This window comes from Microbacterium sp. EB106-03-03-XG65 (assembly GCF_058791955.1).
On the sequence record NZ_JBYTEB010000001.1, the window covers coordinates 2,729,645 to 2,778,402 of the forward strand.

Annotated in this window: 49 protein-coding genes, 1 tRNA gene and 2 pseudogenes; 16 read left to right on the forward strand and 36 right to left on the reverse strand. The window is 68.0% G+C overall.

Features of this window, described 5'->3' with window-relative positions; all coding sequences use genetic code 11:
• Both AC3WS6_RS12905 and AC3WS6_RS12910 read right to left on the reverse strand, forming a co-directional pair.
• A pseudogene (locus AC3WS6_RS12905) lies at window positions 1–414 on the reverse strand (hypothetical protein); the annotation flags it as partial.
• A 69-nt stretch (window positions 415–483) separates the two neighbouring features.
• The gene (locus AC3WS6_RS12910; RefSeq protein WP_492501381.1) at window positions 484–3,891 is read right to left on the reverse strand and encodes a pyruvate carboxylase; all 3,408 of its coding nucleotides are present in this window, start codon (window positions 3,889–3,891) and stop codon (window positions 484–486) included.
• A gap of 93 nt (window positions 3,892–3,984) precedes the next feature.
• Here AC3WS6_RS12910 and AC3WS6_RS12915 point away from each other — a divergent pair, with 93 nt between their 5' ends.
• Window positions 3,985–4,797 (forward strand): ParA family protein, encoded by an 813-nt coding sequence (locus AC3WS6_RS12915; protein ID WP_201471632.1) that lies wholly within the window; start codon window positions 3,985–3,987, stop codon window positions 4,795–4,797.
• Window positions 4,798–4,907: 110 nt separating this feature from the next.
• Here AC3WS6_RS12915 and AC3WS6_RS12920 read toward each other — a convergent pair whose 3' ends face one another.
• From AC3WS6_RS12920 to AC3WS6_RS12930, 3 genes are all read right to left on the reverse strand, one after another.
• Window positions 4,908–5,453: a MerR family transcriptional regulator gene (locus AC3WS6_RS12920; protein WP_492501382.1), complete on the reverse strand. Its 546-nt coding sequence runs from the start codon at window positions 5,451–5,453 to the stop codon at window positions 4,908–4,910.
• A gap of 100 nt (window positions 5,454–5,553) precedes the next feature.
• Complete coding sequence (gene ftsR / locus AC3WS6_RS12925) at window positions 5,554–6,240, reverse strand: transcriptional regulator FtsR (RefSeq protein WP_492501383.1); 687 nt, start codon at window positions 6,238–6,240, stop codon at window positions 5,554–5,556.
• Window positions 6,240–6,725, reverse strand: coding sequence for an FHA domain-containing protein (locus AC3WS6_RS12930; RefSeq protein ID WP_492501384.1), 486 nt, complete (start codon window positions 6,723–6,725; stop codon window positions 6,240–6,242). Before AC3WS6_RS12930 ends, ftsR begins: the two co-directional genes overlap by 1 nt.
• A gap of 100 nt (window positions 6,726–6,825) precedes the next feature.
• On the opposite strand from AC3WS6_RS12930, the gene AC3WS6_RS12935 reads away from it, so the two are divergent.
• Complete coding sequence (locus AC3WS6_RS12935; protein WP_492501385.1) at window positions 6,826–7,521, forward strand: copper resistance CopC family protein; 696 nt, start codon at window positions 6,826–6,828, stop codon at window positions 7,519–7,521.
• 9 nt (window positions 7,522–7,530) lie between these two features.
• Window positions 7,531–8,928, forward strand: a complete 1,398-nt coding sequence (lpdA, locus tag AC3WS6_RS12940) for a dihydrolipoyl dehydrogenase (protein ID WP_492501386.1) — start codon at window positions 7,531–7,533, stop codon at window positions 8,926–8,928.
• 56 nt (window positions 8,929–8,984) lie between these two features.
• On the opposite strand, the gene AC3WS6_RS12945 is transcribed toward lpdA, so the two are convergent.
• The 5 genes from AC3WS6_RS12945 to AC3WS6_RS12965 are packed head-to-tail and all read right to left on the reverse strand — an operon-like array spanning window position 8,985 to window position 12,263.
• Complete coding sequence (locus tag AC3WS6_RS12945) at window positions 8,985–9,704, reverse strand: methyltransferase domain-containing protein (RefSeq protein ID WP_492501387.1); 720 nt, start codon at window positions 9,702–9,704, stop codon at window positions 8,985–8,987.
• Complete coding sequence (locus AC3WS6_RS12950; protein ID WP_492501388.1) at window positions 9,701–10,855, reverse strand: type III polyketide synthase; 1,155 nt, start codon at window positions 10,853–10,855, stop codon at window positions 9,701–9,703. Before AC3WS6_RS12950 ends, AC3WS6_RS12945 begins: the two co-directional genes overlap by 4 nt.
• A gap of 53 nt (window positions 10,856–10,908) precedes the next feature.
• Window positions 10,909–11,553: a CYTH domain-containing protein gene (locus AC3WS6_RS12955; RefSeq protein ID WP_492501389.1), complete on the reverse strand. Its 645-nt coding sequence runs from the start codon at window positions 11,551–11,553 to the stop codon at window positions 10,909–10,911.
• The gene (locus tag AC3WS6_RS12960; protein WP_492501390.1) at window positions 11,546–11,758 is read right to left on the reverse strand and encodes a response regulator; all 213 of its coding nucleotides are present in this window, start codon (window positions 11,756–11,758) and stop codon (window positions 11,546–11,548) included. Before AC3WS6_RS12960 ends, AC3WS6_RS12955 begins: the two co-directional genes overlap by 8 nt.
• Before the next feature lie 37 nt (window positions 11,759–11,795).
• Entirely contained in the window at window positions 11,796–12,263 is a 468-nt protein-coding gene (locus tag AC3WS6_RS12965) for a prepilin peptidase (RefSeq protein ID WP_492501391.1), read from the reverse strand.
• Between the two features lie 163 nt (window positions 12,264–12,426).
• On the opposite strand from AC3WS6_RS12965, the gene imuA' reads away from it, so the two are divergent.
• From imuA' to AC3WS6_RS12980, 3 genes are read left to right on the forward strand one after another with little or no spacing between them, the layout of a single operon-like run.
• Window positions 12,427–13,224: a DnaE2-dependent mutagenesis accessory factor ImuA' gene (gene imuA', locus AC3WS6_RS12970; protein WP_492501392.1), complete on the forward strand. Its 798-nt coding sequence runs from the start codon at window positions 12,427–12,429 to the stop codon at window positions 13,222–13,224.
• Entirely contained in the window at window positions 13,221–14,759 is a 1,539-nt protein-coding gene (locus tag AC3WS6_RS12975) for a DNA polymerase Y family protein (protein ID WP_492501393.1), read from the forward strand. The genes imuA' and AC3WS6_RS12975 overlap by 4 nt, the downstream gene beginning before the upstream one ends.
• A complete protein-coding gene (locus tag AC3WS6_RS12980) occupies window positions 14,759–18,223 on the forward strand; it encodes an error-prone DNA polymerase (protein ID WP_492501394.1) in 3,465 nt (1,154 codons plus the stop codon). Before AC3WS6_RS12975 ends, AC3WS6_RS12980 begins: the two co-directional genes overlap by 1 nt.
• A gap of 6 nt (window positions 18,224–18,229) precedes the next feature.
• On the opposite strand, the gene AC3WS6_RS12985 is transcribed toward AC3WS6_RS12980, so the two are convergent.
• The 4 genes from AC3WS6_RS12985 to AC3WS6_RS13000 all read right to left on the reverse strand — a co-directional run bounded on the left by AC3WS6_RS12985 (window position 18,230) and on the right by AC3WS6_RS13000 (window position 20,914).
• Complete coding sequence (locus AC3WS6_RS12985; RefSeq protein WP_492501395.1) at window positions 18,230–18,619, reverse strand: hypothetical protein; 390 nt, start codon at window positions 18,617–18,619, stop codon at window positions 18,230–18,232.
• 338 nt (window positions 18,620–18,957) lie between these two features.
• Window positions 18,958–19,137, reverse strand: coding sequence for a hypothetical protein (locus AC3WS6_RS12990; RefSeq protein WP_201470152.1), 180 nt, complete (start codon window positions 19,135–19,137; stop codon window positions 18,958–18,960).
• Between the two features lie 128 nt (window positions 19,138–19,265).
• Window positions 19,266–20,144, reverse strand: coding sequence for a helix-turn-helix domain-containing protein (locus AC3WS6_RS12995; RefSeq protein ID WP_492501396.1), 879 nt, complete (start codon window positions 20,142–20,144; stop codon window positions 19,266–19,268).
• Window positions 20,145–20,212: 68 nt separating this feature from the next.
• A complete protein-coding gene (locus AC3WS6_RS13000; protein WP_492501397.1) occupies window positions 20,213–20,914 on the reverse strand; it encodes an SDR family NAD(P)-dependent oxidoreductase in 702 nt (233 codons plus the stop codon).
• 171 nt (window positions 20,915–21,085) lie between these two features.
• Between AC3WS6_RS13000 and AC3WS6_RS13005 the strand changes: the two genes are divergently transcribed.
• From AC3WS6_RS13005 to AC3WS6_RS13030, 6 genes are all read left to right on the forward strand, one after another.
• Window positions 21,086–22,324 carry a multidrug effflux MFS transporter gene (locus AC3WS6_RS13005; RefSeq protein WP_492501398.1) on the forward strand — a complete coding sequence of 413 codons (1,239 nt, stop codon included), beginning with the start codon at window positions 21,086–21,088 and terminating at the stop codon, window positions 22,322–22,324.
• Window positions 22,325–22,347: 23 nt separating this feature from the next.
• Complete coding sequence (locus AC3WS6_RS13010) at window positions 22,348–23,373, forward strand: zinc-dependent alcohol dehydrogenase family protein (protein ID WP_492501399.1); 1,026 nt, start codon at window positions 22,348–22,350, stop codon at window positions 23,371–23,373.
• A 51-nt stretch (window positions 23,374–23,424) separates the two neighbouring features.
• Window positions 23,425–23,835 (forward strand): (R)-mandelonitrile lyase, encoded by a 411-nt coding sequence (locus AC3WS6_RS13015; protein WP_492501400.1) that lies wholly within the window; start codon window positions 23,425–23,427, stop codon window positions 23,833–23,835.
• Window positions 23,832–24,155, forward strand: coding sequence for a carboxymuconolactone decarboxylase family protein (locus tag AC3WS6_RS13020; protein WP_201470158.1), 324 nt, complete (start codon window positions 23,832–23,834; stop codon window positions 24,153–24,155). Before AC3WS6_RS13015 ends, AC3WS6_RS13020 begins: the two co-directional genes overlap by 4 nt.
• A 134-nt stretch (window positions 24,156–24,289) precedes the next feature.
• Window positions 24,290–24,682, forward strand: a complete 393-nt coding sequence (locus AC3WS6_RS13025; protein WP_492501401.1) for a cyclophilin-like fold protein — start codon at window positions 24,290–24,292, stop codon at window positions 24,680–24,682.
• Between the two features lie 106 nt (window positions 24,683–24,788).
• Window positions 24,789–25,703, forward strand: coding sequence for a hypothetical protein (locus tag AC3WS6_RS13030; protein ID WP_492501402.1), 915 nt, complete (start codon window positions 24,789–24,791; stop codon window positions 25,701–25,703).
• Between the two features lie 93 nt (window positions 25,704–25,796).
• On the opposite strand, the gene AC3WS6_RS13035 is transcribed toward AC3WS6_RS13030, so the two are convergent.
• Window positions 25,797–25,870, reverse strand: a tRNA-Pro gene (locus tag AC3WS6_RS13035).
• Window positions 25,871–25,988: 118 nt separating this feature from the next.
• Here AC3WS6_RS13035 and AC3WS6_RS13040 point away from each other — a divergent pair.
• The 4 genes from AC3WS6_RS13040 to AC3WS6_RS13055 all read left to right on the forward strand — a co-directional run bounded on the left by AC3WS6_RS13040 (window position 25,989) and on the right by AC3WS6_RS13055 (window position 28,226).
• The gene (locus AC3WS6_RS13040; protein ID WP_492501403.1) at window positions 25,989–26,573 is read left to right on the forward strand and encodes a GNAT family N-acetyltransferase; all 585 of its coding nucleotides are present in this window, start codon (window positions 25,989–25,991) and stop codon (window positions 26,571–26,573) included.
• A 74-nt stretch (window positions 26,574–26,647) separates the two neighbouring features.
• On the forward strand, window positions 26,648–27,103 hold the full coding sequence (locus AC3WS6_RS13045) for a hypothetical protein (RefSeq protein ID WP_492501404.1): 456 nt from the start codon (window positions 26,648–26,650) through the stop codon (window positions 27,101–27,103).
• A gap of 65 nt (window positions 27,104–27,168) precedes the next feature.
• Complete coding sequence (locus AC3WS6_RS13050; protein WP_492501405.1) at window positions 27,169–27,840, forward strand: lysoplasmalogenase family protein; 672 nt, start codon at window positions 27,169–27,171, stop codon at window positions 27,838–27,840.
• Window positions 27,840–28,226 carry an RNA-binding S4 domain-containing protein gene (locus tag AC3WS6_RS13055; protein WP_492501406.1) on the forward strand — a complete coding sequence of 129 codons (387 nt, stop codon included), beginning with the start codon at window positions 27,840–27,842 and terminating at the stop codon, window positions 28,224–28,226. The genes AC3WS6_RS13050 and AC3WS6_RS13055 overlap by 1 nt, the downstream gene beginning before the upstream one ends.
• Before the next feature lie 32 nt (window positions 28,227–28,258).
• Here the strand turns inward: AC3WS6_RS13055 and AC3WS6_RS13060 are convergent, their stop codons facing one another.
• The 21 genes and pseudogenes from AC3WS6_RS13060 to AC3WS6_RS13160 all read right to left on the reverse strand — a co-directional run.
• Entirely contained in the window at window positions 28,259–29,194 is a 936-nt protein-coding gene (locus AC3WS6_RS13060) for an NUDIX domain-containing protein (protein ID WP_492501407.1), read from the reverse strand.
• A gap of 97 nt (window positions 29,195–29,291) precedes the next feature.
• Window positions 29,292–30,812, reverse strand: coding sequence for a ribosome biogenesis GTPase Der (gene der, locus AC3WS6_RS13065; RefSeq protein ID WP_492501408.1), 1,521 nt, complete (start codon window positions 30,810–30,812; stop codon window positions 29,292–29,294).
• Window positions 30,805–31,521 (reverse strand): (d)CMP kinase, encoded by a 717-nt coding sequence (gene cmk, locus AC3WS6_RS13070; RefSeq protein WP_492501409.1) that lies wholly within the window; start codon window positions 31,519–31,521, stop codon window positions 30,805–30,807. The genes der and cmk overlap by 8 nt, the downstream gene beginning before the upstream one ends.
• On the reverse strand, window positions 31,514–32,665 hold the full coding sequence (locus AC3WS6_RS13075) for a prephenate dehydrogenase (protein WP_492501410.1): 1,152 nt from the start codon (window positions 32,663–32,665) through the stop codon (window positions 31,514–31,516). The genes cmk and AC3WS6_RS13075 overlap by 8 nt, the downstream gene beginning before the upstream one ends.
• Window positions 32,662–33,465: a pseudouridine synthase gene (locus AC3WS6_RS13080; protein WP_492501411.1), complete on the reverse strand. Its 804-nt coding sequence runs from the start codon at window positions 33,463–33,465 to the stop codon at window positions 32,662–32,664. The genes AC3WS6_RS13075 and AC3WS6_RS13080 overlap by 4 nt, the downstream gene beginning before the upstream one ends.
• Window positions 33,462–34,070: an SMC-Scp complex subunit ScpB gene (gene scpB / locus AC3WS6_RS13085; protein ID WP_492501412.1), complete on the reverse strand. Its 609-nt coding sequence runs from the start codon at window positions 34,068–34,070 to the stop codon at window positions 33,462–33,464. The genes AC3WS6_RS13080 and scpB overlap by 4 nt, the downstream gene beginning before the upstream one ends.
• Complete coding sequence (locus AC3WS6_RS13090; RefSeq protein ID WP_492501413.1) at window positions 34,060–34,926, reverse strand: segregation and condensation protein A; 867 nt, start codon at window positions 34,924–34,926, stop codon at window positions 34,060–34,062. Before AC3WS6_RS13090 ends, scpB begins: the two co-directional genes overlap by 11 nt.
• The gene (locus AC3WS6_RS13095) at window positions 34,910–35,800 is read right to left on the reverse strand and encodes a ParA family protein (RefSeq protein WP_492501414.1); all 891 of its coding nucleotides are present in this window, start codon (window positions 35,798–35,800) and stop codon (window positions 34,910–34,912) included. Before AC3WS6_RS13095 ends, AC3WS6_RS13090 begins: the two co-directional genes overlap by 17 nt.
• Window positions 35,801–35,911: 111 nt before the next feature.
• Window positions 35,912–37,228, reverse strand: coding sequence for an ABC transporter permease (locus AC3WS6_RS13100; protein ID WP_492501415.1), 1,317 nt, complete (start codon window positions 37,226–37,228; stop codon window positions 35,912–35,914).
• Window positions 37,225–37,947 carry an ABC transporter ATP-binding protein gene (locus tag AC3WS6_RS13105; RefSeq protein WP_492501416.1) on the reverse strand — a complete coding sequence of 241 codons (723 nt, stop codon included), beginning with the start codon at window positions 37,945–37,947 and terminating at the stop codon, window positions 37,225–37,227. Before AC3WS6_RS13105 ends, AC3WS6_RS13100 begins: the two co-directional genes overlap by 4 nt.
• Window positions 37,944–39,491 (reverse strand): efflux RND transporter periplasmic adaptor subunit, encoded by a 1,548-nt coding sequence (locus AC3WS6_RS13110; protein WP_492501417.1) that lies wholly within the window; start codon window positions 39,489–39,491, stop codon window positions 37,944–37,946. Before AC3WS6_RS13110 ends, AC3WS6_RS13105 begins: the two co-directional genes overlap by 4 nt.
• A 1-nt stretch (window position 39,492) precedes the next feature.
• The gene (locus AC3WS6_RS13115) at window positions 39,493–40,509 is read right to left on the reverse strand and encodes a hypothetical protein (protein WP_492501418.1); all 1,017 of its coding nucleotides are present in this window, start codon (window positions 40,507–40,509) and stop codon (window positions 39,493–39,495) included.
• Between the two features lie 137 nt (window positions 40,510–40,646).
• Complete coding sequence (xerD, locus tag AC3WS6_RS13120) at window positions 40,647–41,549, reverse strand: site-specific tyrosine recombinase XerD (RefSeq protein WP_492501419.1); 903 nt, start codon at window positions 41,547–41,549, stop codon at window positions 40,647–40,649.
• Between the two features lies 1 nt (window position 41,550).
• On the reverse strand, window positions 41,551–42,159 hold the full coding sequence (locus tag AC3WS6_RS13125) for an NUDIX domain-containing protein (protein ID WP_492501420.1): 609 nt from the start codon (window positions 42,157–42,159) through the stop codon (window positions 41,551–41,553).
• On the reverse strand, window positions 42,152–43,849 hold the full coding sequence (gene pyrG / locus AC3WS6_RS13130; RefSeq protein ID WP_492501421.1) for a CTP synthase: 1,698 nt from the start codon (window positions 43,847–43,849) through the stop codon (window positions 42,152–42,154). The genes AC3WS6_RS13125 and pyrG overlap by 8 nt, the downstream gene beginning before the upstream one ends.
• A 17-nt stretch (window positions 43,850–43,866) precedes the next feature.
• On the reverse strand, window positions 43,867–45,558 hold the full coding sequence (recN, locus tag AC3WS6_RS13135) for a DNA repair protein RecN (protein ID WP_492501422.1): 1,692 nt from the start codon (window positions 45,556–45,558) through the stop codon (window positions 43,867–43,869).
• On the reverse strand, window positions 45,555–46,469 hold the full coding sequence (locus tag AC3WS6_RS13140; RefSeq protein ID WP_492501423.1) for an NAD kinase: 915 nt from the start codon (window positions 46,467–46,469) through the stop codon (window positions 45,555–45,557). The genes recN and AC3WS6_RS13140 overlap by 4 nt, the downstream gene beginning before the upstream one ends.
• Window positions 46,466–47,263, reverse strand: coding sequence for a TlyA family RNA methyltransferase (locus AC3WS6_RS13145; protein WP_492501424.1), 798 nt, complete (start codon window positions 47,261–47,263; stop codon window positions 46,466–46,468). Before AC3WS6_RS13145 ends, AC3WS6_RS13140 begins: the two co-directional genes overlap by 4 nt.
• Window positions 47,260–47,436 carry a hypothetical protein gene (locus tag AC3WS6_RS13150; protein ID WP_201470185.1) on the reverse strand — a complete coding sequence of 59 codons (177 nt, stop codon included), beginning with the start codon at window positions 47,434–47,436 and terminating at the stop codon, window positions 47,260–47,262. Before AC3WS6_RS13150 ends, AC3WS6_RS13145 begins: the two co-directional genes overlap by 4 nt.
• An 83-nt stretch (window positions 47,437–47,519) precedes the next feature.
• On the reverse strand, window positions 47,520–48,557 hold the full coding sequence (locus AC3WS6_RS13155) for an HAD-IIA family hydrolase (RefSeq protein WP_492501425.1): 1,038 nt from the start codon (window positions 48,555–48,557) through the stop codon (window positions 47,520–47,522).
• Window positions 48,557–48,758: pseudogene (locus AC3WS6_RS13160) on the reverse strand (hypothetical protein); the annotation flags it as partial. The pseudogene AC3WS6_RS13160 and the gene AC3WS6_RS13155, both read right to left, overlap by 1 nt.

The following is a 48,758-nucleotide window of genomic DNA, read 5'->3' on the forward strand; positions in this document are numbered from 1 at the left end:
AGCTTCGGGCTCCGAATCCGGTTCGTGCTCAGCCTCAAGCCCCGGCTCAGCCTCCGTCTCCGGCACCGGCTCAGGCTCAGGCTCAGGCTCCGGCTCCGCGGCCGTCGGCGCGATTGGCTCTGGCGGCAGCTCGATGATGATCGGCTCCATCGGGATGCTCGGCAGATCCGCAGCGCTCACGGTCTCGGCAGCCTTCGCAGCAGAGACGGGCTCGTCGACGATGAGGTCTGCGACGACCTCTCCTTCGACGACTCCATCGTCGGCGAGATCGTCTTCGTCGTCCTTCGGCAGTTGCACGCTCACCTGCGCGGTGCCGCTGAGGATGCCGATCACCGCCGTGTCCATCGACGCGGCGTCATCGAGCATCCCGCGGGACTCATCGTCCGGCGATTCTGCCCTTTTCTTCGGGGTCACGTTGTCACTCCAAGCCTGCGCGGGCCTCGGGTGCGCATTCAGAACTGCGCGACCCGCGCCCGCACAAGATTAGTGTGCCGGACTGATGACGACCAAAAGATCTCCGGCATCGACCTGCTGGGTGGCGCCGATGGCAAGCCTCTCGATGACTCCGTCGACAGTCGCGGTGATGGCCGCTTCCATCTTCATCGCCTCGATCGAGGCGACCGGCTCCCCCGCTCTCACGGTGGAGCCGACCTCGACTTTGAGCGTCACCACTCCGGAGAACGGGGCAGCGACCTGGCCGGGAACCGAGGTGTCGGCTCTCTCGACCTCATGGGCATCGACCGTGACTGCGCGGTCGCGGACGAACACAGGGCGCAACTGGCCGTTGAGTGTGGTCATGACGGTGCGGATGCCCCTGTCATCCGCATCGCCGATGGCCTCGAGACCGACATAGAGCTGCACGCCCCTGTCGATCTCGACGAGATGCTCCTGTCCCTGAACGAGTCCGTAGAGGTAGTCGCTCGTGTCGAGGACGGAGACATCGCCGAACTGCTCGCGTGTCTGCGTGAACTCTCGCGTCGGCGCCGGGAACAGCAGCGCGTTGAGCCGCGCCCGACGAGTCGGGCTGTCGCCCTCCAGAGCCGCTGCATCGTCGGCCGAGATCTCCACCAGGCCCGTCCGCACGGTGCGACCGGCCAGGACCTTCGAGCGGAACGGCTCCGGCCACCCGCCAGGCAGGTCGCCGAGCTCGCCCGCCATGAAGCCCACGACGGAGTCGGGCACATCGTACTTCTCGGGATTCGCCTCGAAGTCGGCCGGATCCGCTTTGACCGCCGCGAGATGGAGAGCGAGGTCGCCCACCACCTTCGACGACGGCGTGACCTTCGGCACGCGTCCGAGGATGCGGTCCGCGGCGGCGTACATGTCCTCGATCAGTTCGAAGTCGTCTGCGAGGCCGAGCGCCTTCGCCTGCTGACGCAGGTTCGAGAGCTGGCCGCCGGGGATCTCGTGGTGATACACGCGTCCCGTCGGGCCGGGCAGCCCGGATTCGAACGGTGCGTACAACCGCCGCACCGCTTCCCAGTACGGTTCGAGGTCGGAGACGGCGCCGAGATCGATGCCGCTGTCGCGGTCCGTGTGGGCGAGCGCAGCCACGAGCGACGACAACGACGGCTGGCTGGTGGTACCGGACAGCGGCGCTGACGCGGCATCCACCGCATCGACTCCGACGGCGCTGGCCGCGAGCAGCGTGGCGAGCTGACCGCCGGGAGTGTCGTGCGTATGCAGATGCACCGGCAGATCGAAGCGCTCCCGGAGGGCGCTCACGAGCTTCGCCGCGGCGGCGGGACGCAAGAGGCCGGCCATGTCCTTGATCGCGATGATGTGCGCGCCCGCGTCGACGATCTGCTCGGCGAGGCCGAGGTAGTAGTCCAGCGTGTAGAGGTGCTCGGCGGGATCGAGCAGGTCGCCGGTGTAGCAGAGCGCGACCTCGGCGACCGCGGTGCCGGTGGCACGAACGGCGTCGATGGCCGGGCGCATCTGCTCGACGTCGTTGAGCGCGTCGAAGATACGGAAGATGTCCACGCCGCTGGCCGCCGCCTCGCGCACGAAGGCCTCGGTCACTGCGGTCGGATACGGCGTGTAGCCGACGGTGTTCCGCCTTCGCAACAGCATCTGGATCGCGATGTTGGGCAGGGCGGCGCGAAGCTTGTCGAGGCGCTCCCAGGGATCTTCGCCGAGGAAGCGCAGAGCGACGTCGTAGGTCGCGCCGCCCCACGCCTCGACCGAGAGGAGCTCCGGGGTGAGCTGCGCTATGGAAGGAGCGGCGGCGACCAGGTCTCTGGTGCGCACGCGAGTGGCGAGCAGAGACTGATGCGCATCACGGAACGTGGTGTCGGTGATCGCGAGCGCCTTCTGCTCACGGAGGCTTCGCGCGAAGCCCTCCGGCCCGAGCTCCTGGAGGCGCTGGCGCGACCCGGCGACCGGAGAGGCATCCGGATCGAGCACAGGCAGTTTGGTACGTGGGTCGATGACACCGGGGTGGGTGCCGTGCGGCTTGTTGACGGTGACATCGACCAGCCAGTTCAGGATCCGGGTGCCGCGATCCTTCGACTCCCGCCCCTTGAGCAACTCCGGTCGTTCGTCGATAAACGAGGTGCTGACGTCGCCCGCGACGAACGCGTCGTCGTCGAGCAGAGCCTGCAGGAACGGGATGTTGGTGGAGACACCGCGGATGCGGAACTCCGCCAGCGCTCTCCGAGCGCGGGCGACGGCGGCCGGGTAGTCGCGCCCGCGGCACGTGAGCTTCGCGAGCATGGAGTCGAAGTGCGGGCTGATCTGCGCGCCCTGGTGCACGGTTCCGCCGTCGAGACGGATGCCGGCGCCTCCCGGCGACCGGTACGTGGTGATCTTGCCGGTGTCGGGGCGGAAGCCCTGGGTCGGATCCTCTGTCGTGATCCGGCACTGCAGCGCCGCACCGCGGACGTGCAGGTTCTCCTGCTGCAGCCCGAGATCGGCGAGTGACTGACCGGCGGCGATGCGCATCTGGCTCTGCACGAGATCGACATCGGTGACCTCCTCGGTCACCGTGTGCTCGACCTGGATTCGGGGGTTCATCTCGATGAACACCACTTCACCCGTGCGGTCCCCGGCCGTCTCGAGGAGGAACTCGACGGTTCCCGCGTTCTCGTACCCGATCGACCTGGCGAAGGCGACTGCGTACCCGTGCAGGGCCGCGCGGATGCCGTCATCGAGGTTCGGCGCGGGCGCGATCTCGACCACCTTCTGGTGACGACGCTGCACCGAGCAGTCTCGCTCGAACAGGTGCACGGTCTCGCCGGACTTGTCCGCAAGGATCTGCACCTCGATGTGACGGGGCCGCACGACGGCCTGCTCGAGGAACATCCGCGGATCGCCGAACGCGCTCTGCGCCTCCCGCATCGCCTCGGCGAGTGCAGGCGCGAGCTCCTCGGCCTTCTCCACGCGTCGCATACCGCGTCCGCCGCCGCCCGCCACCGCCTTGGCGAACAGCGGGAAGCCGATGTCGCCCGCCTCGGCGACGAGCGTCTCGACAACGTCGGATGCCTCCGTGGAACGGAGCACGGGCACCCCCGCTTCGACAGCGTGCCGCTTGGCCTCGACCTTGTTGCCGGCCATCTCGAGCACGTTCGCGGGAGGTCCGATGAAGACGATGCCGTTGGCTGCCGCCTTCTCTGCGAGCTCGGGATTCTCGGAGAGGAACCCGTACCCCGGGTAGATCGCGTCGGCGCCCGCCTGCTTGGCGACCCTGATGATCTCGTCGACGTCGAGATACGCGCGCACGGGATGCCCGCGCTCCCCGATCTCGTAGGCCTCGTCGGCCTTGAGTCGATGAACCGATCCGCGATCCTCGTGAGGGAACACCGCAACGGTTCTCGCTCCGACCTCGTAGGCCGCTCGGAAGGCACGGATCGCGATCTCACCGCGGTTCGCCACAAGGATCTTCTGGAACATGCACACCTCTGAAAGCTCGATGCACGACGCAATCGGCGCACATGGGGCGGGGCTGAGTGTGCACCCAGCCTAGGGGAAGGTAACGTGGTGTTCGTGCACGTACTCAGCGTCAGCTCTCTCAAGGGAGGCGTCGGCAAGACGACCGTGACCCTCGGCCTGGCCTCAGCGGCCTTCGCACGTGGTGTCCGAACGCTCGTCGTCGACCTCGACCCGCAGTCCGATGTGTCCACCGGCATGGACATCCAGGTGGCAGGACGACTCAACGTCGCCGATGTCCTGGCCAACCCCAAGGAGAAGGTCGTCCGCCAGGCGATCACGGCCAGCGGCTGGGCGAAGGTGCACCCCGGAACCATCGACGTGCTGATCGGCAGCCCGTCGGCGATCAACTTCGACGGTCCGCACCCGAGCGTGCGCGACGTCTGGAAGCTCGAAGAGGCACTCGCCGCCGTCGAGGCCGACTACGACCTCGTGCTCATCGACTGCGCGCCGTCGCTCAACGCTCTGACCCGCACAGCCTGGGCGGCGAGCGATCGCGTGATGGTCGTGACCGAACCCGGACTCTTCTCCGTGGCAGCTGCGGATCGTGCGCTGCGCGCGATCGAGGAGATCCGCCGGGGCCTGTCCCCGCGCCTCCAGCCGCTCGGCATCGTGGTGAACCGCGTGCGTCCGCAGTCGATCGAGCACCAGTTCCGCATCAAGGAGCTCCGCGACATGTTCGGCCCGCTCGTGCTCTCACCCCAGCTCCCGGAGCGCACCTCGCTGCAGCAGGCCCAGGGCGCCGCGAAGCCTCTGCACATCTGGCCCGGAGACTCTGCTCAGGAACTCGCAGCCGACTTCGACTCGCTGCTCGACAGGATCATCCGCACGGGACGCATCCCGGTGCCGGAGACGGGCCCGCAGGCCTGACAGCCAGAGACACGAGAACGGCCATCCTCTCCGCGAGGATGGCCGTTCTCGTTGATGGACGGAGTCAGCAGATGCCGAGAGGGCATGCCCACGCTTCGTCGATCAGGATGTCAGGCGGAGCGCTTCGAGCGGCGGACCGAGAGTTCGTCGACCTGGTCCGGTGTCGCGGAGTCGAAGGCGACGAGCGTGGACTCGACCTCTCGCAGGACCTTGCCGACCGCGATGCCGAAGACGCCCTGGCCACGGCTGACGAGGTCGATGACCTCGTCGTTCGAGGTGCACAGGTACACCGAGGCGCCGTCGCTCATGAGCGTGGTGCCCGCGAGGTCACGGATGCCGGCGCGACGGAGCTCGTCGACCGCGGTGCGGATCTGCTGCAAGGAGATCCCCGTGTCGAGCAGACTCTTCACGAGCTTGAGCACCAGGATGTCGCGGAAGCCGTAGAGGCGCTGCGAACCCGAGCCACTTGCGCCCCGAACGGTGGGGACGACCAGCTCTGTGCGAGCCCAGTAGTCGAGCTGACGGTAGGTGATTCCGGCGGCGCGAGCAGCGACTGCGCCGCGGTAGCCGACCTCGTCATCCATCGCCGGGAGACCGTCGGTGAAGAGGAGTTCGGGCACGAACCGCGGGTCGCCTGCACGCTCATCCGCATTCATCTGGAAATCCTCCCTGGAGCTGTTACCTCCACGCTAGAGCAGCCCCCGTGCACCGGCAATGACATCCGTGTGACCCCGAAGGTGTGTCGCAATCAGTTCGTTACGAAAGCAGTCGTGTGAGTGCTTCCTTGACGAAGAGCGAGCGCACTTCGTCGATCTTCGCGGCGAGCGTCGGAGCCATCTCGCTCGCTTTGGCGCGCGATGGCGCATCCGTGCGTCGCAGAAGTGCCGACATGGCCGATTCGATCAGCGCGACCTCGCGATCCGCACCCTGTCGCAGCGAACGCAGGTGACGGGGCTCGATGCCATGGCGGTCGAGCGCGACCAGACCACGCAGCAGCGTGACGGTCGCTTCGGAGTATGTCTCCTGAGCGATGATCACGCCGGTGCTGATCGCATCGTTGAGGAGCTGCGGCCCCGCCCCGGCGGCGGAGAGAAGCTCTTCCCGCCGGTAACGGCGCGGCGCCGGCGCGATCGACGGCGGCGGGGCGAAGGCGGCCGAATCGCCGTTCGCCTCAGCCTCGTCGAGCTGCTCGCGGATGACGCTGAGCGGCAGGTAGTGATCGCGCTGAAGCGTGAGCCCGAGGCGGAGACGCTCGATGTCGGCCTGTGAGAACTTGCGGTAGCCCGACTCGGTCCGCGAGGGCGAGACGATGCCCTGCACTTCGAGGAAGCGCAGCTTGCTGGAAGTGAGTTCGGGAAACTCGGGAGTGAGTCGCGCCAGCACCTGGCCGATGCTCAGAAGGCCCGCGGACGCGGAGCGTTCGCGGGCGGAGGATGCCGCCATCAGGCGTTCGCTGCGGCGCGATCGGCGGGAGAGGCGAAGAAGTTCAGCCGGAACTTCCCGACCCGCAGCTCCGAGCCGTCGACGAGGGGGCTGCGATCGACACGCTCACCGTTCACGTACGTGCCGTTGAGAGACCGCTGATCGATGATCTCGAAAGATGCACCCGAGCGCGTGATCTCGGCATGACGTCGAGACACCGTGACGTCGTCGAAGAAGATGTCGGCCTCGGGGTGTCGCCCGACCGTGGTCACATCGGTGTCGAGGAGGTAGCGCGCGCCGGCGAGGGCGCCGGAGCGCATCAGCAGCAGAGCAGAACCCGAGGGGAGCGCCGCGATGGCGCTCTGCTCGACGTCTGTCAGTTCGACCCCGAAGGGCACGAAGGAAAGATCCGAGTCGTGTCCGAACGTCTGCGTCACATCGTGTCGCTGCTCGCCGGAACGGTGGATCGCGGCATCACCGGCCTGTCGGCCTTCGCTGTCTGTCACTTCTGCCCTCCTAGTCCTCCAGACTAACGGATCAGGGCGAGGTCGCGGCATCCCGGTTCTCACTCAGTCGACGCATACCGCGTGTTCCTAAGCTGGACTCGTGAAAACCGACGTCCGAGGCCTCCCCGCAACTCCGATCGCCCTCGCCGCAGCCCTGCTGACCGCCTTCCTGGTGCTGGTCTCGCCGCTTGCGGCCTCGGCGCACGACAGTCTGATCTCGTCATCCCCCGAAGCGGGCAGCACGGTCGACACCCTGCCGTCGGAGCTGACGCTGGCATTCAGCGCCAAGCTCATCGATGCCGAGGGCGCCACCGAGGTAGTCGTCACCGACGCATCCGGCGCGTCCGTGACAGACGGTCCGGCGAGCGTCGACGGGGCGATCGTGACCCAGCCACTCGCGGCCCAGGGCGCGGCAGGCACGTACGACGTCACGTGGAAGGTCGTCTCGAGCGACGGGCACCCGACCTCCGGGCAGTTCTCCTTCACGGTCGCCACGTCCACCGTCGTCGAACCGACCGCTCCCGAGGGCACCGCGACTGCCGAGCCGACGCCGCCTGCACAGACGGCAGCGCCCGCCCCCACAGCCAGCGATGCCGCTGCCGATACCGCCGCACCCGCCGCCCCTGAGGAGTCCTCGGCGTCGCCCGCCTGGATCTGGATCCTCGCGATCGCGGGCATCGTGATCCTCGTCGTCGCGGCCGTCATCGCGGTCGCTCTCAAGGGGCGCCGTGCGAGCTCCTCGGAGCACTCCCCTGGCCCTTCGGGCCGAGACTCCGACGCACCCGCAGAGCGATAGGCTTAAGGCATGCCACACTACGATGTCGTCATCCTGGGTGCAGGTCCCGGCGGATACGTCGCTGCGGTCCGCAGCGCGCAGCTCGGTCTGTCCACCGCCATCATCGAAGAGAAGTACTGGGGTGGTGTGTGCCTCAACGTGGGCTGCATCCCCTCCAAGGCTCTTCTGAAGAACGCGGAGCTCGCGCACACCCTCAACCACAAGGCCGACTTCTTCGGCATCTCGGGTGAGTTCACGATCGACTACGGCAAGGCGTTCGACCGCAGCCGCGTCGTCGCCGACGGTCGCGTCAAGGGCATCCACTTCCTGATGAAGAAGAACAAGGTGACCGAGTACGACGGTCGCGGCACCTTCACCGGCCCCAAGGCGATCTCGGTCGCCAAGGCCGACGGCACGACCGAAGAGGTGACCTTCGACAATGCGATCATCGCGACAGGATCGAAGGTGCGCCTGCTCCCCGGCGTCCAGCTCAGCGACAACGTCGTGACCTACGAGGAGCAGATCCTCAGCCGCGAACTGCCCAAGTCGATCGTCATCGTGGGCGCCGGCGCCATCGGCATGGAGTTCGCCTATGTCATGACGAACTACGGCGTCAAGGTCACGATCATCGAGTTCCTCGACCGCGCACTCCCCAACGAGGATGCCGACGTGTCGAAGGAGATCGCCAAGCAGTACAAGAACTACGGCGTCGACATCCTCACCTCCACCAAGGTCGAGTCCGTCGTCGACAACGGCTCGTCGGTCACGGTCTCCTACACCGGCAAGGACGGTCAGCAGTCGTCGATCGAGGCCGACAAGGTGCTCATGTCGGTCGGCTTCGCCCCCAACATCGAGGGCTTCGGCCTCGAGGCCACCGGTGTGAAGCTCACCGAGCGCGGCGCGATCGAAATCGACGACCACATGCGTACCAACGTCGAGGGCATCTACGCCATCGGCGACGTCACAGCCAAGCTGCAGCTCGCCCATGTGGCCGAGGCGCAGGGCGTCGTGGCTGCAGAGACCATCGGCGGCGCAGAGACCCAGACGCTGGGCGACTACCGCATGATGCCGCGCGCGACGTTCTGCTCGCCGCAGGTCGCCTCGTTCGGACTCACCGAGCAGCAGGCCAAGGACGAGGGACGCGAGATCAAGGTCGCGACGTTCCCGTTCATGGCCAACGGCAAGGCGCACGGGCTCGGCGAGCCCGTCGGTTTCGTCAAGCTGATCGCCGACGCCGAGCACCTCGAGCTCATCGGTGCTCACATGATCGGACCCGACGTGTCGGAGCTCCTGCCCGAGCTGACGCTGGCCCAGAAGTGGGACCTCACGGCCCTCGAGCTGGCTCGCAACGTGCACACGCACCCGACGCTGTCGGAGGCGCTGCAGGAGGGCTTCCACGGCCTCGCAGGTCACATGATCAACTTCTGATCACCGCGATCGACTCGAAGGCCCGGCACGCTCACGCGTGGCCGGGCCTTCGTGCGTCATGACGCCGCGTCGGCGTGCGTGCGCAGCTCCAGCCGTGAGGGGAGGCCGAAGCGCACGGTCCATCCGGACGGCACGACGGAGGCGAGTTCTCCCCTCGTGTACGAGCGACGGATGCTGATGAGGCCGTCCTCTCGGATGAACGATCCTCGGAACAGCGTGCTCGCGAGGAGCCACGTCGCGGCGTCGTACAGCCCGTATGCGAGTCGAGTGCGGGCGATGTCGCGGTGGACCACCACGCCGCCGGCGTCGACGAGCGCGTCGGAGTCGCGAAGCAGGCCGTCGAGCTCCGCCGCGGTGAGGTGGTGCAGCACGTGATTCGAGAAGACCACGTCGTACTGCTCGCCCTCCGCCACGAGATCCGACGAGAGGGCGCAGCGATATCGGATGCCGGCTCCTCCGTCGTGCTCTGCCGCCCAGCGCATCGCCCGCTCGTCGGCATCCAGCGCCGTGATCTCCACATCGAGCCCTGCTCGCCGCGATCGCGCCGCGATCATCCGGCACACGTCTCCCCCACCCGCGCCGATGTCGAGGATGCGGATCGGGCCGCGGCGGGCGCGCGGCAGGATGTCCCGGCGATAGAGCAGCCCGGGCCGCGAGACCAGAGCGTTGACCAGACGGAAGCGCGCGTAGGTGCGCTCGAGCATCGCGATGTCGGCATCGGGATCGTCCATGAGCTCGCGCATCTCGGTGGCGCGCGTCGAGAGGTCGTGCCTCACGAGACGCCGGTCGTGACCGTCATCAGCGCGCTCTCGGCGGTCAGCCCGGGGCCGAAGGCCATCGCCGCGACGCGAGACCCCTCGATCGCACCGTCGTCGAGGATCCGCTTGATCACGAAGAGCACGGTCGCGCTCGACATGTTCCCGTTCTCGCGCAGCGTCTCACGGGCGGGGTGCAGTTGATCGTCGCTGAGATTCAATCGCTCCTGCACGCGGTCGAGGATGCTGCGTCCGCCGGGGTGGATCGCCCAGTGCTCCACCCGCTCCCCCACACGCCCCTCGTCGAACGCGGCCGCGAGCTCGCCCTCGCGCGTGTAGAGCGGACGGATCGCGCCGATGATGGTCTCGCCGATGATCTGAGGCACCTTGGTCGACAGGATCATCTCGAAGCCGTGGTCGCCGATGGTCCAGGCCATGTCCTTCTCACCCTCGGCGGCGATCGCGGTATGGAAGCCGTCGAGGCGGACGGACGGCACCGGGGTGGCGAGGTCGCGCGCCGTGACGATGCCTGCCGCCGCTCCGTCTGCGAAGAGGGAGTTGGCGACGATGAGATCCGGGTCCTCTGATGAGCGGAGATGCACGGTGCACAGCTCGACGCTGACCACGAGCACCACGGCTGTGGGGTCAGCCGCACAGAACTGGCTCGCCGCACGGAGCGCCGGCAGCGCGGCGTAGCAGCCCATGAAACCGAGGTGATAGCGCTGCACGCTGTCGGAGAGACCGAGGCCGCGAACGATCTCGTACTCGGGACCGGGTGCGTGGAAGCCCGTGCACGATGCTGTGATGACGTGTGTGATGTCCGCGGCGACGATGTCGGGGTCTGCGTCCACGGCGCTGCGCGCGACCTCGACGAAGAGACGCGACGCCTCGCGCGTGTAGAGGTCGTTGCGCGCCGCGGTGCCGGGCGACTGCAGACGGCCCGTCGCCCGGTCGAAGAACATCGTGTCGTCGGTGTCCGCCGTGGGCGAGAGCTCTCGGATGACGGTGTGACGGGTGTCGATGCCCGATCCGTTGAACGACGCCCCGATGATCCGCTGCGCGAGGCGTCCGACGTCGGGCTGCGAGGCGAAGATGTCGCGCACCTCGTGCTGCTCGATGACGGTGTCGGGAACGATCGTCCGCAACGAGCGGAGTACGGCAGAGCGGGTCATGCTGTCACTCAAGCATGCCCGCGCGCCGCCGCGGAAGGGGGTTGCGCCGTGGGTCAGAAACCCAGAGCACGGGCGAGTTTCGAGCCGGATGACGCGTCGCGACCCCCGGCTTCGGAGATCACCCGCTCCGCGGCGTCGAAGAGGGCTTCGCGCCCTGCCGCATCCGCGGGAGCTGCCGGACCGAGTTCGAACTCCCACTCCCGCCATTCACGCTGCACATCGTGTCTCACGTCGGTCGCGCGGACGCGATCGTCGACGAACTCGGCGACCACCCCGGCGTTGCCCGTGAGCAGGTATGCCGTTCGGGTGTTCTCGATCCGCGCGAGCGGAGTCAGCGCCCCCGTCGCCCATCGCGAGACGGCGGCGCTCACCGCATCCGGGATGCCGTCGTCGTCGCCGAGAGGCCAGCCGATCTCGAGGCGTCCGTCGCCCTCCCTCGGCCCCTTGATGTGCCATCCGGCATCGGGGCCGCCGGTGCGGTGTCGAAGTGCGACCCCTGAACGGGACAGCTGGGCGTCTGCCGTGTCGAAATAGCGCGCGTCGAGTTCGCGCACCTCGCCTGACGACACGGCCTCCACTCCGGGTATCCCGACCCACGCCGGAAGCGGAGTGGTGTCGTCGACGTCGTACTTGCGCTCGACCTCGACGACCCTGGACGGTTCGGAGTGCGACTGCGGAGCGGGGTGGTGCTCAGTCATCCGAGGGATTGATCTCCTCGAGTGCTTCGTCGTACCAGTAGTCGATCTCGGTGGGACCGTCATCGCTGCCGGTGTTCTGCTCGTCACCGCGGCGGTTGTACACCACCTGCGTCTCGCTGTAGGGGACGATCAGCTTGTCGTCCGCATCGTCGAGGGGAATGATCTGCCCGTCGAGCGGGCCTCCGTGGAGTCGTGCGAGTGCCATGTGCTTCACCCTAACCCCGACTCAGGTGATCGGTGCGTCATGCCACGAGTATGCCGAGCATCGCCCCGATGATCATCCACGGTCCGAACGCGATGCGAGTGGACCGATCCGCCCTGCGCAGCGACATCAGCACGGTGGCGTATATCGCCCCGAGCACGAACGCGGCGGCAGCGCCCACGGCGAGCGCCCGCCACCCGTGCCAGCCGAGCACGAGGCCGATCACAGCGGCGAGCTTCACATCGCCTCCTCCCATCCCCTCGCGGCTGGTCAGGCGCAGCAGCGCGTAGAAGCCCCCGAGGATCAGCATGCCGGCGCCGGCTCTCACCGAACGCGCAGTCTCGCCCAGGAGCGCGTCGAGGATCACGAGGGCGAGGAGTGCCCCGAGGGTGGGCAGCACGATCCGGTCCGGCAGCCGGTGCGAGCGGACGTCGATGACGAGGAGGGCACAGCCCACCGCGAAGAGTGCGAGGTGCACCACGATCAGAGCCAGGGTGCGGGGATCCATTGGGGAAGGGTAGAAGAGATGCGGGAGGCCGCGGAGAGCGGTGTGGATAACGTCGCCCGAGGCGCCGCGCCCGGCCTCGGCACGGTTCCGCGAATGTCGGACGTTCGAAATAGAGTCATCATCTCCAGTTGATTTACTAGTACATATATTCGAGGATGGACACATGGGGATCGGGCTCGAAGCGGTGACCGCGCTCTCTCCGGTGGGCGACTCTCGCGCCGGAGAGGTCCTGCGGCTGCGTCGAGAGATCAGCCGTATGCAGCGACGCCGCAGCGATCTTCCACTGCTCCCCCTCGACACAGCCTTCTCCTCTCTGCTTCCCGAACAGGGTCTGCAGACGGGAACCGCCTACACGGTCTCCCCCTCGCCGAGCCTGGTGCTCGCCCTTCTCAGCGCCGCCTCACGCCGCGGTCTCTGGTGCGCGGTGGTCGGCATGCCCACACTGGGCGTCGAGGCCGCCGCCGCATTCGGCATCGCTCTGCCCCGGCTGATCCTCGTCCCAGAGCCCGGAGAACGATGGCTGGCGGCGACCTCCGCACTCGCCGAGGTCGTCCCGCTGATCGCCGTGCAGCCCGGCAGCCGGGCACGCGACGCCGACGTGTCGCGCCTGAGCGCCCGCCTGCGGGATCGAGGAGGCACCCTTCTCGTCACCGAATCCGCGTCGGCAGGCGCCTGGCCGCAGAGCGAGGGCACGATCCGGCTGCACGATCAGCACTGGGAGGGCATCGGCGAAGGGTGGGGTCTGATCGAAGGATCCACGGCCACGGTGACCGCGACGACACGGCACAGCCCCCTGCCGATGAGCGTTCGAGTGCGCCTGCCCGGTCCTCAGGGCGGAATCGAGGACCTTCCCGCGGAGACCCCCGTCGAGACGGTGACCGGCTTGACCGCGTTGCCCGCCCTGCGCGACCAGGGAGACGACGGCGAACGTGAATACCGACCTCTGGCGGTGGCAGGGTGACCGCCCCGTTGCGCGTGCTCGTCCTGTGGTTCCCGGATTGGCCGCTGCGTGCAGCACTGGGAGGGCCACCGCCACATGCGCCGACCGCTCTCATGCACGCGAACACCGTCGTCGCCTGCACCGCATCCGCCCGAGAGCACGGAGTGCGCGCAGGGCAACGCCGCAGGGTCGCGCAGGGGCATCTCTCCTCGCTGCGGGTGCTGCCGCACGACCCGGCTCGTGACGAGCGGGCGTTCCTGCCGCTGATCCAACTCATCGAGAAGAACGCGCCCGGAGTGGCGATGCTGCGACCGGGACTCGCCGCCGTACGCGCCCGCGGCATCTCTCGCTATCACGATGGTGAGGGCGCAGCCGCAGACAGCCTGATCAACATGCTGGCCGAGGCCGGCTTCCCCGAGGTGCGCGTGGGCATCGCCGACGGTCCGTTCACGGCTGAACTCGCTGCCAGAGGACCCACGGCCTGCACCGTCGTGCCCCCGGGCCGCGCGCAGGACTTCCTCCGACCGCTCCCCGTGCGGGTTCTGCGCGATGATCAGCTCACGGGCCTGCTGGTGAGACTCGGCGTTCGCACGCTCGGCGAGTTCGCGGCGCTCGACGAGATCGAGGTGCGCGATCGATTCGGCGAGCGCGGCGCCCGCATGCACGCCCTCGCCGCCGGCGCCGACTCCCGAGGGGTGGTGCCTCGTCCGCCCGACCCTGAGCTGGTGCGCTCGATCGAATTCGAGTCGCCTCTGGCCGGGGCCGATCAGGTGGCGTTCGCGGTTCGGCAGACCGCCGACTCGGTCATGCTCGCGCTGGGCGAGGCATCCGTCGTCTGCACCGAGATCCGCATCGACCTGACCGACGACAACGGAGCGGTGTTCTCCCGCCCGTGGCTGCACCCCACCTGTTTCGATGCGGCCGACCTCGTCGACAGGGTCCGCTGGCAGCTGGAGGCGTTGGCTGCCGAGTCCGCCAAGAGTCCCGTCGACGAGGCGCGGGCATTCGGGGGCATCATCCTGGTGCGTATCGTTCCTGTGGCGGTGGACGACGCTGCCCACCATCAGCCCGGACTCTTCGGTTCCGGCACGGACGAGCGTCTGCATCATGCGGTGTCCCGAGTGCAGACCATGCTCGGTCATCAGGGAGTGGTCACCGCCGCTCTCTCGGGCGGCCGCTGGCTCGCGGATCGCCAGGTCCTCACTCCCTGGGGAGAGCGGCCTGTCGCTCCCCGAGACCCGGAGCGCCCCTGGCCCGGCAGCCTGCCCGACCCGCTGCCGGCAGAGGTGTTCCTGCCTCCTCGACCGATCGGAGTCCGTTCAGAGCGAGGAGAGACGATCGCCGTCGACGAGCGTGGCGCGCTGTCTGCCGCTCCCTCTCACATCGATGGCGACGACGTGCGCGCGTGGGCGGGGCCGTGGCCGATCCATGAACGGCGCTGGGATTCGTCCGGCGGCAAGAGAGGGCATCGGCTTCAGATCGTCGACGGTCATGACAGGGCCTGGCTCGTCTTCTGCGCCGGCGGCCGCTGGTGGGCCGAAGGAAGGTATCGCTGATGGGGTGGCACAACCCGCCGATGACATGGAGCGAGCTCGAGCGAGCCCTGAGCGGTGAGGAGTCTCCCCATCCGATCGGCGGTGAGCCTCCGACGATCCGCCCGGATCCCGGGCCGATCAGCACCCGCCGCACGCGTACTCCGCCGACAGCGATGACGCGGCCCGATGACGCCGTCCCCTATGCCGAGCTGCACGCGCACTCGTCGTACTCGTTCCTCGACGGCGCCTCCTCGCCGGAAGACCTCTTGGCCGAGGCCGAACGGCTCGGTCTCACCGCCCTGGCGCTCACCGATCATGACGGCTTCTACGGTGCGGCTCGCTTCGCCGAGGTCGCCGAGCTCATGCAGGTCGATGTGCAGACGGTCTACGGCGCCGAGCTGTCACTCGGTCTCGACGCACCCCAGCGTGGGGCGGCAGACCCTGTCGGGGAGCATCTGCTCGTGATCGCCGACGGCCTGGAGGGGTATCACCGACTCTCGGGCGCCATGACCGCCGCCCACCTGCGTGGAGGAGAGAAGGGTCGTCCCGTCTACGATCTCGATGAGCTCGCGGCGACAGCCGACGGACAGTGGACGATCCTCACCGGGTGCCGCAAGGGCGGCGTACGTCGCGGTCTCGAATCCGGGGACGCCCTGACTCCCCTGCGACGGCTCGTCGACCTGTTCGGCCAGGACCATGTCGCCGTCGAGCTGTTCGATCACGGCGACCCGCTCGACACTCGCCGCAACGACGCGCTGGCGGATCTCGCCCGCAGGCTGCGGCTTCCCCTACTGGCGACCAACAACGTGCATTACGCCACCCCGGAGCGGGCGTCGCTCGCCGAGGCGGTGGCGGCTGTGCGGGCCGTGCGGAGCATGGACGACCTTGACGGCTGGCTCCCTTCGCACGGAGGAGCGCACCTGCGTAGCGGGGCGGAGATGACGGCGCGCTTCCGACGGTATCCGGGGGCGATCTCCTATGGGCTCGAACTCGCAGCAGCATCGGCTTTCCCGCTACGCCGAGCACGTCCTGCGCTGCCGCAGCAGAAGGTCCCCGACGGCCACACTCCCATGAGCTGGCTGCGGCAATTGGTCTGGCAAGCAGTGCCCACGAAGTATCCGAACCTGGATTCCGACGGTCATCGCCGGATCGAGCGTGAGCTCGACGTGATCGAGGAGAAGGACTTCCCCGGATACTTCCTCATCGTGCACGGCATCGTCACCGAGGCGAAGCGCCGCCGCATCCTGTGCCAGGGCCGCGGATCGGCCGCTGCGAGTGCTGTCTGCTATCTGCTCGGGATCACTGCAGTCGACCCCATCCTGTATCGGCTGCCGTTCGAGCGCTTCCTCGCCACCACCCGGCAGGAAGAGCCCGACATCGATGTGGACTTCGACTCCGACCGTCGTGAGGAGATCATCCAGTGGGTGTACGGCGAGTATGGGCGGGAGCGTGCCGCTCAGGTGGCCAACGTCATCCAGTACCGTCCCAAGAACGCCGTGCGCGATATGGCGAGGGCCCTCGGATACTCGCCGGGCCAGCAGGATGCATGGTCCCGGCAGGTCGACGGCTGGAGCTCGGGACTGGAGATGGCCGAGGAGCACGACATCCCGCAGAACGTCATCGACTACGCGGGTGAGCTGCTGAAGGCCCCTCGACACCTCGGCATCCATTCCGGAGGGATGGTGCTCACGGCCCGACCCGTCGGCGAGGTCGTACCCGTGGAGCATGCACGCATGGAGAACCGCACGGTGATCCAGTGGGACAAAGACGATGCCGCCTGGATGGGGCTCGTCAAATTCGACCTGCTGGGGCTCGGGATGCTGGCGGCGCTGCAGCACTGCTTCGATCTCATCCGCGATGCCACGGGCGAGGAGTGGACGCTGGCGACCCTTCCGAAAGAAGAACCCGCTGTCTACGACATGCTGTGCCGAGCAGACTCGATCGGCGTGTTCCAGGTCGAGTCCCGCGCGCAGATCGGTCTGCTCCCCCGCCTGCAGCCCCGCGCCTTCTACGACCTCGCCATTCAGATCGCCCTCATCCGCCCCGGCCCCATCCAGGGCGGGGCCGTGCATCCGTTCGTCCGCCGCAAGATCGCGAAGGACGCGCTCGATGAGGAGAACCGCGCCCGGGCCAGGCGCGGCGAAGACCCGGTGGTGCTCGAGATCCCCTATCCGCACAGCGATCTCGAGCCGATCCTGAAGAGGACGTTGGGCATCCCCATCTTCCAAGAGCAGCTGATCCAGATGGCGACGGCCATCGGCGACTGCACCGCTGACGAAGCCGACCTTCTGCGCCGCGCCATGGGGTCGAAGCGCGGCCTCGAGAAGATCGAGAAGGTGCGCGACAAGCTCTATGCTGGCATGTCCCGACGCGGCATGACCGCCGAGCAGTCCGACCGCATCTACGCGCAGATCCAGGCGTTCTCGAACTTCGGCTTCGCCGAGTCGCACTCGCTGTCATTCGCCCTTCTCGTCTATGCGAGCTCCTGGCTCAAGCTGCACTATCCCGCGGCTTTCCTCGCCGGCCTCCTGCGATCACAGCCGATGGGCTTCTATTCCGCGTCGACCCTGACGGCTGATGCTCGGAGGCACGGCGTCGAGGTGCGACGACCAGATCTGCACGCCTCGGGAGCGACCGAGATCCTCGAGCCTCTCGACGGCGGCGCACCGCTGCGGATGCCGACGGGCCTCGACTCCTGCAGCGATTCGGCACAGCCGCCCGTCCCTCGGTTCGATCGGTCCCGCCCCGACGAATCGGCGCAGCATCGCAGAGACGGTGCCTATGCGGTGCGCCTCGGGCTCAGCGGCGTGCGCGGGATCGGCATGCCACTGGCCGAGCGGATCGTGGCGGAGCGCGACGCCGAGGGGCCCTACCGGGACCTGAACGATCTGGTTCGGAGGACCGATGCCACGGCCGCGCAGCTGGAGGCTCTGGCGACGGCCGGCGCCTTCGAGTGCCTCGGACTCCAGCGGCGAGAGGCGATCTGGCTCTCGGGCGCAGCGGCTGAGGACCGCGCGCAGTATCTTCCTGGTACGACCGTGTCCGTACAGCCGCCGCTGTTCAGCGACCAGTCCAGTTATGAGCGTCTCTCGGCAGATCTCTGGTCGACCGGCGTCTCGACCGACGACCATCCGATGTCACACTTTCGCGGTGCGCTGCGTGAGCGCGGGGTGCTCTCCTCCGCAGACCTCCAGAACCATGAGGTCGGACGACGTGTGGAGGTGGCAGGGCTCGTCACGCACCGGCAGCGTCCGGCGACGGCGGCGGGCGTCACATTCCTCAACCTCGAAGACGAGAGCGGTCTCGTCAATGTGATCTGCTCGACGGGCGTGTGGGGGCGCTATCGACGGATCGCTCGTGATTCACCGGCACTCATCATCCGAGGCATCCTCGAGCGTTCGCCCGAAGGGGTGGTGAATGTGCTGGCCGATGCCTTCGAAGATCTCCGCACCGGGGTATCGCACCGTTCGCGCGATTTCCGGTGACCGCCGTCACCAGAAGCGTTCGGGCTCCGGCTCCGGCAGGCGGTCGCCGCCGCCCCAGCGTGCGGCCTGCGCTTTCGCCGCCTCGACCGCGGCATCCGCTCCGAGCAGTGCGGCTTCGGCACCCGCCGCCCCGCTTCCGTCGCCGTCGGTATCGATTGCAAGCGCGGTGTAGGCGGTGCGACCGCCGATCGTCACAGTGCAGTCGACGACTCGGCCGAACCAGCGCACGAGCTCGCCCAGAGCCACACCTTCACGACGGTAACGAATACCCGTCTCGAGGTCGACGATCAGGAGCACCGCCGGCTTTCCCGTAGCCTCGACGACATGCTCGGTCACCTCGACGCGATGGCCGATGGGGATGGAGACCTGCGCGTCCAGCACGAGCTTTCTGTCCATCACCCCACTCTATGAGTCGGTGCTCTCACGGCAACCCCGGAATCCGGAAGAAACATTCGTATATTTCTTTGTCCCCCAAATGGCGGACAAGCGCATTTCGCGATATTCTGCATTCAGTAGCGGGGGCTACCGGCTGAGGAATGGGGAATCAGCCGACGAGAGCAGCGAGATTTCGCCGCCTCCCCTACCGTCCGGGATGGACGGTGAGCCCTCTCGAGCGATCCATCTGGGGTGGGTGACTCGGGAGGGCAACCACCCCGGACGGCTCATGAGCGACGGAGAGCACCGCCGCCGGTTGCCCGGCAAGCGATGCTCTCGTGCGCTGGTGGAATGTCGACTCAGCCGCCCGACGGGTTCTCCAGGGGCTTGCCTTCATCGTCGGTCGTCTCGTCCTCGAGGATCTCATCGGTGCTCTTCGACGTGTCGCCCGAGGTCGAATCGTCGGGGGCGCCGCCGGACGCGGTGTCAGCCTCTTCGTCGGCGCCAGGGGTTCCGTGCGTGTTCTGCAGATCACTCATTGCCATCTCCTCTGTTGGGATGCGGTGGAGTGTCGACGCTACGCGCGCGCATCCGATCGGCGGAGGGGGTTGACGCACGCCGACTCGTCGAACACGAGATGGCCTCTCGCGTCTCGCTCGTCGTTGCGCTATGCGGAGGGCAGCGCCCGCTCCGAGCTCTCGGCCGCCCAGGAGGCGAGGAGCCTCAACCTCTCGGCCGAGGGCGATCCGGGCTCCGCACTGTAGATCAGCATGACCTGACCGGGCTCCGCCGTGAGAGCGAGCTCTTCGTAGACGAGAGTGAGGTCGCCCACCACGGGGTGCCGGAAGCGCTTCGTGCCGGAGCCGTGGGTGCGCACGTTGTGCGCTGCCCACAGCGATCGGAACACCTCACTGCGGGTCGAGAGTTCCCCCACCAGGTCCTGAATGCCCTTGTCGTGCGGATCCCTCCCGGCTTCCGCGCGTATGACGGCGACGCACATCTCGGCGAACAGATCCCAGTCCGGGTAGAAGTCGTGCGCCTGCGGGTCGAGGAACTGGAATCTCGCCAGATTCGGCACACGCCCGCCGTCGCCGATGACCGGGGAGTAGAAGGCGCGCCCCAGGGCGTTCGTGGCGACGAGGTTCTGCCGCTGGTCACGCACGAAGGCGACCGCATCGGTGATCGAGTCGAGAGCCCACTGGAGACTCGCACGCGGTGCAGTGTTCTTCTCGGTCCGGCGACGACTGCGGCCGGAGGACGGGATGCCGTCGGCGGCCCGCGCGAGATCGAGAAGATGGGAGTGCTCGGCATCGGTGAGCTGCAGTGCACGGGAGACGGCATCCAGCACCGAGGCCGATGCCCCGGCGATGGCCCCGCGCTCGAGCTTGCTGTAGTACTCCACCGACACGCCTGCAAGCATGGCGACCTCGCTCCGACGCAGGCCCGCAACACGACGATTCGATCCGGCGGGAAGCCCAGCCGCCTCCGTGGTCAGACGCGCGCGGCGAGTCATCAGGAACTCCCGCACCTCTGCTCGATTGTCCATGACGTCAGCGTACGTGCCGAGAACTGCGCGAGGGATGCCCTGCCAGTGCACCCCTGAGCGCCGCACGGTCAGGGCATCGGGATCCTCGTGACCTCCGCGAGTGCCGCGAGAAGCGACTCCTGGAACCCGGGGTCGGTGGCGGCCTCTGCCGGTGGCTCGGTGCTGAGGTGGTGCCAGTACCCACCGGTGGGCGGGCTGAGCACCCCCTCGGTCGCAAGTCGGACCTGCGTGAGGTGCCCCTCTCGCAGATCGTCAGGCGCTCCGGCCCCGCCCATTCTCGTCGGCACCCACCCGGGGTCCACTGCATGGATCTGAAGCTCGGGCCACCGGGCGGCGAGAGCGAGCGCCATGGTCGTCACCCAGAGCTTGCTGTCGCTGTACGACGCCGCACCGTCACGCAGTCCGCGCAGATCGGTGCCACCCCCTCGATGCATGGAGCTGCTGAGGTAGATCAGGCGGCCCGGACGCTGCATCAGGGCCGTCAGCATGTAGGGAGCGATCGTGTTCACGCGCACAGCGTCGGGCGGGTGAAGTGCACCCGCGTTGTGCACGACCGCGTCGAAAGCGCCGAAGGCATCCGCATCTTCGGCGAGCGCCCTGACCTTGTCGTGATCAGCGAGGTCGCCGGTGATGACCCCGCGCCAATCGCCCGATGGCGCTTTGGCCGCCGTGCGGGCATGCACCACGACCTCGTGACCCCGGGCGGCGAGCGCCTCGGCGGTCGCGAGTCCGAGCCCGGTCGAGGCACCCGTCACAAGAATCACAGACACATCCGCCTCCTTCGCTCGTGGCGCACCCCCGACGTCGCCGACGTCGGGCCTCCCTGGCCACGGTCGCGCTGCTTCTCATTCTGCGCACACATGACACTACGAGGGGTGCCCTGTCGGTACACCCTTTGCCAGGGACTCCCCTTCGGACATCGCCGGGACGAAACTGGACGCATGACCTCCGCCACACCCACGACTACCCGCAGACTGCTGCCGGCGCTGCTTCTGGTGCTGACGGTGTTCGGTCCGATCTCCATGGACCTGTACCTTCCCGCGCTTCCGGCACTGACACGAGAGCTCGGCGCCGCGACGTCCGTCGCGCAGCTCACAGTCACAGCGTGCCTGATCGGTCTCGCCGCCGGTCAATTGACCGCGGGCCCGCTGTCAGACCGGTACGGGCGCCGGCTCGTTCTGCTGGTCGGGATCGTCGCCTACGTGGCGACGTCGCTGCTGTGCGCGGTCAGCCCGACCGTCGAGATGCTCATCATCGCCCGTTTCGTGCAGGGCCTCGCGGGCGGTGTGGGAATCGTCATCGCCAACGCGGCGGGCCGTGACATCTACACCGGTACGCAACTGATCCGCTTCTACGCCCGCCTCACCGTCGTCGGCGGGCTGGCAGCCATCATCGGCCCGCTGCTCGGCGGGGTGCTCACGACGTTCACCGACTGGCGCGGCCTGTTCGTGTTCCTCGCGGTCACCGGCGCTGCGATCCTGCTCGCCACGTTCTTCGTCTTCGACGAGACCCTGCCCCGCGACCGGCGCGCCACCGGTGGATTCGCCCACACCCTCCGCGACTTCGCGACTCTGCTGCGCGACCGCGTCTTCCTCGGGGCGGTGCTGAACCAGGGTTTCCTCTACGCGGCTCTGTTCGCATACCTGTCCGGGGCGACCTTCGTGCTGCAGGACATCTACGGGCTCTCGCCGCAGTGGTACGCCGCAGCATTCGGCCTGAATTCCGCCGGCTTCATGGTGTTCGGGTACCTCGCTGGGCGAGCATCCGAAAGATGGAGCGTGGGCGGCACGCTCGCGGCAGGTGTGGCCGTGACCACAGCGGGCGCCCTTGTGCTGCTGCTGGCCGGCTTCGTCGCCATGCCCCTCTGGGGCGTGATCGTCGCCCTGTTCACGCTCGCCAGTGGCGTCGCCATCGCGTCGCCTCCCGCGACGACCATCGCTCTCAGCGAGTATCCCCAGATGGCGGGAACCGCGGCGTCGCTACTCGGCATGGCCCGCTTCGGCTTCGGCGGCATCGCCGCCCCGTTCGTCGGCGTAGCGGGTGCGCTCAGCATCCTTCCGCTCGGTGTCGTGACGACGACCGCAGCCGCACTGGCTGCCCTCTCGTGCGTTCTCATCGCTCGCACGCGTCGTCCCGCTCCCGAACCAGTCGCGACCGCGGCATCCGCACCCATCCGTTGACCCCTCAGAGAAAGGACACCACCATGCGTGGAGTCATGATGTATGCCCCCGGCGATGTGCGAGTCGAGGACCGTGCCGATCCCGTCATCCTCGAGCCGACCGACGCCGTCATCCGGCTTTCGGCCACCTGCATCTGCGGATCCGACCTGTGGCCCTACCGCGGAGCCGAAGCGCTGCAGGAGACGCCTCAGCCGATGGGGCACGAGTACGTCGGCGTGGTCACCGAGATCGGTGCGGATGTGAAGAGCGTGAAGGTCGGCGACTTCGTCGTCGGGAGCTTCTTCACCTCCGACAACACGTGCGAGATCTGCCAGGCGGGCTACCAGTCGCACTGCGTTCACCGCACGCCCATCGGCACTGAGGGCACTCAGGCGGAACTCGCCCGGATCCCGAACGCCGACGGCACTCTCGTCGCCACCCCGGGACAACCCGATGCCGACCTCATCCCCTCGCTGCTCGCCGCGTCCGACGTCCTCGGAACCGGATGGTTCGCCGCAGTCGCCGCAGCCGTCGGCCCGGGAAAGACCGTCGCGGTCGTCGGCGACGGAGCGGTCGGTCTGCTCGGCATCCTCGCCGCCCAGCAGCTGGGCGCCGAGCGCATCATCGCCATGTCCCGCCACGCCGACCGGCAGGAGCTCGCCCGACGGTTCGGAGCCACCGACATCGTCGAGGAGCGGGGAGACGAAGGTGTGGCGAAGGTCAAGGAGCTCACGGATGGTCTCGGCGCACATTCCGTCATCGAGGCGGTCGGCACGCAGGCATCCATGGAGCAGGCGATCCGATCCGCGCGGGCCGGGGGCCACGTGGGGTACGTCGGCGTCTCGCATGATGTCTCCCTCGACGGGTTCGAGCTGTTCTTCTCGGGCGTGACCCTGCACGGCGGGCCGGCACCGGTGCGTCGCTTCCTGCCTGAACTCATCCAGCTCATCTGGGACCGCAAGATCGACCCGGGTGTCGTCTTCGATCTCACCCTGCCGCTCGAGCGTGCCGCCGAGGGATACACCGCCATGGATGAGCGCACCGCGACCAAGGTGCTGCTGACCGTCTGAACCGATTGGGGTGGCCGGCGCGCCGGTCACCCCGATGAGACAGGAGGAATCGTGAACATCGAGCCCGCATCACCGACCATCAAGAATCCGCCGGAGCAGTTCGCCGGCGACGTCTGGGTCGACATGATCGCCGTGCCGCACGAGGGTGACCAGCGGATGTCGGTCGCGGTCGTCAAGTTCGCCCCCGGCGCCCGCACCGCGTGGCATTCGCACGCCCGCGGACAGTACCTGCGGGTCACACAGGGCGTCGCCCGCTTCGGCACTCGCGATGGCGAGGTCATCGAGGTCGGGCCCGGACCGACGATCTACACCCCGCCAGGACAGGATCACTGGCACGCATCCGCAGCCGACACGTTCATGGAGCACATCGCCATGCTCGAGAGCGGTGACGATCCGGCGTCCACCACGGTGTGGAAGGAACACATCACCGACGACGAATACGAAGGGACGGCGCAGCGATGACCGGATGGACCGGCGGTCAGCGAGCAGTGGGAGACATCGCCCCTGCACTCGCGCACTACACCGATGCGATCCTGTTCGACGAGGTCTGGGCGCGGCCCGAACTGTCGCCGCGCGACCGCAGCCTCGTCACCGTCTCTGCGCTGGTGACACTCGGAGCCACGGAACAGCTGGCCTTCCACCTCGGCTACGCACGCGACAACGGCGTCACCGAAGAAGAACTCATCGAGACGATCACGCACCTCGCCTTCTACACGGGGTGGCCGCGCGCCATGGCGGCGATCGGTGCGGCTCGCGCTGCGTTCGCCGACGAGGCCGGATGACGATGACTCGCTCGAAGTGGTGCTCAGCCGCTGCGCTCGTGACGTCTGCCGCGCTGATCGCGGGATGTGCGCCCGCGGAGTCTCGGCCCGGGTCGGTGAGGCCATCACCCCCGCTGTCGAGCGCCGCGCCGGAGGTGGCGTCCCCTTCGCCCCCGGCCGAAGCGGCCGACACGATCGTGCGCTTCCGCAACGATGTCGCGCACGTCGATGTCGTGATGGGCGAGGACACCCCCGCCGTCCGAGATTTCCTCTCTCTGCTTCCACTCCAGGTCTCCTTCGAAGAGTTCGGGGGCAGAGAGAAGATCTCCTACCTGCCTCGCGAACTGGAATGGTCCGGCTCCCCCGGATCCGATCCCCAAGACGGCGACCTCATCTACTTCACGCCGTGGGGCAATCTGGGTTTCTACTACGACGCGAGCGGGATCGGCTACTCAGACGCGACGCTGCACCTCGGGACGTTCACGGCATCGCGCGTCGTGCTCGATGCACTGCATGGTCCGGTGACGGTCGAGATCCGCGAGCAGTAGCCCGGGATCGCGCCCATCAACGATTTGCCGCCGGCTGCGCATGGTCTGACGCGGTGATGACCCTAAGCTGGAGGACCGCAATATCGGCAACCACCGGGGGGACACCATGCCAAGTGCCGGCAAGCGCGCAGGAATCGTCGGGGCGGCCATCGCGCTGGCCGTGAGCGTGACGGGATGCACGGCGCTCGTGCCGTCTCCCACCGAGGACACAACCTCCGCTCCAGCGCCGACGACCTCGGCGACGCAGAGCCTCGAGGGCGCGTGCGAGACGGTGAACGCCGAGTGGGGATTCGCTCTCGATCCCTGGGTGGCGCTGGAAGCCGATATCCAGAACAGAGATTTCGCGCAGAAGCGAACGGAACACCTCGCGGTGATCTCCACCCTGCAGGACATCGCCGATCGCGTCGAGGCTCCGGAACTGCGAGGCGCCCTCGACACGACGATCGATGCGCATCAGCAGTACGCCGACACCATCTGGCAGGGTCTGGCCGATGTGCCGGAAGGATACGTCGCCGTTCTCGATGACCCTGCGAATCTCCTGGTCATTCTAGGGAAGCAGAAGACCGAGTTGGAGCAGCAGATGTCTGATGCAGATGTGCGGCGCTACGATCTGTGCGGCGTGATGCAGAGCGGCCAGACTGCCGCGCAGGCGTGCGAGATCGTCAACGGCGACTGGGTCGATGCAGGCCTGGCCTACAACGGTGCATCCAGCGCCGCGTCCACCGGTGACGTGGCTGAGGCCCAGCGCCGGGCGTCCGACGGGCTCGTGCAGCTCAAAGCGGCGCTGGCCCAGGTCACCGACCCCGCGGCCCACACCGAGATGGCGAGCATGTATGACGCGTATGAGACGTTCTACGCCGACGGGATCACCACTCTGCTCACCGAGGAGCAGACGCTCGAGCTCTCTGCTGACGAGCTCGATGCATACACCGTCGAGGCAGACTCGGCCTTCACCGAATGGGACGAGGCGCTCACGGCCGGTGAGGAGCGGCTGTCGGCCTACTGCGCCGGCCAGGGGTGACACCCCATCGCCAGCGGCCCGAACACCAGCCAACGACCACATCCAGAAACGACGAAGCCCTGGTGAGAGTTACTTCTCACCAGGGCTTTTCTGTCGGGCTGACAGGATTTGAACCTGCGACCCCTTGACCCCCAGTCAAGTGCGCTACCAAGCTGCGCCACAGCCCGTTGTTCTGCACTCTCGCGCAGGCAACTCCCCTATCTTAGCCCCACTCGCCCGCGCTCCGCGAACCGGACGTACGCCGGGCGTTGCGCGTTGTCGGAGGCCCAGCGTAGCGTCACCTGAATGGTGACGATCACGACCGAAGTGGCGACGACGGCCCGATGGGACGACGTGCAACGCGCGCTCACCGGCGGCGGCGACGGCGCGAGCTGCCAGTGCATCTGGCCGATGCTGAGCAACAAGGACTGGAACCTGACGACGACTCCGCAGCGCACGGAGATGCTCCGCGATGAGATCGATGAGGGGCCGCCGCCCGGACTCATCGCGTACGTCGATGGCGAGGCCGCGGGCTGGATCCGTATCGGACCGCGCACGAAGCAGGCGCGCATATTGCGCACACGCATGATCGCGGCCGCATCCGAAGAGCCGTTCGATGACGAGTCGGTCTGGGCTGTGAGCTGCTTCGTCGTGCGTCGCGAGCACCGGGGCTCCGGGCTCAATCTCGAGCTGCTGCGCGCTGCGGTCGACTACGCAGCAGCGGCCGGAGCGCGAGTCATCGAGGGCTACCCCGTCGACACACACGGCGAGAAGAAGCGCTCGAACGATCTCTTCCACGGCACGCTCGGTACGTTTCTGGCGGCGGGTTTCACCCCGCGAGGCGAGATGAAGCCCGGTCGCACACTGGTCGCCCGGTCGGTCACAGCGTGAACGGCGGATCCGAGCCGCCCCTCGATGCATCGGCCCTGCCACCCGGGCCGTGAACGAGCAGTAGCGTGGAAGACATGAGCGACGAGCATCCGATCATCGAAGACCCCGAACTCGGCACCCTCGTCCGCGCGACGACAGAACTGGGAGACGGAACGGTCCTGACTCACGACTGGTATGCGGGCGGCACCGTCGTGGAGGGCGCGCCCCTCGACCTCATGATCGAGGGAACGAACGCCGACGAGGCAAGCGCGCTCCTCCCCCGCGTGCACCAGACGATCGCGGCGCTCCCTGCTCTGCGCCGGCTGGCATCGGATGCCGTCGTGACTTCGTTCAGCACCGCATCGCCCGAACAGCACGAACTCGACGATGCAGCGAGCGACCTGAGCCTCGAGACGCTCGAGGCCTCGTCCGACGGCACCATCGTGCTGCACCTGATCGACACCTGTGGCCAGCACTTCCCCGAGGGGTACTGGCCCGCTGTGCATCTCGGCGCCGATGGCCAGATCACTCAGGTGACCGTCGAATCGTGATCGAAAACAGTGCAGGTCGGGCAGCGACACGATGACCGGCACAGCCACCGCAATACGATGAGTGGATGCTGCGACGCACGGTAGACCCGCTGGTGTGGGCGTTCCTGCCCTACGCCGCGGGATCGGCGCTGCATGTGGTCCTGCTTGCGATCAGCAGCCCTCTGGCGGGGCCGACAAAGCTCCTGCTGATGCCGTTGCTCGCGATCCCCGTGTTGGTGTCCTTCGTGCGGAGCACGCAACGCGCGGCGCTCGCCCTCGCCCTCGCCGCGGCCGCAATCGTGTTCTCGTGGCTCGGCGACAGCGCCGGCGTGCTCTTCCCCGCAGCCCCCGAAGTGCCGCTCATGCTGGCCTTCTTCGGTCTCGCCCACCTGGCGTACATCGCGCTGTTCGCTCGATTCCTCGCTCGAAGACGGATGCCGTGGTGGGCTCTCGCCTACGCCGTCTGGTGGGTGGCGATGCTCATCGGGGTCGGCCCCCACACCGGCGCGCTGTTCCTCGCGGTCGCCGCATATGGGCTGGTGCTCGGCAGCACGGCAGCCTTGTCGACCCGGTGTCACGCGCTTGTGGCGATCGGTGGCGTCTTCTTCCTCGCCAGCGACACTCTGCTGGCGCTGCGGCTCTTCCTCCCCGACTCGCTCCCGTCGTGGAGCAGCCCGACGATCATGCTCACCTATACGATCGGGCAGGGGCTGATCATCGCCGGCACCCTGATCACCCTGCGAAAGCGAGGTTCCTGATGGCCGATGCCGCCCGCGTCGACAGCTGGCTCTGGGCCATCCGCGTCTACAAGACCAGATCGGCCGCCACCACTGCATGCCGCGCGGGGCATGTACGAGTGAACGGCGACAAGGTGAAGGCTGCGCAGCATGTCCGCGTCGGCGACGAACTGCGCGTCCGCATCGCCGGCTTCGACCGGATCCTCATCGTCCGCCAGCTCCTGGTCAAGCGCGTCGGCGCTCCCCTGGCAGCACTCGCCTATGAGGACCGTACGCCCGAGCGTGAGCCGCAGGCAGCACTGGGACTACGCGATCGCGGCGCTGGGCGCCCCACGAAGCGGGAACGACGCGACATCGACCGGCTGCGTGGGCGAGCATCTGGGGATACCGGAAACGCTGACGGCTGACGCACTAGTGCCGACAGCACCGCCTCTGAATATCACTCCTGGGCGTCGAGCACCGCACGCAGCCACCCGGATGAGCGCACCCGCGCGGCTCCAGCCCTGACCACTCTGTCCTGCAGCTCTCGGTCGCTCGTCACGGCGATCACATGCTGCCCCGCGAGAGTGCGACGTTCGACCTCTTCGACGATCGCATCGTCGCCGGATGCGTGGGCTTCGACGACCGCGACGACGCCGGCGGGCAACAGCTCACCGGCTCCCTCCGCCGCAGGCGCTTCGATGCCACGCGCCTGCCCTTCGACGACCAGGGCGATGTCGGGAAACCACGCCGTGCCGCCGACCTCCAAGTCGGCCGCAGACACGGTCAGACCCTCCAGGCTCGCAGCCAGGCGAGCGGCAGCGGCCGGGCGGTCCTTCCACCAGCCGTCGGGCACCGAGCCGACCACATTCGCCGCATCGACGACCACGGCCGCGCGCACCTCCAGCAGCCTGCGCAACTCGGGCCAGGCGCGGCCGAAGCCGGGATGCAGGGGTCGCGAGTCGACGTCGTCGACGGGTACCCACTCGAGCGCCACGCTCTCGGGGTCGCTGATCACCGGTTCGAACGGCACCACGACATCGGCGACGACAGTCGTGTACGACCAGATCCCGAGATCGAGCACACTGGTGAATCGCGGTCTGACCGAGGCATCCGGCACACCTGCCTCTTCCTGAGCCTCGCGCACCGCGCCGACGATGGCGCTCTCACCCTCGTGCATGGCACCACCGGGCAAGCCCCACGTGCCGCCGAAATGGCTCCACGCCACCCGGTGCTGCAGCAGGATTCCGCGCTGTGGGTCGACCGCGAGCAATCCGGCGGCACCGAAGCGCCCCCAGTATTTCTCCCCCGACGGCGAGACCACCCAGGCGTCGCCGGGATTCCGCGGCCCCTCCGGGCGACGAGGTTCACCGGCAGCGGGAGGTACGACAGTCACCGTTCCAGCCTTTCACAGCATTCCGGTATTGGCACCGATCGCCGTCACACGCGGGAACGCGGAAGGTGACGACGATCGGGCCGAGAACAGCAACCGGTCAGCGCTGACGCTTCTCGCGCACACGCATGTTGACGACGATCGGCGAACCCTCGAACGAGTAGAGCTCGCGCAGGCGACGCTGGATGAACCGGCGATAACCCGGGTCGAGGAACCCGGTCGTGAACAGCACGAACGTCGGCGGGCGGGTGGACGCCTGCGTACCGAAGAGGATGCGCGGCTGCTTTCCTCCGCGCAACGGGTGCGGGTGCTCAGCGACCAGTTCTGCGAGGAACGCGTTGAACTTGCCTGTGGGGATACGACGATCCCAGCTCTCGAGCGCCGTCTCGAGCGCCGGCACCAGCTTGTCGAGGTGACGCCCCGTCTTCGCCGAGATGTTGACGCGGGGAGCCCAGGCGACGTGTGCGAGGTCCTGCTCGATCTCGCGCTCGAGGTAGCGACGACGATCCGAGTTCTCGAGGTCGTCATCGTTCAGACGGTCCCACTTGTTGAACGCCAACACGAGTGCACGGCCCGATTCCAGAACGAGGTCGATGATGCGCACGTCCTGCTCGCTGATCGTCTCCGACACATCGAGCACGACCACCGCGACCTCGGCCTTCTCGAGGGCAGCTGAGGTGCGGAGCGACGCGTAGAAGTCCGCGCCCTGAGCCATGTGCACGCGACGACGGATGCCGGCGGTGTCGACCAGTGTCCAGAGCTTGCCACCGAGCTCGACGATCTCATCCACCGGGTCGCGAGTCGTTCCCGCGAGGTCGTTGACGACCACGCGCTCCTCGCCGGCCGCCTTGTTGAGCAGCGACGACTTGCCGACGTTCGGACGTCCGAGGATGGCCACGCGACGCGGTCCGCCGATCTCGGCCTTCGCAACCGCCGAGACGTCGGGAAGCTTCTTCAGCACGGCGTCGAGCAGGTCGGCGACGCCACGACCGTGAATGGCCGACACGGGGTGCGGTTCGCCGAGTCCGAGGTTCCAGAGCGCAGCAGCCTCGGGCTCCTGGCGTCCGTCATCGATCTTGTTGGCGACGAGGAAGACCGGCTTGCCGCTCTTGCGCAGCAGCTTCACGACGTGCTCGTCGGTCGAGGTCGCCCCGACCATCGCGTCGACGACGAACAGCACCACGTCAGAGAGGTCGATCGCGACCTCGGCCTGCGCGGCGACCGACCGGTCGATGCCCTTCGCGTCGGGCTCCCACCCACCGGTGTCGACGAGCGTGAACCGGCGGTCCGCCCATTCGGCCTTGTACGTCACACGGTCTCGCGTCACTCCAGGGGTGTCCTCGACCACAGCCTCGCGACGGCCGAGGATGCGGTTCACCAGAGCGGACTTGCCCACGTTCGGTCGACCCACGATCGCCACCACGGGCAGCGCCGGCATGAACTGGATGCCGTCCTCGCCCATGGTGATGCCGGCGAGCAGCGCTGCATCCTCATCGTCGAGCTCGTAGTCGGCGAGTCCCTGCCGCAGTGTCTCGGCGCGCGCCTCGGCGAGCTGCTCGTCGAGGGATTCCATCTTCTCGGCGAGCTGGTCAGGGCCGCCTTCGTATTCGTCGTCAGCCATGCTGTGCTCCTCGGAGTCGTTCGATCACCGTGAGGACGGCGTCGATGGTCTGGGGGAAATCGAGTTCGGTCGAGTCGACCACCTCGACACCGTCTGCGGCATTCAGGAAGTCGACGACAGCGCTGTCCGACGCGTCGCGCTTGTGCAGCGCCGCGGCGACGGCGTCGGCGTTCTCGCCCGCGAGCTCTCCGGCTCGTCGCGCGGCGCGCACCTCGGGCGCGGCCGTGAGAAGGATGCGCACGGGCGCGTCAGGGGCGACGACGGTGGTGATGTCGCGGCCCTCGACGACGACTGCCGGGTAAGGGGCGTCGGCGACGAGCGTCCGGAACAGCCTGTTGACCTGCTCGCGGACTTCGGTCACACGCGCCACACCACTCACCGCGCTCGAGACACGCGGCTCGCGGATGGCCTGTGTCACGTCGACATCGCCGACCTGCACGGTCCGGTCGTCGGGGTCGAGTCCGAGCCGCACCGGGAAGTCTGATGCCGCTGCGAGAACCGCATCCGCATCGTCTGTGTCGGCACCGCGGTCGAGCACATGCCACGCGAGCGCGCGGTAGGCGGATCCGGTATCGAGGTACCCGAATCCGAGCGTGCGCGCGACAGCCTTCGACACACTCGACTTGCCCGATCCCGCGGGGCCGTCGATCGCGATGAAATCCGCACGGGTGGCTCCGGGCCGCTCTGCTTCTGTCTGAAGATCAGTCATTGGTCGTACCCGCAATCCGCCAGCCGCGTTCCTGTAGTCCTGTGATCGCGCCGTGCAGCGCCGCCGGGTCGACGCTGATCTCGGCCAGACCGAACTGCGCGCCGGGTGAGTGCTCGAGGCGCAGGTCCTCGACGTTCACACCGAGCTCGCCGAGTTCGCCGAACAGGCGTCCGAGTTGTCCGGCCGTGTCGTCGATCATGACGACGAGCGTCTCGAAGCGCTGATTCTGGCCGTGCTTGCCGGGCAGCCGCTCGACGCCGTCGTTGCCCTGTCGGATCGTCTCAGCCACGACGCGCCGAGCCCCCGGGGCATCGGGCGCACGAAGCGCATCGGAGACCTGCCGCAGGTCATCTGCGAGCGCGTCGAGGATCTCGACCACGGGGCGCGCATTCGCGCCGAGGATCTGCACCCACAGTTCCGGAGCGGATGCCGCGATGCGGGTGGTGTCGCGGACCCCCTGGCCGGCAAGCCGCAATGCGCCGTCGTCCGCGCCGGCGAGACGACCCGCAAGCAGACTCGCGACCACCTGCGGCACGTGAGAGGTGAGCGCGACCGATCGGTCGTGCTCTTCAGGCGTCATCTCGACGGGCGTCGCACCGACATCGAGTGCGAGGGCCTCGACGAGCGCGAGGTCGGACGCCTTGGTCGCGTGGTCGCGGCAGACCACCCACGGCCGGCCGATGAACAGATCGGCGCGCGCCGAGATGGCTCCCCCACGCTCGCGGCCGGCGAGCGGATGCGAGCCGATGTAACGCGTCAGATCGACGCCCCGGCTCTGAAGTTCGCGGAACAGCTCGAGCTTCACGCTCGCGACGTCGGTGACGACGGCGTCGGGGTGACGCGACAGCTCGGCCTGAATGACATCTGCGGTCACGTCGGGAGGAACGGCGACCACGACGAGCGAGGGTGCGTCGCCTTCGTCGGCCATGCGTCCCGCGCCGTAGTCGACGGCGAGGCGCAGCTGTGCGGGCGACGTGTCGGAAAGCACGACGTCGACGCCGTTGGCGCGCAGTGCGTGCCCGATGCTCGCGCCGAGAAGACCTGCCCCGACGATGCGGACCGTGCCCGAGAGACGGCTCGCGGCGCGGGGCGCGACCGATGCCGGAGCCTGCGTCCTTTCGGGCGCACTCGTGGTGTCGGTCACTCGTTCTCCTGCTGCTCGCCTGGCGCCTCGGCGACACCGGAATCACGGCGCGCGAGAGTCAACAGCGCGCCGAGTTCGATTTTACTCAGTTCACGAGTCCGACCGGCAGGGAGCGTTCCCAGGTGCAGCGGACCGAACTGGCGCCGCACGAGTTCGGTCACGGGGTGGCCGACGGCGGCCAGCATCCGTCGCACGATGCGGTTCCGCCCCGAGTGCAGTGTCAGTTCGACCAGGCTCGAGCCCCGCGATGTGTCGAGCAGACGCGCCTTGTCGGCAGCGATCGGACCGTCGTCGAGCTCGATCCCCTTCGTGAGCTTGGCGATGGTCTGGGCCGTCACTGCGCCCTCGACCTTCGCGATGTAGACCTTGGTGACTCCGAACGACGGGTGTGCGAGCACATGCGCGAGCTCGCCGTCGTTGGTGAGGATCAGGAGTCCGCTCGTCTCGGCATCCAGGCGGCCGACGTTGTAGAGCCGCTCCTCATAGTCCTCGGTGAAGCGCCGCAGATCGGGGCGACTGCTCTCATCGCGCATGCTGCTGACGACGCCGGTCGGCTTGTTGAGCATCACATAGCGCTTCGACACGTCCAGCTGCACGGCGGTGCCGTCGACGTCGACGAGATCGGTCTCGGGATCGATGCGCCGACCGAGCTCCGTCACGGTCTCGCCGTTGACACGGATGCGCCCTTCGACGATGTACTGCTCGACGACGCGGCGAGAAGCGACCCCGGCGGCAGCGAGAACCTTCTGCAGCCGGACACCGTCGGGCTGGGTCGGATCTGCGGATTCGGGAGTGGTCATCGGATGGTCCCTTCGTCGAAGCCGTCTGCGCCGTCGTCGAGCAGCGGCGAGATCGGCGGCAGCTCGTCGAGCGAGTTGATACCGAGATGCTGAAGCAGCGCCTCGGTCGTGCCGTAGTTGATGGCGCCCGTCTCCGAGTCGGCGAAGAGCTCGGTGATGAGTCCGCGGGCGAGCAGGGTGCGAACGACGGAGTCGACGTTCACGGCACGGATGGAGGCCACCTGGCTGCGAGTGACGGGCTGCTTGTAGGCGATCACGGCCAGGGTCTCCAGGGCCGCCTGCGACAGCCGGGCCGGCGCCTGTCCGCCGATGAAGTCGGCAACCAGATCGTCGTGGTCCTCGCGCACGTAGAGCCGCCACCCGCCACCGACCTCGCGCAGCTCGAAGCCACGGCGGGGACCCTGCCCCAGCCCGTCATAATCGTTCACGAGTGTCTCGATGGTCTGACGCACGGCGGCCACCGGAGAGCCGGCGGCCGCGGCGAGTGCCACCAGGCCGATGGGTTCGTCGATGATGAGCAGGATCGCCTCGATCCTCTCGGCAAGCGGCGTCTGCGGCGCCTCCTGCGCATCGGCGGCGTCGGCCGTCGTCAGGTCATCGGTCATAGTCGGCCCCCAGACTTGCGAGTGTCTCGTCCGACCAGGAATCGGCTGCCCAGCGGAGAGTGAGTTCACCGAGCGGTTCCAGCTGCTCGAACGAGAGCGCAGCGTGGCGGTACAGCTCGAGCACCGAGATGAAACGCGCGACGACGATCCCCACCTCGGTCACGCCCGCGACGAGTTCGCGGAAACTCACCGTCTCCGCACTGCGCAGCAGGGTCACGACGATCGCCGCCTGCTCTCGGATGCTCACGAGCGGCGCGTGCAGGTGGTCGAGCCCGACGTGCGGGATCTCCTTCGGAGCGAAGGCGAGCAGGGCGAGCGCCCCGAAGTCGTCGGCGCTGAGCGACCATACGAGCTCTGGCGTCTTCTTGCGGTGCCTCTCGTCGAGTCGCACGGCGCGCACGTGTCGTCGCCCCTCGCGCTGGAGGCACCGGGCGAACCAGGCGGACACTTCCTTGAACGCACGGTACTGCAGCAGCCGCGCGAAGAGGAGGTCCCGGGCCTCGAGCAGAGCGACTGCCTCGGCATCCACCAGCTCCCCCTGGGGCAGGAGCCCTGCGACCTTCATGTCGAGCAGGGTCGCGGCGACCACCAGGAACTCCGACGCCTGATCGAGTTCCTCGTCGTCGTCGAGTTCTTTGAGGTAGGCGATGAACTCGTTCGTGACGGCGCTGAGAGAGACCTCGGTGATGTCCATCTCGTGTTTCGAGATGAGGTTCAGCAGCAGGTCGAACGGTCCGTCGAAGTTCGTCAGCGAGACTCGGAAGCCCGAGCCGTCGTTCGTCTCTTCAGAAGTCTCGTCGTTGTCGGGCGCCCCGGCCGGTGAAGAGGTCGGCTCGACCTCAGGCGACGGCGCCACGGGCGACCAGCTCCCGCGCCAGTCGCAGATAGGCCTGCGCGGCGGCGTGCTCGGGAGCGAACTCGGTGATGGGCACACCCGATACCGACGCGTCGGGGAATTTGACGGTACGACCGATGACGGTCTCGAGCACGTCATCGCCGAAGGCCTCGACCACTCGCTCGAGCACCTCACGCGAATGCAGCGTGCGCGGGTCGTACATGGTCGCCAGCAGACCGTCCATCGTGATCGACGGGTTCAGCCGATCGCGCACCTTGTCGATGGTCTCGATCAGGAGGGCCACCCCGCGAAGGGCGAAGAACTCGCACTCCAGCGGGATGATCACGCCGTGCGCTGCAGTGAGCGCATTGACCGTGAGCAGGCCGAGGGACGGCTGGCAGTCGATGAGGATGACGTCGTACTCGCCGGCGACCTGGCGGAGCACACGCGCAAGGATCGTCTCGCGTGCGACCTCGTTGACGAGGTGCACCTCTGCGGCGGAGAGGTCGATGTTCGCCGGCATCACATCGAGGCCGTCGACATTCGAGTGCACGATCGCGTCGTGCGCGTCGCGCTTGGTGTCGAGCAGCAGGTCGTAGATCGTCGGCACGTCGTGCGTCTGGATGCCGAGTCCGGCCGACAGCGCACCCTGCGGGTCGAAGTCGACGGCGAGCACCTTGCGGCCGTACTCCGCGAGTGCAGCAGCGAGATTGATCGACGTGGTCGTCTTGCCGACCCCGCCCTTCTGGTTGCACAGCGCGATGATGCGGGCGGGCCCGTGAGACGGCAGCGGCGGAGGGGTCGGGAAGCCGTGATAGGGACGACCGGTCGGTCCGAGGGGCGTCTCGTCGGCCTTCTGTGCCTTCGCCCTGGACTTCGCCGCTTTCTCAACCACCGATTCTCCTGCTCCTTCGTGCTTGATCGATTCTAGCGGCAGGGCACTGCGCTGCACTCCCGGCGCGCGGCGTGGCCGCTCAGGTCGATGTGCAGACGAACGATGAGACGGTCAGCCTCCCCGCAGCGCAGCCACCGGTTCCACCCGCGCGGCGCGCCGTGCCGGGTACCAGCCCGAGCCCCATCCGACGACGGCACCCAAGACCGCACCCGCGATCGCCACGAGTGGATCGGTGACCGGCGTCCACCCCTGCACGACCGCCACGGCGATCACCGCGAACACCCCGAGCGCAGACCCGATGAGTCCGCCGATGAAACCGATCACGATCGACTCGACCATGAACTGCGCGCCGATCTGACGACGGGTCGCCCCCAGCGCGCGGCGCAGACCGATCTCGCCGATGCGCTCCATCACCGAGAGCAGCGTCACGTTCGCGATGCCGAGGCCGCCCGCGAGCAGAGCGATCACACCGAGAATGAGGAACACGACGTTCACGTCGGACTGCACGCTCTGGCTCAGATCCGACGAGCCGGACGGGGCCTTGGCCTGGAGGCTCTCCGGGTCATCGGGCTGCAGTGCGAGCACCGCCTGCTCCGCCACTTGAGGACCTGCGCCCACGACGATGCGGATGTCGAGTTCCGAGGGCGCGAGCAGTCCGAAGTCGGCGCGGGCCGCCCCCGTCGGAACGATCACCGCATCCAGCAGCTCGCTGCGTCGCTCCATTCCGTCGACGATGCCGATCACCGCATAAGCGACGCCGCCGATGAAGACGGAAGGCTGCGAGTCGACCCGGTTGATCCCCATGCGCTCCGCCGCCCTCTGCCCGAGCACGGCGACACGGTCGGCGCGCGCATCGTGACCGGCGTCGAAGAACCGACCGGTCACCAGCCCGCCCTCTGTCGTGTCGAGCAGATCCGGCGACGCCGAGTACAGCCGCGGCGACGCGACCGCTGCCGCCGAGGGGTCGTTCACGGGCACCGCGGTGATCGTCTCGCCCTCGGTCAGTTCGACCTCTCCGAGCAGGGTCGCACTCTCGACCCCCGCGAGCTGCGTCACGCGATCCGGTGAGTTCCACGGCAGCCGGCCGGCCGCGACGCTCTGGTTCTGCGAACCCGACTGCGCCGTGGCGGCCGTGACCACCACCCGGGTCGCCGCCGCGCCGTCGAACTGACTCGCGATCTGGGCGGCAGCCGTCTGGGCGAATCCGATCGTCGCCACGAGAGAGGCGATGCCCAGTACCGTCCCGAGGATCGTCATGACCAGACGGGCCGGGCGCGAACCGATGTCCGAGGTCGCCTCGGCGACGAGGTCCTGGAACGTGAAGCGGTCGGCGTGGGCGATGGCCGGCACGAGCGCAGCGCCCGCGGCATCCGTCACCGTCTCCTGCGGTTCCTCGGCCTTCCGCCTGCGCCGACGCCAGGCGATCACAGCTCGCTCAATCGGCCGTCGGAGATGCGGATGCAGCGCCGTGCTCTGCGCGCGACACCGTCGTCATGAGTGATGACGATCAGGGTCAGCCCGTCTTCGTTGAGCTCTTCGAACAGCGACATCACTTCACCCGAGGTGCGCTGATCGAGGTTGCCCGTGGGCTCGTCGGCGAGCAGCAGTCGCGGTCCGCTGACCACCGCGCGCGCGACGGCGACTCGTTGGCGCTCACCACCGGACAACGAGTTCGGGAAGAAGTCGATCCGGTGCCCGAGCCCCACCCGCGTGAGCGCGTCCCGCGCGCGCTGCTCGCGCTCGCGCCTCGGTACCCCGCTGTAGAGCATGGGCAGCAGCACGTTGTCGAGCACCGTGCGACGCGGCAGGAGGTGGAAGGACTGGAAGACGAAGCCGATGAACCGGGCGCGCACCGCGGCTCGCTCGTCGTCCGAGAGGTCGCCGGTGAGCGAGCCGGACAGACGGTACTCCCCCACGCTCGGCCTGTCGAGAAGACCGAGGATGTTCAGCATCGTCGACTTCCCCGAACCGCTGGGACCGACGATCGAGATGTAGTCCCCCGGCGCGACGGACAGCGTCGCTCCCTTGAGGGCCTGCACCTCGGGCGGTCCCGGGAACGATCGCGTCACGTCACGCAGCTCGACGAGCGGCACAGCGGAATCCGTCTCGGATTCGGCGGTGAGGATCGACGTCTGGGCGTCGGTCACTTCCCCACCACCACGAGATCGCCCTCGTCGAGCTCGCCCTCGACCGGAGTGACCTCGACGGCGCCCTTCGCGGCGAGCCCTGTCTCGACGACGACCAGGCGCGTCTTCGCATCCTCGCCCTCGCGGGGATCCGACTCGACGACTTCGATGCGCGATTCTCCGCCCGGACCCGCTGTCAGGGCCGCAAGCGGCACCGACAGCACGTCGCCCTCCGTGGCCCCGACGGCGATGCGCACACGCAGGTTGCTGCCCTGAAGCTGTGCGATCTGCTCGGCGGTCAGAGGATCCGGCTCGAAGACCACCTCCCAGCGGGCCTTGGCGTCTTTCCCCGGCTTGAGCTCCGAGACCACGGCGCGATGCTCCGTGCCGTCGGGGAGTTCGAAGATCCCCTCGGCGCCTGCCTCGAGCAGTCGTGCGTCTGCTTCGGCCGCCGCACCGGTGAGTCGCACCGTGGCACCCGAGACCGTCATGACGGCACCCGAGATCGCGCTTCCTCGCTTCACATTCACCGCGTCCACGCGCCGGGGCAACTCGGTGAGGAAGAGCACCTCACCGGACGGCAGATACGGCAGCACGCTCTCCCGAGCACTCGCGAGCGATTCCTCGGCCGCGCCGACCTGCTGGCGGGCGGCATCGAGCGCAGCCCGCTCCGCCCCCGTGTCACGGGCCGCCCACAGCTGGTCCCGCTCGAGGCGCGCGGTCTGCACGTCCCATTCCGCCTGCTGGACGTTCGTCCCCTCGGCTCCGTTCTTGGCATCGGCGAGGGCCTGCTCGGCCTGTGCCACGCGCACATCCGCCTGCCACGTCTCCAGGCTCGAGGGTCCGGCGCCCGCGGCGGCGAGGGCCTGTTCGGCTTGAGCCACCCCGCTCTGGGCCGCACGCACGCCCTCCTCGGCGGCTCGCACCGTGTCTTCCGCGCCCTCCTCGGGGGAAGGCAGCGGGTAACCGGCCTGCGCGTACAGCTGACCGACAGCGTTCGCCGTCGCCTGATCGAAGAGGTTCGACGCCACGTCTCCGGCGTCGATGCCGATGCTCACCAGCGCCTGCTTGAGCTGGAGGACGTCGGGACCCGAGACGCCCACGCGCAGCGTGCGGTAGGCCGGCAGCTCCCCGGGAAGCACGATGACGGGACGCCCCACGACCTCGAGCGCGATCGACAGCGGGTTCAGCGTGGCACCCACCTCGGGCACCGATCCGGTCACGATGCTGCCGCCGCTCGTGGTGTCGATCGTCACCTCGACGGCATCCGCGTATCCGACATCGGCACGCAGGGTCACGTCGTTGCTCAACGCTCCGAACTCGACCGGAACCGTGACGAGTCCGGGATCCGGTGTCTCGCTCGCCTCGGCCGGGGAGATCAGGAAGCGACCGACCAGGAGGCCGACGACCAGGCTCACGACGGCGCAGGCCGCCACGATCCAGAGCGTGCGGTTGCCTCGGAGTATCCGTCGCCACCCGCTCACGCGGGACGTGTCGACATCGTCGGTCTGCTCCGGAAGGAGCTCAGCGGGAAGTTCAGTCGTCGGGGTCTCTTCGTCCTTCATGTCAGCTGTTCTGCTCGGCGGCAGCCTTGAATGCCTCGAGGTCCGCCTTGTTCTCGGCGATGAACTTCTCTTCGATCGCGAACTGGATCTCGAGCGACTTCTTCATGTAGGACAGCGACGTGCGGCATTCGAGATCGGCGACCGCGAGCACGATCTCCCGCTCGCCGAGCTCCGCCATCTCAGGGCTCTCGGAAGGGTCGACGAAGTCGGGCGACTCGACGTCGACCTCGGTGGTGCCGTCGCCGTAGGCCGCGTCGAAGAGAGCGCTCTGCTCATCGGAGATCGACTGCTGCGCCTCCATCGGAGAACCGAAGCCGGGCTCGCCCGCATCGTCCATGCATGCGGCCCACTCCGCGTTCAGGTCTTTCAACTCCGGGGCCTCCTGCGCCTCGGTGAAGACCTCGTTCATCTTCTCGCGAAGGCCCGCGAACTCATCCGACTGCCACGGGTCCTCTCCCTCGAGCTCGTGCTGAGCCCACCCCTGGCATCCGGCGTCCTCCCAGTTGTACTCGTAGCTGCCGTCCTCGGCGAGTTCCTCCTCCTCGGGCGGAACCCCGTAGGCGACCTCGTAGTAGGCGGTCTGCTCGGACTCGGAGAGGGATTCGACGTACTCCGAGTTCGGGTCGACGTACTCCTCTGCCGACTCCTCCTGCGTGATCTCGTTGTACGGGTTGTTCACGATCCCGTACCCGTACTTCTCGACCCACTCCTTCTTCTCGGGCTCCCACTCGACCTCGTCGTCAGAGAAGACGATGCCCCCGTTCTGGGTGTTCGGCGTGTACTCGAAGCCCTCTTCGGCCATGCACTCGGCCATGAGCTCTTCGGTCTTCAGCTGCCGCTCCTCGAACTGCTTCTGCTGCTCCTCCTGCGAGAGGTCGCCGCCGTATGCGGCCGACAGGTACTCGTTGAGAGGCGAATCCTCGTACGTGACCTCATCGTCAGCAGCGCCGGAGCACCCGGCCAAAGTGAACACCAGAGCGGTCGCGGCGAGCGCAGCAAGAGGACCGGTGGTACGCATGACTTACTCCATTCATCGTCGATACACAGAGATCGACGCTCTCGAGTAACCCTAGGGGGAACGTCTCGATCCCCGCGTCCCCCAAATGGCGGACGAAAATACCTCCGAAGGATGACGTCGCTGCAGCCCGGATGCCGCTATTGCGCTCTCGGATGAGAGGTCGCGTACACGTCTCTCAGAGTGTCGACCGAGACGTGCGTGTAGATCTGGGTCGTGGCGACCGAGGCGTGGCCGAGCATCTCCTGCACCACGCGCACGTCGGCGCCACCCTGCAGAAGGTGTGTGGCGAAGGAATGCCGGAGCGTGTGGGGCGACACTTCCGCAGTGATCTGCGCGCGTGCGGCGGCGGCACGGATCACGAGCCACGCACTCTGCCGAGACAACGGCGCGCCCCGCGCGCCGAGGAAGACCCGAGCGGACGCACGACCTTTCGCCGCGAGCTGCGGTCGCACCCGGGTGAGGTACGCGTCGAGAGCAGTTCGCGCATACGAGCCGAGCGGGACGATCCGCTCCTTCGCCCCCTTTCCGCGCAGCCGCAGCACGTCGCCGTGGGCGAGATCGTCGACGTCGAGTCCGACCGCCTCGGAGATTCGAGCACCCGTGGCGTACAGCAGCTCGAGGAGCGCACGGTCCCGGATGCCGATCGGGTCGTCCGACGGCGGAGCGTTCAGCAGCCGCTCGACCTGATCGATCGTGAGTGCTTTGGGCAGGCGGCGAGGAGCTTTCGGTGGGCGGAGGCGTCCGCTCGGATCGTCGGACTCGATCCCCTCCCTCACGAGGTACCGGTGCCAGCCGCGCACCGACGACTGGAGGCGGGCGAGGCTCGTCGCGGCAGGAGCGGGTTCCGCCTCAGCCCGCTCTGCGATGAACCGCCCGACCACGGTCGGAGTGACCTCCGCGGTATCGCTGATGCCGGCATGCTGGAGCCACTCGAGGTAGCCCCCGAGGTCGCGCCGGTATGCCGCAACGGTGTGCGCGCTCAGACCGCGCTCGATCGTCACGTGGCGCAGGTACGAGTCCAGCGCCCGATCGATCTGCACGTCAACTCCGGGCGCGCCGTCGCTGCGCGGTCGCGAGCACTCCGATCGTCAGGATGCCGTTGCGCATGCGCCCGTCGAGCACGGCGTCGACGGCGTCATCGAGCGGCACCCACTCGACACGGATGTCGGCCTCCTCGTCCTCGCGCTCGTGCGCGGCGGGAGCCGACGAGATGCCGGTGGCGAGGAAGAGATGGATGACCTCGTCGTTGCCGCCCGGGGTCGTCCATGACGACACCAGCGGCTCCCAGTGCTCGGCGACCAGATCGGCTTCTTCCGCGAGCTCGCGCTTCGCAGCCTCGAGCGGCGCCTCGTCGGCGACGTCGAGCAGACCGGCGGGCAGCTCCCAGTCGCGGTGACGGATCGGATGCCGGTACTGCTGGATCAACAGAACCCGATCCTGGTCATCGAGCGCCAGGATCGCCACCGCACCGGTGTGTTCGACGTACTGCCTGCGGATCTCGCCCTCGCCATAGCGAACGACGTCGTCTCGCACGTTCCACACCGCGCCGCGGTAGGCGAGCTCACTGCGGAGCACCTCTGGTTCGAACCGCTCGTCGCGAAGGTGCTCGACCGCTGCCGTCTGCTCGCGCGACGCCGTCTGATCAGACATCTGCGGCGTCGACGTCGAACAGCTCGCTCGATCGGTTGCGCTCGATCGCCGCGCCCACCAGCCCGCGGAACAGCGGGTGCGGATCGGTCGGACGTGAGCGCAGCTCGGGGTGAGCCTGGGTCGCGATGTAATACGGGTGCACGTCGCGGGGCAGTTCCACGAACTCGACCAGGTCGAGGTCGGGGTTGAGGCCGGAGAACACCAGACCTGCCTCGGAAAGCTGCGTGCGGTAGGCGTTGTTGACCTCGTAGCGGTGGCGGTGACGCTCGGAAGCCTCAGGAGCGCCGTACAGCTCGCGCGCCAGAGATCCTTCGGCGAGGGCAGCCTGGTACAGACCGAGACGCATCGTCCCGCCCAGATCGCCGCCGTCGAGGATCTCGATCTGCTCGGCCATCGTGGCGATGACCGGAGCTGCGGTCTCGGGGTCGAACTCGCTCGACGAGGCGCCGTCGATGCCCGCCACGTCTCGGGCGTATTCGATCACCATGCACTGCAGGCCGAGGCACAGGCCCAGGGTCGGAATGCCCTGCTCGCGAGCGAACTTCAGGGCGCCGAGCTTGCCCTCGATGCCGCGGATGCCGAATCCTCCCGGAACGCAGATGCCGTCGAGGGCGCCCAGCTGCTCCTTCGCGCCCTCCGGCGTCTCGCAGAGATCGGACGGGATCCAGCGGATGTTGACCTTGGTCTCCTGCGCGAACCCGCCGGCCTTGAGCGCCTCGGTCACCGAGAGGTACGCGTCGGGCAGGTCGATGTACTTCCCGACCAGACCGATCGTGACCTCGTGCTTCGGGTTGTGCACCGCATGCAGCACCTTGTTCCAGCGCGACCAGTCGACGTCATCCGCCTTCTGATCGAGGCCCAGGCGGCGCACGATGTACGAGTCGAGCCCCTGCTGGTTCAGCGTGGACGGGATGTCGTAGATGCTGGGAAGGTCGACCGTGTTGATGACACCCTCGGCGTCGACGTCGCACATGAGGGCGATCTTGTTGCGGTTGCTCTCGCTGACCGGGCGGTCGCTGCGCAGCACGAGGGCGTCGGGCTGGATGCCGACCTGGCGGAGCGCCGCCACCGAGTGCTGCGTCGGCTTGGTCTTCTGCTCGCCCGAGGCGCCCATGAACGGGACCAGGGAGACATGCACGAAGAACACGCTGTCGCGGCCGAGCTCATGACGCAGCTGACGGGCGGCCTCGAGGAACGGCTGCGACTCGATGTCGCCGACCGTGCCGCCGACCTCGGTGATGATGACGTCGGGGCGAGGATCCTCGGTGGCCTGAAGACGCATACGACGCTTGATCTCGTCGGTGATGTGCGGGATCACCTGCACGGTGTCGCCGAGGTACTCGCCGCGGCGCTCGCGAGCGATCACCTGCGAGTAGATCTGTCCCGTCGTGACGTTGGCGGCCTCGGACAGGTTGATGTCGAGGAAGCGCTCGTAGTGTCCGATGTCGAGATCGGTCTCGGCGCCGTCATCCGTGACGAAGACCTCGCCGTGCTGGAAGGGGTTCATCGTGCCCGGATCGACGTTCAGATACGGGTCGAGCTTCTGCATCACGACGCGGAGTCCGCGGGCGGTGAGGAGGTTACCCAGGCTCGCGGCAGTGAGCCCCTTGCCCAAAGACGAAACGACACCACCAGTCACGAAGATGTGCTTGGTCGTGTCGTTCTTGGGCCCCGCAGAAGAAGAGTTCATCACGGGCTTCGATCCTATCAGTCCGAGGAGGCGCCGAGGCTGAGAAGTTCTCGGGCATGGGTGAGTGCGGCGTCCGAATCGGTGAGCCCGGAGAGCAGACGAGCCATCTCGGCTTCGCGTTCCGCACCGTCCAGACGGCGCACACTCGAGGCGGTCACAGCTCCGTCATTCGACTTGACGACGCTCAGATGGTTGCCGGCGAAGGCCGCCACCTGTGCCAGGTGCGTCACGGCGATCACCTGCGAAGATTCCGCGAGCCGGGCGAGTCGTCGTCCGACCTCGATGGCGGCGGCACCGCCGATCCCGGCGTCCACCTCGTCGAACACGAACGTCGGCACCGGATCGGTACCGGCGATGACGACCTCGATCGCGAGCATCACGCGCGAGAGCTCTCCACCGGAGGCGCCCTTGGCCACCGAGCGAGGCTCGGCTCCCGGGTGGGGCGCGAGCAGGATCGCGACGTCGTCGCGTCCGTGAGTCGTCTCGGCGCCTGGCGACACCGCAACCTCGAGGCGGGCGTCGGGCATCGCGAGAGCGTGCAGCTCATCGCTCACAGCCGCGCCCAGCCGCACCGCCGCAGATGTTCGAGCGTCCGTCAGGGTCTGGGCCCGCTGATCGAGTTCGACCCTGGCTGCGTCGCGCTCGGCCTGCAACCGCTCGAGTCGTTCGCCGTCGTCGTCGAGCTCGGCGAGCCGTGCCGAGCCGCTCTGCCAGAGCTCCAGTGCCTGTTCGAGCGATCCGTGCGCGCGGATCAGCACGCTGAGAGCGGCGCGACGCTCTTCGACGGCTGCGAGCTCGTGCGGCCCCGTCTCATCGAGGTCGGCGAGGTAGGCCGACAGCTGTGCGGCGAGGTCGGTCACCCGGTAGCCGATGTCGGCGAGCGCGGCGGCGATGTCGGTCAGCGTGGCATCCGATGCGCGTTCGAGCACACGTCGCGCTTCCGCGAGCAGAGCGGTCACATCGGGTTCGCCGACCTCGTTCGACAGCGCGCCATGCGCCTGAGAGGCGGCGATCCGCAGCTCCTCCGCGTTCGCGAGACGCTCTGCGCGAGCAGAGAGGTCTGCGTCCTCACCGGGTTCGGGCGCGGTGGCCTCGATGAGAGCGAGAGCATCTCGCAGTCGGCCCGCCTCCTCCGCCCGGCGATCGCGATTCTCGGTGATGTCGGTGATCTCGGCGTCGAGCTCCCGCCATGACGCGAAGGACTCGGCGTAGGCATCCAGCGCGTTAGCGATGGGCGCGCCGCCGAAGCGGTCGAGGGCATCGCGCTGAGCGGCCGACGACTTGAGTCGCAGCTGCTCGGACTGTCCGTGAACCACCACGAGCTCCTCAGCCAGTGCCGACAGCACACCCGCCGGTGCCGCACGGCCGCCGACGCTGGCTCGACTGCGACCCTCGACGTTCAGTGTGCGTGACACGTAGAGTTCGGCGAGGCCGCCGCCTGCAGGTTCCAGCTCTCCCCCGGCGTCCGACACGATGTCGGCCACGTCACCGGATTCCGGCACGACCCACACTCCGGCCACCGACGCCTGAGAAGCCCCTGCCCGTACGGCGCCCGAATCAGCCCGCTGTCCGAGCAGCAGGCCGAGGCCCGTGACGACCATGGTCTTGCCCGCGCCCGTCTCGCCTGTGATCGCGGTGAATCCCGCGCCGAGGGGCAGCACGGCATCGGCGATCACGCCGAGCCCCTGAAGCCGCATCTCCTCGATCACTTCGTCGCCCCCTGACCCCGCCAGCCGGCGACCGGCAGCCGGAACTTGCGCACGAGACGATCCGTGAACTCGGTGGGGTGCAGACGAGCGAGACGCACGGGCCGCGACGAACGCCTGACCACAACCCTCGCGCCGGGAGGAAGATCGTGCGACCGACGACCGTCGCACCAGAGGATTCCTGATCCCGACGTCCCCTCGAGCATCTCGATCGCCACTGCCGCGTCGGGACTCACCACGAGGGGCTTCGCGAACAGAGCGTGAGCCGACAGCGGAATCACCGCGATGGCTTCGACGCGGGGCCAGATCACCGGGCCGCCGGCCGAGAAGTTGTAGGCGGTCGAGCCGGTGGGAGTCGAGATCACCATGCCGTCGCAGCCGAAGCTGGACAGGGGGCGCCCGTCGATCTCGAGCACGACCTCGATCATCCGTTCGCGGCTGGCTTTCTCGACCGTCGCCTCGTTCAGCGCGAACGTCTCGTAGACGACAGTGCCGTCGACGTCTTTCACGCGGATCGCGAGCGCCAAGCGATCCTCGACGTCGTAGTCGCGAGCGATCACTCGTCGGACGGCGTCGTCCATGTCGTCGCGGTCGATCTCCGCGAGGAATCCCACGTGTCCCATGTTGATGCCGAGAACCGGCGCGGAGCACCCCCGCACGAGTTCCGCAGCGCGGAGGATCGTGCCGTCGCCGCCGAGGACGATCGCGAGCTCCAGGTCGTCCTGCTGCACGGTATCGCCCAAGACGTCGACATCGGCGAAGTGCGTGTCGACGGCGCGCAGATCCGCACTGTCGTCGGGAGCGAGTACCGGACGCGCTCCCGCGCCCCGCAGCGCGTCGATCACCCGTCGTGCGGCGGCCACGGTGTCGGCGCGGCCCGCGTGGGCGACGACCAGGATGTTGCGCTCGTTCATCGTCCCCCTGTCAGTGCGTTGATGCGGTCCGACCATTCTGACGGATCGCTGCCGCGCCCCGGTGCGAGATGCACCAGATACTCCGTGTTGCCGTGGGTGCCGAGGATCGGCGACGGCAGGATGCCGAGCATCCCGAGCCCTGCGTCCCACGCGCTCCAGACGGTGCGTGCGACGGCATCCGCGCGTGTCGCAGGATCCGTCACGAGACCGCCTCTGACCGCTGTGCGTCCGACCTCGAACTGCGGCTTCACGAGGAGCACGATGTCGGCATTCTCTGCGGCCACGCCCACCACAGCGGGGAGGACGAGCTCCAGAGAGATGAACGAGAGGTCACCGACCACGAGATCGGGCGCTTCGGATTCGGAGGTCGCCGCGGTGAGGCTCTCGGGTGTCATGTATCGGACGTTGTAGCCCTCGACGCTCACGACGCCCGGGTCGGACGCGATCGATCGCGCGAGCTGGTCGTGACCGACATCGACTGCCAGCACCTTGCGGGCTCCGCGTTCGCGCAGCACCTGGGTGAAGCCGCCCGTCGATGCCCCCATGTCGAGAGCGAGCCGGCCCTCGACCTGGACGCCGAATCCATCGAGGCCGGCGATCAGCTTGTGCGCGGCACGCCCGACGTAGTGGTCGGCGCCCGCGACGGTCACGACCGCGGACTCTGCGACCGAGGTCGAGGCCTTCATCACCGGTCGACCGTCGATACTCACCAGTCCGTCTGCGATGAGCGTCGCCGCATGCGTGCGCGACCTCGCGAGTCCTCGGGCGGCGAGGGCAGCGTCGAGTCGCGTCATCGGGCGCCCGGGGCGTCACGCTGATCGAGCTTCGCGCCGCTGTCGAGCCTGCGCGACAGCTCGTCGTGCAGTCCGGCGTAGGCGTCTGCGCGGGCGGCGAGCGGCTGCCCTTCGATCAGGCGCAGCCGACTCCACAGACCATCGGTCGGTGCATTCGACGTCTCTTCGCTCACGGTTCTACTGTACGCGGCGCGGCAGACGCCTCGGCGAAGCCACGGCGCGGGACGCTCAGGGCCGGATGCTCAGGGCCGGATGCTCAGGGCTTATGGAACGGATCGTCGTACAGGCGCTCGGGGACCCGCAGCACGAAGACCGGAATGCCGGAGGCCCAGATCGCCGCAGCGGCGGCGCGCAGCAGGTCGATCTGCGAGTCGCCCTCTGCGATGATCTCGACGTCGGCACCCACGACGCGCACGGATGCCCCGTTCACCGAATGGACGCCGTCTTTCGACGTCGCTTCCGGATACGGCTCGTGCAGTTCTCGAAGATCGCTGAGGATGTAGGTCGGGCGCGACCCCTCGGGGGCAGCGAGCACGTGCTTGGGCCGGTCGATGCCGGTGAGCACGAGGGCGGAGTCGATACCCGCACGGACGGCGCCGAGGATGTCCGTGTCGAGACGGTCGCCGATGAACAGCGGCTTCTTCGCGCCGAACCGCTCGGTGGCCTCTTCGAAGATAGGCACCTCAGGCTTGCCCGCGACCGTGGCGAGCCGGCCGATCGCCGTGTGCACGGCCGACACGAGCGTGCCGTTCCCCGGTGCGACGCCTCGCTCGCGCGGGATCGTCCAGTCGGTGTTCGTGGCGATCCACGGAATACCGCCCTCTTCTTCGGGAACCTTCAGCGCGAACGCGGCCTCGGCGAGATCCGTCCAGGCCACCTCGGGCGCGAAGCCCTGCACCACGGCATCCGGGGCGTCCTCGGCGCTGCGGGTCACGGTGTACCCGGCCTTCTCGGCTTCATCCACGAGACCCGCTCCGCCGACGATCAGAAGGGTCGCCGGCGGCGGCACGATTCCTGCGAGCAGACGCATCGCGGCCTGTGGACTGGTGATCACGTCGGCCGGGGCGACATCGAGTCCGAGACCCGAGAGGTGCTCGGCGACTGAGGCGTCGGTGCGCGAGGCATTGTTCGTGATGTAGCCGAGACGCACCGATGCTGCGGCAGCGTTCAGGCTCTCGACCGCGTAGGGCAACGCCCCCGGACCGGCATAGACGACGCCGTCGAGGTCGGCCAGCACGGTGTCGACCCCATCGAGAGGTGTCCGCGGCACGGACCGCTTCGAGAACAGCCCCACTACGCGTCCTCTGAGGCGTCGGATGCGGCGGGCTTCTCTCCTGCATCCGGCTCCTCCGAGCCGTCTGCGTCCTCGCCGAGGAGCTCGCGCACTTCGTCGTCGATCGACGGCTCGATGTCAGCATCAGCATCAGCATCAGCATCAGCATCAGCATCAGCATCAGCATCAGCATCAGCATCAGCATCAGCATCAGCATCAGCA

Coding starts and splice junctions, on each gene's coding strand:
- AC3WS6_RS12910 (WP_492501381.1), bottom strand. CDS start 3,891: ATGTTCCAGAAGATCCTTGTGGCGAACCGCGGTGAGATCGCGATCCGT.
- AC3WS6_RS12920 (WP_492501382.1), bottom strand. CDS start 5,453: ATGAATGCGGATGAGCGTGCAGGCGACCCGCGGTTCGTGCCCGAACTC.
- ftsR (WP_492501383.1), bottom strand. CDS start 6,240: ATGGCGGCATCCTCCGCCCGCGAACGCTCCGCGTCCGCGGGCCTTCTG.
- lpdA (WP_492501386.1), top strand. CDS start 7,531: ATGCCACACTACGATGTCGTCATCCTGGGTGCAGGTCCCGGCGGATAC.
- AC3WS6_RS12950 (WP_492501388.1), bottom strand. CDS start 10,855: ATGACCCGCTCTGCCGTACTCCGCTCGTTGCGGACGATCGTTCCCGAC.
- AC3WS6_RS12955 (WP_492501389.1), bottom strand. CDS start 11,553: ATGACTGAGCACCACCCCGCTCCGCAGTCGCACTCCGAACCGTCCAGG.
- AC3WS6_RS12960 (WP_492501390.1), bottom strand. CDS start 11,758: ATGGCACTCGCACGACTCCACGGAGGCCCGCTCGACGGGCAGATCATT.
- AC3WS6_RS12965 (WP_492501391.1), bottom strand. CDS start 12,263: ATGGATCCCCGCACCCTGGCTCTGATCGTGGTGCACCTCGCACTCTTC.
- imuA' (WP_492501392.1), top strand. CDS start 12,427: ATGGGGATCGGGCTCGAAGCGGTGACCGCGCTCTCTCCGGTGGGCGAC.
- AC3WS6_RS12980 (WP_492501394.1), top strand. CDS start 14,759: ATGGGGTGGCACAACCCGCCGATGACATGGAGCGAGCTCGAGCGAGCC.
- AC3WS6_RS12985 (WP_492501395.1), bottom strand. CDS start 18,619: ATGGACAGAAAGCTCGTGCTGGACGCGCAGGTCTCCATCCCCATCGGC.
- AC3WS6_RS12990 (WP_201470152.1), bottom strand. CDS start 19,137: ATGAGTGATCTGCAGAACACGCACGGAACCCCTGGCGCCGACGAAGAG.
- AC3WS6_RS12995 (WP_492501396.1), bottom strand. CDS start 20,144: ATGGACAATCGAGCAGAGGTGCGGGAGTTCCTGATGACTCGCCGCGCG.
- AC3WS6_RS13005 (WP_492501398.1), top strand. CDS start 21,086: ATGACCTCCGCCACACCCACGACTACCCGCAGACTGCTGCCGGCGCTG.
- AC3WS6_RS13010 (WP_492501399.1), top strand. CDS start 22,348: ATGCGTGGAGTCATGATGTATGCCCCCGGCGATGTGCGAGTCGAGGAC.
- AC3WS6_RS13020 (WP_201470158.1), top strand. CDS start 23,832: ATGACCGGATGGACCGGCGGTCAGCGAGCAGTGGGAGACATCGCCCCT.
- AC3WS6_RS13030 (WP_492501402.1), top strand. CDS start 24,789: ATGCCAAGTGCCGGCAAGCGCGCAGGAATCGTCGGGGCGGCCATCGCG.
- AC3WS6_RS13040 (WP_492501403.1), top strand. CDS start 25,989: ATGGTGACGATCACGACCGAAGTGGCGACGACGGCCCGATGGGACGAC.
- AC3WS6_RS13045 (WP_492501404.1), top strand. CDS start 26,648: ATGAGCGACGAGCATCCGATCATCGAAGACCCCGAACTCGGCACCCTC.
- AC3WS6_RS13050 (WP_492501405.1), top strand. CDS start 27,169: ATGCTGCGACGCACGGTAGACCCGCTGGTGTGGGCGTTCCTGCCCTAC.
- AC3WS6_RS13055 (WP_492501406.1), top strand. CDS start 27,840: ATGGCCGATGCCGCCCGCGTCGACAGCTGGCTCTGGGCCATCCGCGTC.
- der (WP_492501408.1), bottom strand. CDS start 30,812: ATGGCTGACGACGAATACGAAGGCGGCCCTGACCAGCTCGCCGAGAAG.
- cmk (WP_492501409.1), bottom strand. CDS start 31,521: ATGACTGATCTTCAGACAGAAGCAGAGCGGCCCGGAGCCACCCGTGCG.
- AC3WS6_RS13080 (WP_492501411.1), bottom strand. CDS start 33,465: ATGACCACTCCCGAATCCGCAGATCCGACCCAGCCCGACGGTGTCCGG.
- scpB (WP_492501412.1), bottom strand. CDS start 34,070: ATGACCGATGACCTGACGACGGCCGACGCCGCCGATGCGCAGGAGGCG.
- AC3WS6_RS13110 (WP_492501417.1), bottom strand. CDS start 39,491: ATGAAGGACGAAGAGACCCCGACGACTGAACTTCCCGCTGAGCTCCTT.
- AC3WS6_RS13115 (WP_492501418.1), bottom strand. CDS start 40,509: ATGCGTACCACCGGTCCTCTTGCTGCGCTCGCCGCGACCGCTCTGGTG.
- AC3WS6_RS13125 (WP_492501420.1), bottom strand. CDS start 42,159: ATGTCTGATCAGACGGCGTCGCGCGAGCAGACGGCAGCGGTCGAGCAC.
- pyrG (WP_492501421.1), bottom strand. CDS start 43,849: ATGAACTCTTCTTCTGCGGGGCCCAAGAACGACACGACCAAGCACATC.
- AC3WS6_RS13140 (WP_492501423.1), bottom strand. CDS start 46,469: ATGAACGAGCGCAACATCCTGGTCGTCGCCCACGCGGGCCGCGCCGAC.
- AC3WS6_RS13145 (WP_492501424.1), bottom strand. CDS start 47,263: ATGACGCGACTCGACGCTGCCCTCGCCGCCCGAGGACTCGCGAGGTCG.